The sequence below is a fragment of the Actinomadura soli genome (assembly GCF_005889715.1).
Classification (GTDB): domain Bacteria; phylum Actinomycetota; class Actinomycetes; order Streptosporangiales; family Streptosporangiaceae; genus Spirillospora; species Spirillospora soli.
The window spans coordinates 1-54,843 of sequence record NZ_VCKW01000019.1; the positions used below are offsets into that span (position 1 = coordinate 1).

General features: G+C 71.1%; 56 protein-coding genes. 32 read left to right on the forward strand and 24 right to left on the reverse strand.

The features are described from left to right. The 4 genes from ETD83_RS05660 to ETD83_RS05675 form a co-directional block, all read left to right on the forward strand. A partial coding sequence (locus ETD83_RS05660) for an NAD(P)/FAD-dependent oxidoreductase (RefSeq protein WP_138643981.1) occupies positions 1-1,362 on the forward strand: 1,362 nt, incomplete at its 5' end. Next, positions 1,355-2,647, forward strand: coding sequence for an MFS transporter (locus ETD83_RS05665; RefSeq protein ID WP_138643982.1), 1,293 nt, complete (start codon positions 1,355-1,357; stop codon positions 2,645-2,647). The genes ETD83_RS05660 and ETD83_RS05665, both read left to right, overlap by 8 nt. Before the next feature lie 85 nt (positions 2,648-2,732). After that, positions 2,733-3,086, forward strand: a complete 354-nt coding sequence (locus tag ETD83_RS05670) for an ArsR/SmtB family transcription factor (protein WP_138643983.1) — start codon at positions 2,733-2,735, stop codon at positions 3,084-3,086. Between the two features lie 65 nt (positions 3,087-3,151). Further along, positions 3,152-3,685: a GNAT family N-acetyltransferase gene (locus ETD83_RS05675; RefSeq protein ID WP_230420707.1), complete on the forward strand. Its 534-nt coding sequence runs from the start codon at positions 3,152-3,154 to the stop codon at positions 3,683-3,685. Positions 3,686-3,803: 118 nt separating this feature from the next. On the opposite strand, the gene ETD83_RS05680 is transcribed toward ETD83_RS05675, so the two are convergent. From ETD83_RS05680 to ETD83_RS05725, 10 genes are all read right to left on the reverse strand, one after another. Further along, positions 3,804-4,994, reverse strand: coding sequence for a hypothetical protein (locus ETD83_RS05680; RefSeq protein WP_138643984.1), 1,191 nt, complete (start codon positions 4,992-4,994; stop codon positions 3,804-3,806). Positions 4,995-5,143: 149 nt separating this feature from the next. After that, positions 5,144-6,049, reverse strand: coding sequence for an ABC transporter substrate-binding protein (locus tag ETD83_RS05685; protein WP_138643985.1), 906 nt, complete (start codon positions 6,047-6,049; stop codon positions 5,144-5,146). Further along, a complete protein-coding gene (locus ETD83_RS05690; RefSeq protein ID WP_138643986.1) occupies positions 6,046-7,275 on the reverse strand; it encodes an LLM class flavin-dependent oxidoreductase in 1,230 nt (409 codons plus the stop codon). Before ETD83_RS05690 ends, ETD83_RS05685 begins: the two co-directional genes overlap by 4 nt. Then, positions 7,265-8,239: an LLM class flavin-dependent oxidoreductase gene (locus tag ETD83_RS05695; protein WP_171064036.1), complete on the reverse strand. Its 975-nt coding sequence runs from the start codon at positions 8,237-8,239 to the stop codon at positions 7,265-7,267. The genes ETD83_RS05690 and ETD83_RS05695 overlap by 11 nt, the downstream gene beginning before the upstream one ends. Next, entirely contained in the window at positions 8,236-9,264 is a 1,029-nt protein-coding gene (locus ETD83_RS05700; RefSeq protein ID WP_138643988.1) for an ABC transporter substrate-binding protein, read from the reverse strand. Before ETD83_RS05700 ends, ETD83_RS05695 begins: the two co-directional genes overlap by 4 nt. Beyond that, a complete protein-coding gene (locus ETD83_RS05705; protein WP_138643989.1) occupies positions 9,261-10,067 on the reverse strand; it encodes an ABC transporter ATP-binding protein in 807 nt (268 codons plus the stop codon). The genes ETD83_RS05700 and ETD83_RS05705 overlap by 4 nt, the downstream gene beginning before the upstream one ends. After that, positions 10,064-10,933: an ABC transporter permease gene (locus ETD83_RS05710; RefSeq protein WP_138643990.1), complete on the reverse strand. Its 870-nt coding sequence runs from the start codon at positions 10,931-10,933 to the stop codon at positions 10,064-10,066. Before ETD83_RS05710 ends, ETD83_RS05705 begins: the two co-directional genes overlap by 4 nt. Positions 10,934-10,994: 61 nt before the next feature. Then, positions 10,995-12,044 carry an ABC transporter substrate-binding protein gene (locus tag ETD83_RS05715; RefSeq protein ID WP_138643991.1) on the reverse strand — a complete coding sequence of 350 codons (1,050 nt, stop codon included), beginning with the start codon at positions 12,042-12,044 and terminating at the stop codon, positions 10,995-10,997. Positions 12,045-12,330: 286 nt separating this feature from the next. Beyond that, positions 12,331-12,924 carry an ASCH domain-containing protein gene (locus ETD83_RS05720; protein WP_138643992.1) on the reverse strand — a complete coding sequence of 198 codons (594 nt, stop codon included), beginning with the start codon at positions 12,922-12,924 and terminating at the stop codon, positions 12,331-12,333. Positions 12,925-13,411: 487 nt separating this feature from the next. Continuing rightward, positions 13,412-14,605, reverse strand: a complete 1,194-nt coding sequence (locus ETD83_RS05725) for a cytochrome P450 (protein WP_138643993.1) — start codon at positions 14,603-14,605, stop codon at positions 13,412-13,414. 222 nt (positions 14,606-14,827) lie between these two features. Between ETD83_RS05725 and ETD83_RS42250 the strand changes: the two genes are divergently transcribed. Continuing rightward, positions 14,828-14,971 (forward strand): hypothetical protein, encoded by a 144-nt coding sequence (locus ETD83_RS42250; RefSeq protein ID WP_171064037.1) that lies wholly within the window; start codon positions 14,828-14,830, stop codon positions 14,969-14,971. Positions 14,972-15,151: 180 nt separating this feature from the next. Continuing rightward, complete coding sequence (locus tag ETD83_RS44215; RefSeq protein ID WP_230420708.1) at positions 15,152-15,421, forward strand: hypothetical protein; 270 nt, start codon at positions 15,152-15,154, stop codon at positions 15,419-15,421. Positions 15,422-15,490: 69 nt separating this feature from the next. Here the strand turns inward: ETD83_RS44215 and ETD83_RS42255 are convergent, their stop codons facing one another. Then, complete coding sequence (locus ETD83_RS42255) at positions 15,491-16,429, reverse strand: DUF6879 family protein (protein WP_171064038.1); 939 nt, start codon at positions 16,427-16,429, stop codon at positions 15,491-15,493. Between the two features lie 42 nt (positions 16,430-16,471). After that, a complete protein-coding gene (locus ETD83_RS05740) occupies positions 16,472-17,251 on the reverse strand; it encodes a GNAT family N-acetyltransferase (RefSeq protein ID WP_138643994.1) in 780 nt (259 codons plus the stop codon). 98 nt (positions 17,252-17,349) lie between these two features. On the opposite strand from ETD83_RS05740, the gene ETD83_RS05745 reads away from it, so the two are divergent. From ETD83_RS05745 to ETD83_RS05765, 5 genes are read left to right on the forward strand one after another with little or no spacing between them, the layout of a single operon-like run. Continuing rightward, positions 17,350-18,138, forward strand: coding sequence for an SCO2525 family SAM-dependent methyltransferase (locus ETD83_RS05745; RefSeq protein WP_138643995.1), 789 nt, complete (start codon positions 17,350-17,352; stop codon positions 18,136-18,138). 5 nt (positions 18,139-18,143) lie between these two features. Beyond that, positions 18,144-19,994: an SCO2524 family protein gene (locus ETD83_RS05750; RefSeq protein ID WP_138643996.1), complete on the forward strand. Its 1,851-nt coding sequence runs from the start codon at positions 18,144-18,146 to the stop codon at positions 19,992-19,994. A gap of 1 nt (position 19,995) precedes the next feature. Beyond that, positions 19,996-20,916, forward strand: a complete 921-nt coding sequence (locus ETD83_RS05755; protein WP_138643997.1) for an SCO2523 family variant P-loop protein — start codon at positions 19,996-19,998, stop codon at positions 20,914-20,916. Beyond that, on the forward strand, positions 20,913-21,863 hold the full coding sequence (locus tag ETD83_RS05760) for an SCO2522 family protein (RefSeq protein ID WP_138643998.1): 951 nt from the start codon (positions 20,913-20,915) through the stop codon (positions 21,861-21,863). The genes ETD83_RS05755 and ETD83_RS05760 overlap by 4 nt, the downstream gene beginning before the upstream one ends. Beyond that, the gene (locus tag ETD83_RS05765; protein ID WP_138643999.1) at positions 21,841-22,818 is read left to right on the forward strand and encodes an SCO2521 family protein; all 978 of its coding nucleotides are present in this window, start codon (positions 21,841-21,843) and stop codon (positions 22,816-22,818) included. Before ETD83_RS05760 ends, ETD83_RS05765 begins: the two co-directional genes overlap by 23 nt. Before the next feature lie 49 nt (positions 22,819-22,867). Here ETD83_RS05765 and ETD83_RS05770 read toward each other — a convergent pair whose 3' ends face one another. Further along, complete coding sequence (locus ETD83_RS05770) at positions 22,868-24,058, reverse strand: NAD(P)/FAD-dependent oxidoreductase (protein ID WP_138644000.1); 1,191 nt, start codon at positions 24,056-24,058, stop codon at positions 22,868-22,870. A 986-nt stretch (positions 24,059-25,044) separates the two neighbouring features. Between ETD83_RS05770 and menC the strand changes: the two genes are divergently transcribed. Then, complete coding sequence (menC, locus tag ETD83_RS05775) at positions 25,045-26,157, forward strand: o-succinylbenzoate synthase (protein WP_138644001.1); 1,113 nt, start codon at positions 25,045-25,047, stop codon at positions 26,155-26,157. Between the two features lie 304 nt (positions 26,158-26,461). Here the strand turns inward: menC and ETD83_RS05780 are convergent, their stop codons facing one another. The 3 genes from ETD83_RS05780 to ETD83_RS05790 are packed head-to-tail and all read right to left on the reverse strand — an operon-like array spanning position 26,462 to position 27,926. After that, positions 26,462-26,776 (reverse strand): AMP-binding enzyme, encoded by a 315-nt coding sequence (locus tag ETD83_RS05780; protein ID WP_138644002.1) that lies wholly within the window; start codon positions 26,774-26,776, stop codon positions 26,462-26,464. Continuing rightward, complete coding sequence (locus tag ETD83_RS05785; RefSeq protein WP_138644003.1) at positions 26,773-27,063, reverse strand: VOC family protein; 291 nt, start codon at positions 27,061-27,063, stop codon at positions 26,773-26,775. The genes ETD83_RS05780 and ETD83_RS05785 overlap by 4 nt, the downstream gene beginning before the upstream one ends. 2 nt (positions 27,064-27,065) lie before the next feature. Then, entirely contained in the window at positions 27,066-27,926 is an 861-nt protein-coding gene (locus tag ETD83_RS05790) for an alpha/beta fold hydrolase (RefSeq protein WP_171064039.1), read from the reverse strand. Between the two features lie 617 nt (positions 27,927-28,543). On the opposite strand from ETD83_RS05790, the gene ETD83_RS05795 reads away from it, so the two are divergent. From ETD83_RS05795 to pntB, 3 genes are all read left to right on the forward strand, one after another. Further along, entirely contained in the window at positions 28,544-29,371 is an 828-nt protein-coding gene (locus ETD83_RS05795; RefSeq protein ID WP_138644004.1) for a DUF4394 domain-containing protein, read from the forward strand. Between the two features lie 225 nt (positions 29,372-29,596). Further along, the gene (locus ETD83_RS05800; protein ID WP_138644005.1) at positions 29,597-31,129 is read left to right on the forward strand and encodes a Re/Si-specific NAD(P)(+) transhydrogenase subunit alpha; all 1,533 of its coding nucleotides are present in this window, start codon (positions 29,597-29,599) and stop codon (positions 31,127-31,129) included. 3 nt (positions 31,130-31,132) lie between these two features. Then, the gene (gene pntB, locus ETD83_RS05805; protein WP_138644006.1) at positions 31,133-32,581 is read left to right on the forward strand and encodes a Re/Si-specific NAD(P)(+) transhydrogenase subunit beta; all 1,449 of its coding nucleotides are present in this window, start codon (positions 31,133-31,135) and stop codon (positions 32,579-32,581) included. Between the two features lie 9 nt (positions 32,582-32,590). Here the strand turns inward: pntB and ETD83_RS05810 are convergent, their stop codons facing one another. The 3 genes from ETD83_RS05810 to ETD83_RS05820 all read right to left on the reverse strand — a co-directional run bounded on the left by ETD83_RS05810 (position 32,591) and on the right by ETD83_RS05820 (position 34,032). Then, the gene (locus ETD83_RS05810; RefSeq protein ID WP_171064040.1) at positions 32,591-33,085 is read right to left on the reverse strand and encodes an MBL fold metallo-hydrolase; all 495 of its coding nucleotides are present in this window, start codon (positions 33,083-33,085) and stop codon (positions 32,591-32,593) included. Positions 33,086-33,176: 91 nt separating this feature from the next. Beyond that, positions 33,177-33,356: a hypothetical protein gene (locus ETD83_RS05815; protein ID WP_138644008.1), complete on the reverse strand. Its 180-nt coding sequence runs from the start codon at positions 33,354-33,356 to the stop codon at positions 33,177-33,179. Positions 33,357-33,483: 127 nt separating this feature from the next. Beyond that, positions 33,484-34,032: a dihydrofolate reductase family protein gene (locus ETD83_RS05820; RefSeq protein ID WP_138644009.1), complete on the reverse strand. Its 549-nt coding sequence runs from the start codon at positions 34,030-34,032 to the stop codon at positions 33,484-33,486. A gap of 110 nt (positions 34,033-34,142) precedes the next feature. Here ETD83_RS05820 and ETD83_RS05825 point away from each other — a divergent pair, with 110 nt between their 5' ends. Continuing rightward, on the forward strand, positions 34,143-34,754 hold the full coding sequence (locus tag ETD83_RS05825; protein WP_138644010.1) for a TetR/AcrR family transcriptional regulator: 612 nt from the start codon (positions 34,143-34,145) through the stop codon (positions 34,752-34,754). Between the two features lie 25 nt (positions 34,755-34,779). Here ETD83_RS05825 and ETD83_RS05830 read toward each other — a convergent pair whose 3' ends face one another. Further along, entirely contained in the window at positions 34,780-35,952 is a 1,173-nt protein-coding gene (locus ETD83_RS05830; protein WP_138644011.1) for an acyl-CoA dehydrogenase family protein, read from the reverse strand. Between the two features lie 168 nt (positions 35,953-36,120). Here ETD83_RS05830 and ETD83_RS05835 point away from each other — a divergent pair, with 168 nt between their 5' ends. Together ETD83_RS05835 and ETD83_RS05840 are read left to right on the forward strand one after the other, a co-directional pair. Beyond that, entirely contained in the window at positions 36,121-37,287 is a 1,167-nt protein-coding gene (locus ETD83_RS05835) for a CaiB/BaiF CoA transferase family protein (RefSeq protein ID WP_138644012.1), read from the forward strand. Further along, entirely contained in the window at positions 37,284-37,970 is a 687-nt protein-coding gene (locus tag ETD83_RS05840) for a GntR family transcriptional regulator (RefSeq protein WP_138644013.1), read from the forward strand. Before ETD83_RS05835 ends, ETD83_RS05840 begins: the two co-directional genes overlap by 4 nt. A gap of 3 nt (positions 37,971-37,973) precedes the next feature. Here ETD83_RS05840 and ETD83_RS05845 read toward each other — a convergent pair whose 3' ends face one another. After that, the gene (locus ETD83_RS05845) at positions 37,974-39,164 is read right to left on the reverse strand and encodes a hypothetical protein (RefSeq protein WP_138644014.1); all 1,191 of its coding nucleotides are present in this window, start codon (positions 39,162-39,164) and stop codon (positions 37,974-37,976) included. Between the two features lie 282 nt (positions 39,165-39,446). Between ETD83_RS05845 and ETD83_RS05850 the strand changes: the two genes are divergently transcribed. From ETD83_RS05850 to ETD83_RS05915, 14 genes are all read left to right on the forward strand, one after another. Then, positions 39,447-40,175, forward strand: a complete 729-nt coding sequence (locus tag ETD83_RS05850; protein WP_138644015.1) for an SDR family NAD(P)-dependent oxidoreductase — start codon at positions 39,447-39,449, stop codon at positions 40,173-40,175. A 43-nt stretch (positions 40,176-40,218) separates the two neighbouring features. Next, positions 40,219-40,707 (forward strand): 2,4'-dihydroxyacetophenone dioxygenase family protein, encoded by a 489-nt coding sequence (locus tag ETD83_RS05855; protein ID WP_230420709.1) that lies wholly within the window; start codon positions 40,219-40,221, stop codon positions 40,705-40,707. Between the two features lie 96 nt (positions 40,708-40,803). Next, positions 40,804-41,829 carry a LysR family transcriptional regulator gene (locus ETD83_RS05860; protein WP_138644017.1) on the forward strand — a complete coding sequence of 342 codons (1,026 nt, stop codon included), beginning with the start codon at positions 40,804-40,806 and terminating at the stop codon, positions 41,827-41,829. A gap of 177 nt (positions 41,830-42,006) precedes the next feature. Then, positions 42,007-42,666 carry an RraA family protein gene (locus tag ETD83_RS05865; protein ID WP_138644018.1) on the forward strand — a complete coding sequence of 220 codons (660 nt, stop codon included), beginning with the start codon at positions 42,007-42,009 and terminating at the stop codon, positions 42,664-42,666. A 3-nt stretch (positions 42,667-42,669) separates the two neighbouring features. After that, on the forward strand, positions 42,670-43,638 hold the full coding sequence (locus ETD83_RS05870) for a sugar kinase (protein ID WP_138644019.1): 969 nt from the start codon (positions 42,670-42,672) through the stop codon (positions 43,636-43,638). 3 nt (positions 43,639-43,641) lie between these two features. Continuing rightward, a complete protein-coding gene (locus ETD83_RS05875; protein WP_138644020.1) occupies positions 43,642-44,778 on the forward strand; it encodes an ABC transporter substrate-binding protein in 1,137 nt (378 codons plus the stop codon). After that, entirely contained in the window at positions 44,775-45,611 is an 837-nt protein-coding gene (locus ETD83_RS05880; protein ID WP_230420710.1) for an ABC transporter permease, read from the forward strand. Before ETD83_RS05875 ends, ETD83_RS05880 begins: the two co-directional genes overlap by 4 nt. Beyond that, the gene (locus ETD83_RS05885; protein ID WP_230420711.1) at positions 45,608-46,492 is read left to right on the forward strand and encodes an ABC transporter permease; all 885 of its coding nucleotides are present in this window, start codon (positions 45,608-45,610) and stop codon (positions 46,490-46,492) included. Before ETD83_RS05880 ends, ETD83_RS05885 begins: the two co-directional genes overlap by 4 nt. Further along, positions 46,489-47,316 (forward strand): ABC transporter ATP-binding protein, encoded by an 828-nt coding sequence (locus ETD83_RS05890; protein WP_138644022.1) that lies wholly within the window; start codon positions 46,489-46,491, stop codon positions 47,314-47,316. Before ETD83_RS05885 ends, ETD83_RS05890 begins: the two co-directional genes overlap by 4 nt. Beyond that, the gene (locus ETD83_RS05895) at positions 47,306-47,659 is read left to right on the forward strand and encodes a hypothetical protein (protein WP_138644023.1); all 354 of its coding nucleotides are present in this window, start codon (positions 47,306-47,308) and stop codon (positions 47,657-47,659) included. The genes ETD83_RS05890 and ETD83_RS05895 overlap by 11 nt, the downstream gene beginning before the upstream one ends. A gap of 193 nt (positions 47,660-47,852) precedes the next feature. Continuing rightward, positions 47,853-48,815: a LysR family transcriptional regulator gene (locus tag ETD83_RS05900; RefSeq protein ID WP_138644024.1), complete on the forward strand. Its 963-nt coding sequence runs from the start codon at positions 47,853-47,855 to the stop codon at positions 48,813-48,815. Between the two features lie 220 nt (positions 48,816-49,035). After that, entirely contained in the window at positions 49,036-50,601 is a 1,566-nt protein-coding gene (locus ETD83_RS05905) for an aminotransferase class V-fold PLP-dependent enzyme (protein ID WP_138644025.1), read from the forward strand. An 89-nt stretch (positions 50,602-50,690) separates the two neighbouring features. After that, on the forward strand, positions 50,691-51,173 hold the full coding sequence (locus tag ETD83_RS05910; RefSeq protein WP_138644026.1) for a RidA family protein: 483 nt from the start codon (positions 50,691-50,693) through the stop codon (positions 51,171-51,173). 14 nt (positions 51,174-51,187) lie between these two features. Next, positions 51,188-52,495: an amidohydrolase/deacetylase family metallohydrolase gene (locus tag ETD83_RS05915; protein WP_138644027.1), complete on the forward strand. Its 1,308-nt coding sequence runs from the start codon at positions 51,188-51,190 to the stop codon at positions 52,493-52,495. Between the two features lie 91 nt (positions 52,496-52,586). Here ETD83_RS05915 and ETD83_RS05920 read toward each other — a convergent pair whose 3' ends face one another. Genes ETD83_RS05920 through ETD83_RS05930 form a run of 3 tightly spaced genes read right to left on the reverse strand, consistent with a single transcriptional unit; the run spans position 52,587 to position 54,777 of the window. Further along, positions 52,587-53,738 carry an RNA polymerase sigma factor gene (locus tag ETD83_RS05920; RefSeq protein WP_138644032.1) on the reverse strand — a complete coding sequence of 384 codons (1,152 nt, stop codon included), beginning with the start codon at positions 53,736-53,738 and terminating at the stop codon, positions 52,587-52,589. A gap of 5 nt (positions 53,739-53,743) precedes the next feature. Beyond that, the gene (locus tag ETD83_RS05925; protein WP_138644028.1) at positions 53,744-54,154 is read right to left on the reverse strand and encodes a YciI family protein; all 411 of its coding nucleotides are present in this window, start codon (positions 54,152-54,154) and stop codon (positions 53,744-53,746) included. A 44-nt stretch (positions 54,155-54,198) separates the two neighbouring features. Then, positions 54,199-54,777: a pyridoxamine 5'-phosphate oxidase family protein gene (locus tag ETD83_RS05930; RefSeq protein ID WP_230420712.1), complete on the reverse strand. Its 579-nt coding sequence runs from the start codon at positions 54,775-54,777 to the stop codon at positions 54,199-54,201. Positions 54,778-54,843: the final 66 nt, after the last annotated feature.

The following is a 54,843-nucleotide window of genomic DNA, read 5'->3' on the forward strand; positions in this document are numbered from 1 at the left end:
GAGTGGGGGCATGTCCGGTTGTTCTCGCCATGGCGGTACGACACCGACGCCGCCGCGCGCCGCCTGCTGGAGCCGACCGGCTGGACGCTGCCCGACTCCGACGCGTTGCCGACCGGCGAGGAACTGGTGCGCGACTACCTGGCTCCGCTGGCCGAGGTGCCCGAGCTGGCCGGACGTGTCCGCACCGGTACCCGCGTCGTCGCCGTCACCCGGCAGGGCATGGACGTCACCCGCACCGTCGGACGTGATGAGCAGCCGCTGCTGGTGCGGACGGTCGGCCCCGACGGCGCCGTCACCGATCTGGCCGCCCGCGCGGTCATCGACACGTCCGGGACGTGGGGACACGCCAATCCGCTCGGCCACTCCGGCCTGCCCGCGCCCGGCGAGGACGAGGCCGCCCCCTACCTGACCGGGCCGCTGCCGGACGTCCTCGGCCGCGATCGTGACCGTTTCGCCGGACGTCATACGCTGGTCGTCGGCATGGGTCACTCGGCTGCCAACACGCTGCTCGCCTTGGCCGAACTCGCCAAGGCCGCGCCCGGCACGCGCATCACCTGGGCGGTGCGCGGATCGTCGGTCGCCCGCCTGTACGGTGGCGGCGACGCCGATGGCCTGCCCGCGCGGGGCGCGCTCGGCACCCGCCTGAAGAAGGCCGTGCAGGACGGCGAGATCGAGCTGGTCCGCGGCTTCACCGTCGCCCGCTTCACCGCCAGTTCGTCCGACCAGGCCGTCCGGGTCATCGGTGCCACCCCGGACGGGGAGAGCGTGATCGCGGCCGACACCGTGGTCGCGGCCACCGGGTTCCGGCCCGACCTGGACATGCTGCGCGAGGTCCGGCTCGACCTCGACCCCGCCGTCCAGGCCCCCGCCAAACTCGCCCCGCTGATCGACCCCAACTTCCACTCGTGCGGGACCGTCCCGCCGCATGGCGAACGCGACCTCGCCCACCCCGAGACCGGGTTCTACCTGGCCGGGATGAAGAGCTACGGCCGCGCCCCCACCTTCCTGATGGCCACCGGATACGAGCAGGTCCGCTCCATCGTCGCCGCGCTCGCCGGGGATCGGGAGGCGGCCGACACCGTCCAGCTCGACCTGCCCGAGACCGGCGTCTGCTCCACCAACCTGGTCACCGACGACCAACTGCCCGGCGCCGGCGCGCAAGAGGGCGGATGCGGAACCTCGTGCGCCACCCCGGCAGCCGAGCCCACCGGCCAGGCCGGGACCCAGGCCGCAGGCGGTTCGTGCTGCGGCACAGCGGCGCCCGAGCCGATCAGCATCGGCGTCGGCGCCCCGGCCGGACTGGGCTTCACCACCGGGATCGAGCACGGCCACTCGGGCGAGGCCGAACGCGCCGATGCCTGACGCGGCCGAACCGGCCGCCCAGGGCCGGGCGCCGGCGGCTCCGGCCGCGGGCGCCCGGTCGGCGCGTGTCCAGGCCCGGCGCGCGGTGAACAGCCCGCTGGCCGCGTTGTGCGTCACCGAGATCACCAGCTGGGGCGTGCTGTACTACGCCTTTCCCGTGCTGGCTCCCGCCATCACCCGCGACACCGGCTGGTCGACCGGTGCCATCACCGCCGCGTTCTCCGCCGCGCTGATCGTCGCCGCGCTCGGCGGCATACCGGTGGGCCGCGCCCTGGACCGCCGGGGCCCACGCGCCTTGATGACCGGCGGATCGGTGCTCGCCGCGCTGTCGGTCCTGGGGCTGGCGGCGGCGCCCAATTTCTGGTGGTTCACCGCCTGCTGGCTGGTGGCCGGTGCCGCGATGTCCGCCGTGCTCTACCAGCCGGCGTTCGCCGCGCTCACCCGCTACTACGCGCCCCGGCACGTCACCGCGCTGACGACCCTCACCCTCGCCGCCGGGCTGGCCAGCACCGTTTTCGCGCCGCTCACCGACGCGCTGTCATCCCAGCTGTCGTGGCGCGGCTCCTACCTGGTGCTGGCCGCCGTGCTGGCCGCGGTGACCGTCCCGCTGCACTGGCTGGCCCTACGGCGGCCCTGGCCCTCACCGCATGAAGGTGCGACGCACCGGACCGCGCCCGCCGCGAACCACGTCATGGGACGCGCCGCCGTGTGGGGCACCGTACGCAGCAGGCCGTTCCTCCTGCTCGCCGCGGCGCTGACCCTGTCGGCCTTCACAGGGTTCGCGGTCGTGGTCAACCTCATCGCGCTCCTCACCTCCCGCGGAGCGGACGCCAGCGTCGCGGCCTGGGCGCTCGGGCTCGGCGGCATCGGCCAGGTCACCGGACGCCTGGGCTACCGCGCACTCGCCCGCCGCACCGGCGTCCGCGCCCGCACGGTCTCGATCCTGGCCCTGTCGGCCGTCACCACCGCCGCCCTCGCCGTCATCCCGGGCCCGGTCGGGCTGCTCATCGCCGTGGCGTTCCTGGCCGGGACGACCCGCGGCATCGCCACGCTCCTGCAGCCCACCGCCGTTTCCGACCGCTGGGGCACGGCCGCGTACGGCTCCCTGTCCGGAATCCTGGCCGCCCCGATCACCACCGCCACCGCCATGGCCCCCTTCGCCGGAGCCGCTCTGGCGGCCGTGCTCGGCGGCTACCCGAACATGTTCCTGGCCCTCACCGGAGCCGCCGTCCTGGCCGCCCTCTTCGCCATCGGTACCGCACCGCCCGCCGCAAGAGACAGATGACGAGATCAGGCGAAGACCGCTGACGAACCGTCCCGGCAGAGCCCGGCTTTCCTCCTCGAGTCTCATCGTCTATCGTCGATGAACGATGGATAGGAAGAGGGGGCCGCTGGACCGGCCCACCGCCGCGGAGTACGCCTCCTGGTTCAGGGCGCTGGCCGACCCCACCCGGATCCAGATCGTGTCGCTGCTGGCCCGCCGGGGCCGCCCGATGACCGTGGGCGAGATCGTCGAGCAGGTCAGCGTCGGCCAGTCCACCGTCTCGGCCCATCTGAAGGTGCTGGGCGAGGTGCGGTTCGTCCTCGCCGACCAGCGCGGTACCACTCGCCTCTACCGGATCAACGACGCCTGCGTGGAGTGCTTTCCCACTGCCGCCGATCTGGTCATGGGACGGCCCGCCCCGGCCACGCCCACCACCCGCTCTCCTGGGAGAGCCCTTTGATGTCCGCTTCCGCTCGTCACGCGGCCGCGCTTCACGCGCCCGCCCGTCACGTCTGAGAGAGCGCCATGCCCCTCCCCCAGCAGCACGGCCCCGGTATCGACATCCGCGCCATGACGGCTCAGGACGCCGGCCAGGTCCTGGCGATCTACCAGCACGGCCTGGACACCGGGCACGCCAGTTTCGAGACCACCGCACCCGCCTGGGCCGACTTCGACGCCGCCAAGCTCGACCGGTACCGGTACGTCGCCGCCGATCCCGGCGCGGCCCCCGGCACCGACGTGCTGGGGTGGATCGCCGCCAGCCCGGTCTCCGACCGCTGCTGCTACGCCGGCGTCGTCGAGCACAGCATCTACATCAGCCCGCATGCCCGGGGCCGGGGTGTCGGCGCCAGGCTGCTGGCCGCGTTCATCGCCGCCACCGAGTCCGGCGGCATCTGGACCGTCCAGAGCGGCGTCTTCCCGGAGAACGCTCCCAGCCTTCGGCTGCACGCCAAGGCCGGATTCCGCACCGTCGGCACTCGCCGGCACCTCGGCCGGTTGCACGGCGAGTGGCGCGACGTCGTCCTGCTTGAGCGCCGCAGCCCCACCGTCGGCATGTGAGCCCGCGGCGTCGGCGGGTCTGCGACGCCGCAGCGGCGCCCGCGCGGACGCCGCTGCTGTCGGCCGATGGCGTCGCAACCGGCCGAGCTGCGCTAACCCAGTGAACTAACAGATGTCCCTACGGGATCGGCTCAAGGACGTAGGTTCCCGTTCCGTCCGGCCTGCCGGTGCTGTACTGCCGCATGGTCTCGTTGTCGGTGATCCGCTCCTGGCCGATCATGAATCCGGTCATCTTGTTCTGCAGGCCGACGAGGTTCGAGCCGGGCACGTCCTGGTAGACGTAGAACCGCTGGCCATCGTCGACGGTCCGGCATGCTTCCTCGAAGAACGGGGCGCTCTCCGTGGGCGCGTCCGCGGCCCTCAAGGTCAGGCACTTCTTGCTCTGGCGGGTGAGGAAGACGTGCTCGACCATGCCGTTGGTGGTCGGTCCCTGGCAGACCTGCCATTGCACCCTGGTGGACTTCGCCCAGGCGTGCAGCCGGAACTCGGCGGTGCCGTCGGCGTTCCACCAGAACAGCAGACGATCGGGCGTGGCGATCCGGTAGTAGCCCGCCAAGCAGGTGAAACCCGGCGGCAGTGCCGCGGGCGCCGCAACGCGGCCGGACGGAGCCTTCGCGGCCGGGGCGGGCGTGCGCGGCGCCGCCTGTGCCGGGGCTCCGGTGCAGCCCAGAACCTTCTGGGCCTTGCTCATGATGCTGCCCGCGGGCACCTTGTCCTCGCATCGGACGGCCCCCTCCTCGATCGTGGAGAAGGTCGTGTAGGTGCCTCCCGGACGCTCGGCCCACCGGGTGGCGAACCGGCCGCCGCCCAGGTCGACCCGGCCGCAGTTGAGGCTGCCGTAGACGCCGGTGACCTTGCTCGTCCCCTGGTAGAGGCCGTAGTAGCCGGGCTTGAGGAAGTTCCAGGTGATGGTCTGGGACTGGGCGTTGGTGGTGGCGGTGGACTTTCTCACCGTGCGGTTGACGAACGCCTCGACCTTGAACAGGGCTCCGATGCTGAACCCGCTGCTGATCTGGGTCGTGTTCCCGACCTCGACCGCGATCACGGTCTGGGTGCTCATCGTGACGCTCTGGGTGCCGGTCGAGCCGTCGGTGATGTAGTACCCCTTGAAATGGGTGATGGTGGGATCGGTCACCGCGCTCTTGATGAACGGATGTCTCTTGCCCAGATCGGCGGCCGTACAGGCATCACCCGCCTTGGGATCCTCGGCCGCCGCGGCCGATCTGACGGCCGTGTTCACGGTCACGAACGTCGATCCGGCCACCAGCGGAAGCAGCAGGCCGTGCGCCATCATCTTGATCTTTACCATGGGGTAACTCCCGAGTGCGGGATCAGAGTCAGGAGCAGACTCACACGATTCACCGCACGCGAGGAGACCCACGTTCAGGCCGGATGCGGCCTCACCGGATCGCCCGTGCTTCCCGGCCGGCCGCACCCGGCGGGCTTGCCGGCCGTCCGCTACGCGCGGGTGACCAGATCGGCCAGGTCCGGGAGGACGGCGTCGGCGACGGTGATCTTCCGGTCGAGCAGGCCGTTGGCGTGCAGCAGATCGGCGGCCCGCTGCTGCTCGGCGACGAAGTCGTCGCCGACCGGGAGCAGCCCGAACGGGCGGCCGCGCAGCGCGTGCTCCCACGCGTCGAGGTCGTCGCCATCGTCGGCGGCGAACAGCGCGGCGGCCTCGCGGGGGTTGGCGCGGATCCAGGCGTCCGACTCCTGCAGCGCCGCGACGATGGCCGCGAGGACGTCGCGGTGCCGGACGGCGAAGTCGCGCCGCGTGAACCACAGCGAGCGGTGGCTGAACAGCCCGTCGGTCTCGATCAGCGTCCGCGGTTCCGTCTCGCTCTCCAGCGCGGCGAGCGCGGGGTAGCTGCCCGTCCAGGCGTCGACCTTGCCGTCCAGGAGCAGTTGCGCGCCCTCGGCCCCGGCGTCGACCGGCTCGATGTCGCGCCAGGTCAGCCCGGCCTGGTCGAGCGCGAGCAGCAGGAGCGTGGTCTGCCAGGAGCCGTGGCCGAGGGCGACCCGCTTCCCGGCCAGGTCGGCCGGGGAGTCGATGCCGGAGCCGGGCAGGGCGACCAGCCGCCCGTTGTCCACCCGCGGCCCGGAGATCGCCACGTAGACGATGTCGTGGCCGCGGGCCTGCGCGGTGACCGGCGGCGTGGAGCCGGTGCCGATGAAGTCGTAGCCGCCGTCGAACAGGTGGTCGCCGTGCGCGGACGGCAGGCCCTCCGTGGGCGCGGGACGGGCGCCCGCGGGAAGCGACCGCAGGTCCACCCACTCCACGTCCGGCAGCGACCGCTCCAGGATGCCCCGGTGACGCAGCACCCAGAGCGAGTTGTTGTGGGGGAAGAAGCCGACGCGGGTCATCGGGTGGATCCTTTCGCTTCGAGCGTTCCGGGAGATTCAAGGGCTTCGGGTGATTCGAGCGTTTCGGGAGAGGGGACGGGCGTGTCCGGCGCGGTGTCCGGCCAGCGGCCGCGCAGCAGCGGAAGGACGTTCTCGCCGATGCGGCGCGCCTCCTCCAGGTGCGGCACCCCGGCGAGGATGAAGGCGTCCACGCCGAGCGCGATCAGCTCGTCGAGCCGGGCGGCGACCTGCGCGTAGCTGCCGACCAGCCCGAACGCGGGACCGCCGCGCAGCAGGTGGAACCCGCCCCACACGTTGGGGCTCGCCTCCAGCTCGCGGGGCGTGCGCACCGGCCAGTCGATGAACCGCGAGCTGCGCAGCCACCCGACCGAGTCGCCGGTGGACTCGGGGCCCCGCAGCCGCTCGGGGTCGACGTGCCGCCAGCCACGGCGGATCTCCGCCCACGCCTCGTCCTCGGTCTCGCGGGCCAGCACATCGATGCGCACCGCGAACCTGGGTGACCGGCCGATGGCGGCGCTGTGCTCGCGGACCTGGTCGAACTTGGCGGCCAGCGCGGGGAACGGCTCCAGCCACGACAGGTAGTAGTCGGCGTGCCGCCCGGCGGCCTCGATCGCCGCCCTGGACGAGCCCGAGAAGTAGACCTCCGGGAAGGGCTGCCCGGCGAGGCGCTCGGGGAGCCCCGCACCGTCGACCTGGTAGAAGCGGCCGTGGTGGGTGACCGGGCCTCCGTACCACACGGCCTTGAGGACGTCGAGGAACTCCGAGGTCCGGGCGTACCGGTCGTCGTGGCCGACCTTGTCGCCCCACCACAGCTGGGCGGGGCCGCCGCCGCCGGAGATGATGTTGTAGACGACGCGTCCGCCGGTGGCGCGCTGCAGGCTCGCCGACATCCGCGCCGCCTGCACCGGGTGCAGGAAACCGGGCTGGAAGGCGATCATGAACCGGTAGCCGGTGGTCTCGCGCGCCAGGCTCGCGGCCGCCGCCCAGGGGTCGTCGGTGAAGGGGAACGAGGGCAGCAGCCCGCCGACGAACCCCGACAGCTCGGTGGAGCGCGCGACGTCGGCCATGTGGTCCAGGTGGCTGTACCCGTCCGGACGGCCCTCGCGCAGCCCCGGGGTGATGCTGCCCGGCACGACCGGCGACCAGTCGCCGCGGGTCACCAGGCGGCGGCGCAGCGACGGCTGGTCGCCGTGCGTCCCGATGCGCCAGTAGATGTCAATCGACATGGGCGTGCTCCCGAACGAAGAGGGGCAGCAACTGCTCCCCGAGCCGGTAGATCTCCTCGACGCGCGGCGGCGGCTCCAGGACGAACGTGCTCACGCCCCGGTCGGCATAGCCCCGCAGCTCCGCCGCGACCTGCTCGAACGACCCGGTGAGGGCATGCTCGGGGACGTTCCGGACGGCGTGCGCCTCGGCCTCGTCCTCGCGCGCCGCCACGGAAAGCCGCAGTCCCGAGGCGACGCTCCGGCCGTGCCCGGCGGCGCGTTCGCCGAGGTCGGCGATGAGCGCGTCGAGGTCGTCGGTCACGTCGAAGACGTGGACGTCGGCGTGCTTCGCCGACAGGTCCAGCGCGTCGGCCGAAACGCCGGACAGATGGACGGCCGGGAACCGCCGTCCGGCCAGCGGACCCTGGAAGCCGCCTGCGAGGACCTGGAAGAACCTGCCCTCGTAGGTGTAGTCCTCGTGCTCCCACACGCCCTTGGCGATGCTGAGGAACTCGTCGGCGCGGGCGTACCGGTCGGGGCCCTCCAGGAAATCGCCGTGCGCCCGCGCCGTCGCCGGGGGAAGGTCGACGACCGGCCACCAGCCGAAGCGGTCTTCGGTGAACCGCTGCAGCGACGCCGACAGCTTCGCCGCGTACACCGGGGTCCCGACGCCCGGATGGAAGCCCGCGACGCCGTGGATCCAGCGGTTGTGGCGCAGCAGCCCCGCGACCACCACCAGCGACTCCTCCGCGTCGGGCGCGAAGGGAGCGACGACCCCGTCGAACCCGGTGACCTCGGCGGCGCGTCCCACCTCGCCGATCGTGTCGAAGGGCCCGTACCGGCCCTGGCGGATGTCGGTGACGAACTCCGGCAGCGGCGCCGGGGTCGCGTCCGGCCCGGTCGTCGGCAGCGTGAGCAGGAACCTGAACGGCCTCTTGTGGGGGGACGGCTCCCCGCACCCCCCGAAACGGCCGGGGGGCGTCATGCCGCCGTCCTCGCGGAGACCTGGCGCAGCGGCTCGGGCTCCGCCCATGACACAACGTCCACGTCGGCGGCCAGGAAGCCGTGGAGCAGCAGGAAGTCCTTCTGCTTCACGAGCAGGTCGAGGCGTTCGGGCGAGAGGTCGGGACGCAGCGTGCGGTGGAACCCGTCGCGGTAGGCGGTGCGCACGCCGGACGCGCCCGACCGGGTCTCCCCGGCGAGGATCCGCCGCACGCCGTCCAGGTCGGCGGCGGCCCAGTCGGCCGCGCGCAGCGTGGCGGCGAGGAACGCGGTCACCAGCTCGGGCCGCTCGTCCAGCAGCCGCTCGTGCACGGTGATCGGCCGCGGCGTACCGTTGTTGACGCGGGTCGCCGGGTCGGGATGGGCGTCCAGGTCGACGCCGACGACGAGGCCGAGAGCGGCGGCCTGCTCGGCGGCGCGGGCGCCCTTGACGTAGACGGCGTCGACCTGCCCGCGGGCGAGTTCGTCCAGGCCGGGCCACGCGATGCGGCCGCCGCGCGCGTCCCGTCCCACCGATGGCGACAGGTCGGCGGCGACCTCGACGAACCTGACGTCGTCCAGGCCGAGGCCGCCCTGGGTGAGCGCGCCCTTGATGCCGTGCAGCGCCATCGCGCGCGGGAAGCTCTGCGCCCTGGTCCGGGCCCAGCCGGGCAGCGCCACCCGGGCGCCGCGCAGGTCCTGCGGCCCTTCGATGCCCGAGCCCGGACGGACGAGGACCGACTGCCACTCCTCGATCCACGTCAGCCCGATCAGCCTGGTCGGCGCGCCCTCACTGCGGGCGGCCAGCGCGGGGACGTTGCCGCCCTCGCGGAACAGCCCCGGCAGGTCGTGGTCGAAATGGTGCCGGGCCAGCTCGGATTCCGCGTCCTGCAGGACGCCCACCTCCAGCCCGAACGGCGCGAACGCCTCGGCCAGCCCGCCGAGCCGGTGGGCGAGGCCGCTGGCGGTCGGAACCGGGCAGCGGGTGAACCAGATCTTGTCGACACCACGGTTACGCGGACTGCTCATGCGATCACTCCTCGGTCGGACGTCAGGTCGGCTTGGCCGGACGGCAGGGCTACTCGGTCGGACGGCACGGACGCCTGGCCGGACGGCGGGGCGACGCCCAGGCGGGCCAGCAGCTCACGACGGTGCTCCAGCACCGCCGGGTCGGACGCGGCCGACGACGCGCCGCGGGGACGGGGCAGGTCGATGGCACGGTCCACCACGAAGGCGCCGTCGTCCAGCACCGCGACCCGGTCGGCCAGGCGCACCGCCTCGTCCACGTCGTGGGTGACGAGCACGACCGCGGGACGGTGCCGCGCGCACAGCTCCGCCACCAGATCCTGGGCCTGCAGCCGGGTCAGGGCGTCCAGGGCGGCGAAGGGCTCGTCCAGCAGCAGCACCTGCGGGTCGCGCACCAGGGCGCGGGCCAGCGCCACCCGCTGCGCCTCCCCGCCCGACAGGGTGGCGGGCCAGGCGCGCTCACGTCCGCCCAGACCGACCTCGGCGAGCGCGCGGCCGCCCTTGCCCCGCGTCGAACGCGGCAGCCCGAGCGTGACGTTGGCCAGCACGCGTCTGGCCACCACCAGCCGGGGCTCCTGGTAGACCGTGGTGACGCGCGGCGCGGTCAGCACCGTCCCCGCGTCGGGCCGCTCCAGGCCGGCCAGCAGGCGCAGCAGCGTGGTCTTGCCGGTGCCGCTCGGGCCGAGCAGCGCGAAGAACTCGCCGCGCCTGACCTCCAGGTCGATCCCGTCCAGGACGGTCCTGGCGCCGAACGCCTTGCGCAGCCCCCGCACCCGCACCGCCACCTCGCGCTCGTCGCGGGTCATCGGGCCGTCACCTGCCCGCGCCACGGCGTGGCGAGCCGTTCCAGACCCCGGATCGCCAGGTCGATGAGCAGCCCGAGCAGCGCGTAGATCAGGATGCACAGCACCATGTAGTCGTTGCGGTAGTACTGCTGGGCGAGCGTCACCAGGTAGCCGATGCCCTCGGTCGCGCCGAGCTGCTCGGCGGCGATCAGCCCGGTCAGCGACACCGACAGGCTGATCCGCAGGGCCATCAGCACGCTCGGCAGCGCGGACGGGAGCACCACCGACACCGCCAGCCGCGCCCCGCGAAGCCCGAACCCGCGCGCGGCCTCGACCACCTTGCGGTCGACGCTGCGCACGCCCAGGTAGACGTAGGCGTACATGGGCGCGGACGCGGCCACCGCGATGAGCGCGACCTTGAACGTCTCGCCGACGCCGAACCAGGAGATGAACAGCGGCACCAGCGCCAGGAACGGCACCGCCCGCTTCATCTGCAGGGTCAGGTCGATCAGCTCCTCGCCGAGCGCGGACAGCCCGGCGGCCGCGCCGAGCACCAGCCCCGCACCGCAGCCGACCAGGACGCCGAGGGCCGCGCGCCGCGCCGAGGCGAGCACGTAGTCGGCGAGCTGCCCGGTGGAGGCCAGCTCCCCCAGGGCGGACAGCACGGCGCCCGGTCCGGTCAGGACGTCCGGCGGGATGCGGCCGCTGCCCGCCCCCCACCACCAGGCGACCAGCAGCGCCAGCGGCACCGACACCCGCAGGGCCAGCGAGATCGCCGGACGCCGTCGCCGCTGCCCGATCCACGGCGGCGGGCGCAGCTCATCGACGGGTCCCGCTGCTGGACGCCGCGCCACGGTCCCGGCATCGGACGCGATCTCGGCGGTCATCGGGCCCTGCCCTTCCGCGGCCCGACTCCCTCGGGGCCTGAAGGCCCTCGCTGCGCCACGGTCATTGGGCGGCCCCCAGCTTGAAGAGGACGTCCTCGGGCCGGATCGCCTTCGGCAGCACGCCCTGCTCCTGGAACAGACCGGCGACCGCGGTGACGTGCGCGCCGTCGGCGTCGGTGACGGGACGCGGCACGTTCTGGTAGCGGGCCTTGGCGATCGCGTCGTCCAGCCGTGCACCGGACAGGGCGGTCGGGCCCTTGTCGAGGAACACGTTCTGGAACCTGCGCGGGTCGCGCTTCTCCTGCTCGGTCAGCTCGCGGACCACGTCCAGGAAGACCTGGACGGCGCGCGGGTTCGCCTGGAGCACCTCGGTGCGGGCGGCGAAGATGGTGAGGTCGCGGTCGGGCAGGTCGCGGCCGTGCAGCAGGACCCGCGCACCCTTGGCGACCACCTCGGGATAGGCGTCGACGATCGCCCACCAGGCGTCCACCTTGCCGGTCGCGAACGCCGACGCGCCCTGCGCCGGGTTCAGATGGACGCGCTGGACCTGCGAGGCCGGGATCCCGGCCTGTTTGAGCGCGAGCAGCAGCAGGTACTCACCGCGTCCGGCCTTGTTGACGGCGACGCGCTTGCCGACGAGGTCGCGCACCGTCCTGGCGGGGCTGTCGGCCTTGACGACCAGGCCGTCCTCGTAGGGCGCGGCCTTGTCGGCGACCCGGTCGGCGGCGGCGAAGATGCGCAGGTCGCGACCGTTGGCCAGGTAGCCCACGGCCGGTGAGATCGCACCCTCCAGCACGTTCACCGACCTGGAGCGCACCGCGTCGATCGTCGCCGTGAACGAGGCGTACGAGCCGCCCCACTCCACCCGCGCGCCGACGGCCTTGAGTCGCTTCTCCAAGATCTTCTCGCGCTTGGCGTAGGCGAGCACACCGGCGTTGCCCGGGTCGCTCAGCTTGATCACCGTGCCGCGCCCGGAGCCGCCGCCCCCGGCCGTGGCCGACCCGCCGCAGGCGGCGACCAGGCTCAGCAGCAGGGCGAGGACGGCGCAGACCAGCGGTGTCTGACGGCGCGGGGCTTTCGCTCGGGAGGCGTGCGGAACAGAACTCGACATGGCTGATTTGGCCCTTCACGAACGAGCGAGAAGACCGCCGCCGCGTCCGGACATGGCACGGCGGGGTTCTCGCGAGAGGAGAACTCGAGGGGAGGAGGGAAGAGGGCAGATCGGGATCAGCGACAGAGAGTGCTGTCCAGCCGCATGTGGTCCACCACACGCCGGACGGTCAGTGCGCGCGCCATATTCCTATAATTATGGTAGGAAAAGTATGTGTCAAGCCCATATCGCAGGTCAGGCCGACCGCGGCCCGGGTCGGGTCACCTCGTCGAACGACTCTTCAAGATCATTCGCCCAGGGATCGCAAGTAGGCCATGAGGGCCTTGCCGCGCGGGGAGAGGCGGTAACCGGTCTCCAGGCTTTCGGTGAGGCCGAGGGACTTGAGGCGGCGGACGTCGGCCTTGAAAGGAAGTTTGTCGCGGTCCAGACGTTCGGCGAGATCCTGGGCGCGCAGGCCGGGGTGTTCCTCGATGAGGCGGAGGACCTCGCGGGTCCAGGGGCCGCGGCGGCTGCGGGCGTCGACGGCGTCCAGGGCGGCTTCGAGGTCGGCCAACTCCTGGTCGGTCAGGTCGGCGTTCCCTGCCAGCTCCGATCTGGGGTCGGGGCCGCCGAGATGGAGCATGACGCGGTGGTAGGCGCCCTCCTTGGTGCTCTTGGAGAGGGCGGTGAGCAGCGCCGCGCGGCTCTTGAAGCCCGAACGGAGGGCGTCCTCCTCGGTGATCTCCTCGGGGGTGACGGCCGTGACCGAGTCGATGACGATGATCCCCGCCCAGGTGCGCTGGGTGCTCCCCGCGCGGACCCGGGGCTCGGCCCACACCCGGAACACCCGGTCGATCCGCCCGCCCGCGATCCCCTCAAGGACCTCCTTCCTGAACAGCATCGTTCCCCTCCCGGGTGATACGCCTCTCCATGAAACCGCCGTGCTCGCCATCGACGCGGCGCTCACCATCGTCCAACGCGCAGCTCACCGCCGTCGAACCGCCGCGCGCCCGGCCGGACGGTACCGCCATTCGCCCCGTCCCAACCCTGCCGGCCCCTGCTCCTCGCCGCCGAGCCGGGTGCTCACGGCGTACCAGTCCGACCTGGGCGTCCGAAAGGGCGCGGGTAATGGTGATTCCGTTCAGGCATCCGAGGGCGGATGGATTGGCGGTTTCCGGCGAGCGGTAGCGACCCTGGATTCTTCCAGGGGCGGCAGAACCCTCCGGCATGCCAGCATCATCCCCGATGACCCGGAAAGCCCGTTTAAGCCGCCGACTTCGGCGTGACGGGAATCGCATCAGGGATCAGGAGGGAATGGCACGTGAAAATCATGCGAAAACTCGGCCTGGCCACGGTCGCGGGCACGACGCTGCAGGGGCGCGGCCGACTCACCACGTGACCATGAGCCTGCGCGGGCGGCGCACAAACCTGTTCATGTGCCAGGGCACCTGGTCGGACGGCTGAGCGAGGCGGAGGCCGGGAAGCCGGGTAGCGAGGGTGGCCAGGGCGACCTGGAGTTCCATCCGGGCCAGCGCGGCGCCGACACAGCGGTGCATGCCGTGGCCGAAGGCGATGTGCGGGTTGTCCCGCCGGGTGAGGTCCATGGTCTCGGCGTCGGGGAACGCCCGCGCGTCGCGGTTGGCGGCGGCCAGCTCGATCAGGACCTGGTCGCCCGCATGCAGGCGCACACCGCTCAGCTCGACGTCTTCGAGGACGAAGCGGGTCATCGAGCCCTGGGCGATCAGCGGCACGTACCGCAGCAGTTCCTCGACCGCGGCCGGGACCAGGCCGGGATCGGCGGCGAGCCGCGCGTAGCCGCCGTCGCGCAGCAGCAGGAAGACGAAGTTGGGGATCTGCGAGGCGGTCGTCTCGTGGCCGGCGGCGAGCAGGGCGCGCAGCAGGTTGTTGACCTCGTCCTCGGTGAGGCCGTCCCCCTCGATCCGCTCCCGCACCAGCGCGCCGATCAGGTCGTCGGTGGGGTGGCGCACGCGATGCGCCGCCAGGGCGCCGAGGTAGGCGTTCATCTCGCCGATGCTGGCCTGGACCTCCTCGATCGTCAGCTCGGTGCTGAGCAGCGCGTCGGTCCAGGCGGTGAAGCGGGGCCGGTCCGCGGCGGGGACGCCGAGCAGGTCGCAGATGACCTCGACCGGCAGCGCGAGCCCGAACACGTCCACCAGGTCGGCCGGGGGACCGTCCTGGACCATGGCGTCCAGGAGGCGGTCAGCGATCTTCTGGGTGCCGGGCCGCAGGTCCTCGACCCGGCGCGGGGTGAAGGTCCGGAAGATGAACCGGCGCAGCCGGGTGTGCTCGGGCGGGTCGGTGGTGAGCAGGGTGCGGCTGGCCGGGTCCACCGGCGTCATCCCGGCGACCTGGTCGGCCGGGATACCGGCCCGCTCGCAGTCGCGGCCGAAGACGGGGCTGCTCAGGACGTGGCGCGCGTCCTCGTAGGAGGTGACCAGCCAGGCGGGCGCCCCGTAGTCGAGTTGGACACGGACGGGGCCCGCCCGGCGCGCCTCGCTCAGCAGCGGGGACGGGCGCAGGGCGTGGTCGGTCGGAAACGGGAAGGCTTTGGGCTCCTGCATCGTGACTCCGCGGGGGGACGGTCGAAGAAAAGGATCAGACCTGGAACGATCCTGCCCTGTTTCCATTGCCCAGAATTGCCGCTCCCCAAGGTGACCGGCATGTCAGGCTCACGTAACGCAAGAAGCAGTCGGCACTGACCGCGCCGAGCCCATCGCTCGCTTATATTCGAGGCGTTTATCGAATGTGGTCGACCGAATTAAGGCGACGATATAGATCGTCTTTTGCTGCGGCTGGAGATGCGCGACGGTCGTGCGTCACTCTTCGGCCATCACGCACCGGCCGCTGCACCACAAGCCGGGCGGGTCAAAATCGATGGACAGCTTCCGTCCGTCCGCGGCATCGTGGCCGACCGTGACGAGCAGTGAGCTGTGGCCCCGTGAGACCGCCGACCGCTATGACGCCGAGGAGAGCGAGATGTCCTCGGCCGCTGTGCTCGGACCGGCTCTCGCCTTCCTCGCCGAACTCGCCGGAGACGGCCGGGCGCTGGAATTCGCCATCGGAACCGGGCGGGTGGGCGTCCGTTCCTGCCACCAGGGCAGGTCGCGGTGCCGTTCGACGTCTCCGAGCGGCATCTCGGTTTCGACACCTTCGACCTGGTCGAGCAGGTGCTCGTCTCGCACCACCTCACCAGCGACGGCGAGGACGGCCGCTACCGCCGCGACAGCTCCCGGCACCGGTACGCGTGGCCGGCGGAGCTCGACCTGATGGCGCGGATCGCGGGGCTTGAGCTGGAACGGCGCGTCGCGGACTGGGACGGGGCACCGTTCACCCAGGACTCCGCCAAGTACGTCTCCGTCTGGCGCAAGCCGGCCTGAGGCAGCCCCTCCCCGGTGCAGACGCGGGGCAAGGGCGCGGCGGCGCAGGGTTTCAGCCGCGGGGCCCGGTCAGGGCTCTACTCGGCCCGGGGCGCTGCTCTCGGCGAGTTGCCAGAGGTGTTCGAAGCGCTCCTTGCACGCGCGGGTGTAGTCGGTCCGGGTCCGGAGGCGGGTCATGAAGAAGCCGAGCTGGCGGTTCGAGGCCGGGACGACTTCGTAGGCGACCTCTTCGTCGAAGAGGATGAAATCGGTCTGGCTGTCGAGGATGGAGGGGATCTGGTCGTAGCGGAGCACCCTGACCTCGATCCCCGCGCCGCGCTGCTCCTGGGTGATGGACCGGAAGTCCTCGTCGTTGACGTCCGGGTCGGCCTCCATGATGAACAGGCGGCGGATGGTCACTCCCCGGCCCTTGGCGTCGACCTGGGCCTTGAGGTAGCGCCGGCCGTGCTCGCTGGTCCAGAAGCCCCCGCTGAAGTTCTCCCCCTTGCCGTCGACCGTGGTGGTGCTGGTCGCGTCGAGGGTCTTCATGGTGGCGTGGGTCAGCTGAAGGATCCAGTTGTGGTCCTCACCGTCGCAGGTCACCTCGCCCTCGCCCCGGCTGAGCCGGTCGATCAGGTCGGTGTCGCCCTTCACCACGATCTCGGTGAACCGCCTGATCAGCGGCGGGCAGTCCTGGCCGAAGTTCACCACGGCCTCGCGGAAGCGGGTGAAGGCCTCGCGGTCCAGGGCCGAGTCGCCCAGTGCCTGCTGCCACTTGGAGGACTCGATGGCCAGATCGGTGGCGCGCATCCACCGTTCGATCCCCTCGACCCGGCCATCGAAGTCGATCAGCAGCTGCACCAGCATGATCACGCTGCCGATCAGCACCGACAGGGTGAGCGACTGGGCGATGGACTGGTCGGCGACGTAGTTGGTGATGATGAAGGCGAAGGCCCCGGCGGCCGCGGCGGCGGCGATCTTCCTGAGCACGGCGCCGGCGGTGATGGACGGTGAGGGCTCTCTCGTCACGCTCAACAACCTCCAAAGCTGAAGTCCGCGCGGCCTCCCTGATCACTTCTGCTGGACGACGTAGCTGGCCTTGTCGTGAAACCCGAGGACCGCTCCACCGTCCGCGACGAGCCGGCCGAGGGTGTCCCGGACCGCGCCGCGCCAGCGGGCGGCCAGGTCGGAGCCGGCCGCCCGGATTCCCTCGATGTCCGGGGGCACTTCGAGCAGGACGGTCTCGGAGTCCGTCACGCGGATCTCCGGCCCCCCGTCCGGCCGGACGACGAGCAGCCGCTGCGCATCGGCCGGAACCTTGATCGGCATTGGACGGCCGCGTACGACCGCCTCCCTCACGTCGGGCTCCGTGATGTGCCAGACGACCCTGATCCGGTCGGACCTGTCCTGCCCGTTGATGGCGTCGGGCATCTGGCCGTAGTGGTTCTCGAGGTACGCCTCGGCGCGCGCGCCGAGCTTCGCGAGGTTGAAGTGCGCGTTGCGGCGTACGAGGGGGTCGAAGGTCCAGATGATCCGCTCGATCCCGTGGTCCATCGCCCAGCGCCGCTGGTGCAGCTTGAGTTCCAGACCGGCGTGCGGCTGGACCGCGCCGGTCACATACGACAGGAGCGCCCGGCTGTGCGGCGGCCCGAAGTGACCGACCGACGCGCCGACCAGCGCACCTTGGAGAAACGCTCCGGCGACGTAGTTCCCCTCATACGCGTAGCCGCGCATGATCTCCCGCAAGATCGAGAGTGCTCCGTCCTCGAACCCCCAGATCTGGTCGAACAACTCGCAGGCCGCGGCCAGCTCATCGAGCTCCCGTAGTTCCCGGATTACAAAAGCGGACATGCCCACCTGCCTGGGGTCGGTGCACTCTTGATCCAAGATGCGCGATCACGTATACATTTCTACAATGATTGCGGGACGTTTCGGGAGGACTATTGCCCATGCACCGCGAGACTGATCTTGGCCAGGAACGGTCAGCGAATTCGAGTTTCAACCGAGAGGTTTCCTGGAACCAGATGGACCTGCCGACGTACTGGCAGTCCAACTACCAGGATCCGCACGGGGACGACCTGAGCTTCGTCGCAATGATCGGTGCCTTCATGGTCGATCATCTTCAGGGCAGAACCGACCTCGAAGGCGTCGATGTCGGCACCGGAGCCAATCTCTATCCCGCCTTCTCCATGCTCCCCTTTTGCTCCACCCTGACACTGATCGACTTGTCTCCCTCCAGTATCAACTGGCTCACGCGCGAGCTCGAGGGCCCGCTGGCGGCCTGGACTCCCTTCTGGGACGAGTTCGCCAAGATCCCCGCGTACGCGGCCGCCGGCCCGCTGGACGAGGCCGTCAGGGCCCGCACCCGGATCGAGATCAAGCAGGCGTCGGTCTTCGACCTGCCCGCCGAGCAGTGGGACGTCGGCACGATGTTCTTCGTCGCCGAATCCATATCCGGGGACAGGGAGGAGTTCCGGACGGCACTCGCGAGGTTCGCCAGCGCACTGCGGCCGGGCGCTCCGTTCGCCGTCGGGTTCATGGAGAACTCCGAAGGCTGGCGGGTCGGCGATCAAGACTTTCCGGCCGTGGCGGTATCGATCGAGGACGTCGTCGCGTCCATGCCTTTTTGCACACAACTGCACCATGTGAAACGGCTGAGCGCGGAGGAAGAGCCGATCCGTTCGGGGTATACTGGAATGATCTTGGCTTGCGGTATCAAAAGATCAACTGAAAGCTGAGCACGATGAGGATTCAGCCACGCGAAGAACTCCTCAACCTCTGGCGCTCCATCATGAAAGTCTCGCTCGATGGAGACAAGTGGCAATGGGGCGGCCGATACGAACGCAATTCGATCAGTGATGCCGAGCAGCTCCTGTGCATCATCTACCCGGCGACCGTTCTTCCCTACTTCCGCATCGACCAGCCCGACGACACCGCCGACGACATCCTTGAGGTGCTCCGGCCGCTCGGCGACGAGCTGGACATCCCCCAGCGGCTGGTCGAGCTGCTCATCGAGCACATCGAGTACTACACCGAGGACGACGGCCCGTCCTTCACCGGAGGCAGCTACTTCAAGAGCGCCAAGGACGGCACCGAACCCACCCCGCAGCAGATGCAGGTCGACGTCGTCGACTCGTTCTCGATGGCGGTCTCGCTCATGCTGAGCACGCTGTCGCTCGTCCGCGGCTTCAGCAGCACGGTCATGAGCCCCGAGGCCGAAGCCCGCGTGCGCCACCTCGAGCGGATCGCGAACGTCCGGCTGACCGCCGCGATGGTGGGCCTGCTGCGCAGCTTCGTCATCAACGTCTTCACGCCCGACTCCAGAGAAGGCCTGGCCCTGCTCGGCACGGTGAACCGGTCCAACCGCTCGACCCGCCAGGTCGCCGAGGAGCTGCGCTCGTCGCTGCAGGAGATCCGGGCCTCCCTCGGGGAAGTGACCTTCGGGTTCCGCCAGCAGCGCGCCGCCGAACTGATCGAGAACCGCAACCGGCTGTTCGAGATCGGCTGGACGTGGGGCATCGCCCAGGACGCCCCGGACGTGGAGGGCGTCCCCTCGGTGACGAACCAGCGCCGCGGCATCGCGGAGAGCGCGCCCTTCCTCTACTTCACGGTGAACGCCCTTGACGGCATCACCGACCTGTTCTCCGGACGCACGACCGTCCTCGGCCTCCTCAACGACGAGCAGCAACGCCTCGCCGGCGCGCTCAAGCTGCGGTGGGAGCTCACCCAGCGGTACTGGGGCACGATCGCGACCTTCGGCGACGCCCGCCGGCGGCCCCTGGAAGACCTGCCCTGGCGCACCACCGACGACCGGGAGTCCGACCACTTCAGTCTGCTGATCATTTCCCTGGTGCTGCAGGACCAGGAGGTCCGCGGCACCACGAGCACCATGGAACGCCCGCGGCTGGCCGACATCCTCATGAAGCTGGGCGAGCGCGGCCGCGTGACCAGCCGGGCCACCCGGGACGACGCCGCCGTCCGCTACCACACGCCGGGGACGGAGATCCAGCTCGTCGGCAGCGGCCGCGACGGGCCCGATCTGTTCTGGCGGCTCAACGACTTCTCACCGCTGCTGCTCAAGAACGTCCTGCGGCTGGCCAGGCTGACGAGGGACGCCGACCTGCGGGAAGACCTCATCCAGACCGCGGACGAGATCTGGGTGCACATCTTCCAGCGCCGGATCGAGCACTCGGTCAACGCGGGCCTCTGGGACGACGCGGCCAACGTCTTCGAGGGCCTCAAGAAGCACAACGACCGCCCGTCCTGGTACTACACCGAACGGATCGTCGAGTGCATCGTCATGGCGATCGGCCTCATCCAGGACCCGCTCCCCCGCAGCGCCAACATCCACGCGGTGGCCCGCGCCATCCTCAGTGAGACCGACAACCTCTTCGACCTGGAGCTTCTCGAGGCCAATGTGGTCGACCGGGGAGCGCTGCGCGTCCAGTTGGAGGAGGCACGGCTCAACCTCAACCATGCTCATGAGATCGCGTCGTTGCGACCCGCCACCGCCATCGCGACCGTGATGGACATCCTGCGCACCCTGGAGAAGGTCAGGGTGGCCCGGCAGAACGCCGCGGAAGGGGCCGGTTGACGTGCTCGTCATAGCCACCTCCGACAAAGGCGGCACCGGACGCTCGGTCACCACATGCAACGTCGCCTACCGGCGCGCGATCCAGGGCGATGACGTCTGCTACCTCGACTTCGACTTCGGCTCGCCGACCGCGGGAGCGATCTTCGGCGTCGAGCGGATGACCCACGGGACCCAGGCCGAGGACGGGCTCCACCGGTATCTGCAGGGCAAGACGGTGACGCCGGGCTATGTCGACATCTGGTCGGAGAGCCGCCGGCCGCCGGGCACCGGTCCCCGGCCGACGGGCGCCGGGAACCTCGTCCTGTACCCCGGCGACCTGGGCGGCGGCGAGTTCACCGCCAAGCCCGAGGTCATCGAGCGCTGCGCCGAACTGCTGCTGCTGTTGCAGAGCCAGTTCTCGGTGATCTTCATCGACCTGAGCGCCGGGCGCTCTCACGCGGCGGAGATGATCCTCACCGTCACCGCGCGGGAGAAGCGGATCTCCGACACCCGCTGGCTGGTCTTCCACCGCTGGACCAGACAGCACATCTCGGCCGCGGCCGACCTGGTGTTCGAGGAGCGCGGGCTGCTGGAGTTCGGCCACCTGTTCGGCCACGACCGCGACGAGCTGCGCCGCCGCATCCGCTTCGTCCGGACGGCGGTGATCGACCCGAAGATCGACCAGGGCCTGCTGGGGCTGCGTCCCGAGCAGGAGGCGTGGCTGCGCCAGGTCGACAAGGGCCTCAACGAACAGGCCAACATCGCGGGTCTGGGCCGCACCTCCGTGATCGCGACGGTGCCCGTCGACCCGGTGCTCCAGTGGCGCGAACAGCTCATCACCGACGAGGACGTCTACGCCGAGATCGCCAACGAGACCACCGTCGACGCGTTCGCCACGCTCGCCGCGAATCTGGACGAGCCGGCGGCCTGGAGCCGGTTATGACCGAACCCGAGCTGGAGGTCGATGTCCTCACCAGCCAGCCCCGCGTGGAGCGGGTGCCGCGCTCGCACCTGTCGCTCGAGCTCGGCCACCTGTACATGGAAGACCTGCTCGACGGCCCGCAGGCCCTGCGCCGCCACTTCGCGCAGATCAGCCCCTGGGCGGGCTTCGTCCGCGCTCGCCATCCCGCGCCCCTGAGGGTCAGTACCTGCTTCCTGGTCGACGACTACTTCAGCCAGGTCGCCTCGCCCAAGAAGCTCGTGCCCGAACTGCTCGAAGCGGCCCACGACGCGGGGCTCGGCATCGACTATCTGGTGAGGGAGTCCGCGTGCGCCTGCGCCGGCGACGTGTCTCCGGCGGAGCTCGTCCTCGGGCGTATCGTCTCCGACCCCCCGCGGGGCAGCAACGGCCTCCGCCCCCCGGTCCACATGACCGGCTGGGTCTCCAACAGCAGGGACAGGCTCAGGCCCGACGGGTTGGACGAGGCGCTCGCCACCCGGCCCTGGCGCCCTCCCGAGCAGAACGGCGCCCGGAGCCACTCCATCTGCATGGAGGTCCAGCTCTGGGACGAACCCGACGGCCGGCGGCGGTGGTCCTGCGCGCTGCTCTCGGCCGTCTGGCAGCTGCTCCGGCTGGGGCTTCTCCGCCATCAGGGCAAGCCCGTGATCTCGCCCGAGCGGTGGACGGGCGAGTACCCCGACCGCTGGGAGGATCTTCCGCCGCTGGTCCAGCTCGCCGACGGCGCGCAGCCGTTCGCCGCGTTCCAGACGGTGTCGTTGCTCGAGACCCGGTTCGCCGACGTGGAGGCCGCCGTGCGGACCATCCTCGACCAGGTCTCCATCGACCCGGCCGTCACCGAGCAGACCGCCGCCCAGGCCACGGCCCAGAAGGTCGATCTATCCGATGACGTCGTCGGCAGGATCTCCCATGTCTTCAGCGACGGCCTCTGAGGGCACCCTCTCCATCGGGGAGATCCGGACGGGCCTCCTCGGGCACTCCTCGCAGCTGTCCATGGCGGAGACGGTGAGGCTGCTCGACCTGGTGCCCGGCGAGCAGGTGCGGCACGCCGCGTATCCGCGCGCTTACGCGGTCTCGCCCCAGCGGCTGGCCGGCATCGACTGCTTCATGCCTTCACGCTCAGGACGTCACGTCCGGGGCGTCGGCACGTTCGCGACACGGGCCACCCTGACAGGCGGCCTGATCGTGCAGACCTGCTCGCACACCACGCTCGTGCCGTCGTCCCGGCAGTACCGGCGGGAATGGTCGCACTACCTGGCCACCCCCGGCGTGGTCGAGTACCTGGGCCGGCTGCGCCTGGACGACGCGGCCGAGGGATTCGCCCAGGCCGAGAACGGCCACCTGAACATCGAGATGGGGCGTACCGCCGAGTCCACGGTCTTCAACCTCCAGCGGTCGAGGCTGCTCGACGGCAAGCAGCCGCTGCACGCCCCGCTGGGACGGTGGCGGTGGGCGCTGCAGCCCGTCCGGGACAACGGCGACCCGGGCCTCTACCGCTTCACCGTCCTGCCCGAGGGCACCCGCCTGATCCGCCTCGCGGTCGTCTGGCCGGACGTGTCCGACCTCCTCGACCTCGTCGAGGACCTGGCGTTGCACGACTGGCTGCTCGACTTCGTCAGCCGCCAGATCGAGCGGGCGCGGCCCGGCTCCGGTGACCTGGACCGGACGCTCCAGCACATCGGACCCGTCATCGACCACCTGCTGCACCACTGGATGCCCAAGGCTCGAGTCCAGCCCGGCCTGTACGGGCTCTGGGACGCCTTCGACCGCTTCCAGGGCCTGACCCGGCAGTGGGACCTGACCATCAACCGGATCCGCGACCACGTGGCGCTCAACAGCCTGCGCCTGGTGCTGCGAACGGAGAGCGAATGGTCAGGGCTGGGCTGAGCCGGCGCGAGCGGAAGCTGACGCGAGCGCGGGCCGGCGCGGGCGGGGGCTAGCGCGGGCGGCTCGCAGCGAGGCGTTCCGGCCTGCTCACATGCAGGTCGGCGCGGTCCTCCTCGGTCAGCGGCGTGTCGAGCAGCAGCTTGACGGCCAGCTGCGCCGTGCGCGGCGCCAGCGTGATGCCGAGGCCGCTGTGCCCGGTGGCCGCCAGCACGCGGCGGTAGGGATCGACATAGCCGAGGATCGGCAGCCCGTCCGACGTTCCCGGCCGGACCCCGGCGCGGGCGCCGATGACCTTCCACTCGGCGACGGCCGGCAGGATCCGCTTCAGGTTCCGCAGGATGGACTCATTGGCCTGCGGCGACGTCCCCGGCGAGGCGTCGCCCCGGTCATGGGTCACGCCCACGGCCACCCGGCCCTCGGCGTAGGGCGTCGCGCGGACGATGTGCGTCTTCTTGTCGCCGGACACCAGCGCGTCGCACTGCGTGCCCAGCCCGCCGCGTGCGGGAGCCGCGACCTCGAGAATCTGCCCCTTGACGGGGCTGAAGTCGCCGTCCCGCCAGTCGATGAACTCCTTGACCAGCTCATGGCTCAGGTGCCCCGCCGCGACGACCACCTGATCGGACCGCAGGACGCGTCCGGAGCTCAGTACGACCTGGACACCGTCGGCGTCCGCGCGGATGTCTTCGGCACGTTCCGGCATGCAGGTTAAGCCGCTGTCGGCCTTCAGGATGGCCTCAAGCGCGGCCATCACGCGCATGGGCTCGATCGAGAGGTCGTCCGGCAGCCACAGCCCTCCCATGACGGCGGGCCCGAGCAGCGGCTCGTGCCTGCGCGCCTCGTCGGCGCCGAGTTCCCTGGCGGTCACGCCGCGCTCGTGGAGGAGGGGAAGCACATCGTTGATCAGCCGGTTGTGCTCCTTCTCCTCGACCGCGACGCACAGGAGGCCGGAAGGGCGGAGTTCGAGCGACTGCCCCCAGGCGGTGGACAGCCGCTCGATCCATCCCGGGTAAAGGTCTCGGCTGCGTTGGGCCATCGGGCCCAGTGCGCCGTGTCCTTCGTCGTAGAGATGCGGATTGATCCCACCTGCCGCCGCCTGCGAGGCGCTGGTCTTGACGCGGGCGCCGAGCTCCTGCTCGACTATGCTCACTCGCAGGCGTGAGCCGCATCGCAACTGTTCGGCGATCCCACCTCCGATGATGCCTCCGCCGACGATGATCACATCGTGGTGGGTGGGGATCATCACAACTCCTTCGACACCGAGGTCTTCTTAGGACGGCGGGTACCTCGGCGCGGTGCCCATCGTCGATGCTGATTCCGGAGCGCCGCCCACCTGGCTTCGTTCACGGCGGAGAGAGCGGCGCCGAGCGCGAAACAGCCAAAGCGGGCATCGCTAGATGGATGCATCCCGAAAGGAAGTTATATCACCGGCCGCTCCCCTGGGCGAAGTGCCGGGTTTCGCCAGGGATACGTCGGCATACTGCAGCTAAATTGCCGGTCTAAGTTCGTCCACGGTTTTTGCGCCGAGGGCATGAGTTGTGCGTCGGCGGGCGCCACCGGAGCGATCGAGCGGTCTTGCCCCAGAGTAGAGGGCGGCCGAGTGCCCAAGATGGCGGTATGTCGCATATGTCACCTTCTGGCGCTCCCGCGGAGATTAGCGACGCGGACGGCATCGCATTGGACGCCAAGTGAAGGCATGAATGCGAAGTGCCACATCGAGGCGCCCGGAGACGATCTCCTTGACAGCGGTCGGTAATCAAGCGAATTCAACGGCGCCGCGGCAGCGGGACGTCCAACCGCACTTTTCGGAAATAAGAATGGGCGATGAGTCGGCGGAATTCCTAAATGTGAGATGTGAACCAGAACATGCGCCGGATCCGGCCGGTGGCCGATCCCGGACGCGGCTCGCCGTCGTCCGCCCGCCTCCGGCCGCACCAGCGCGGGCATCGGTCACCCGCTACGCTCACCGTCCGCCAGCAGGGCGAATCGCCGCGCGGCGAACCGGGCCCCCGGCCATTTACCTGCCTCATCGCCGCCAGCCCAACTCGGCCGAGCGCGTTCCCCTCCCGAGAAAGCGATCTCTACAGCCCTTGGTCAGGCTGACCCATCGGGATAAGTTACTAACACATATCCGCCATTTCAGGTGGTGCGGGACACACGAGACGGATCGCCCCGCCCGGCCTGCGCACCGGAGAAGGCGCCGATGGACAGCCCGGCGATGGCCCGCCGATGAGGATCGAGTACGTCGACCTGATCGAGGTCGCGCTGCCGCTCGTGAGCCCCTTCCGAATCTCCACCGGGACCATGACGGCCAGGGAGACGTTCCTGCTCCACGTCGTCACCGACACCGCCGAGGGCTGGGGCGAATTCGCAGGAGACCCTGAACCGGGCTACTACTCCGAGTTCGCGGGCTCCGCCGAGATCATCGTCCGCGACTTCCTGTTGCCCGGCGTCCTCGCGCTGCCCGAGCCGCGGGTCGCCGCGCTCGGCCCTGTCTTCGCGGCGGTCAAGGGAAACCGGCTGGCCAAGGCGGTGCTTGAGACGGCGCTGCTGGACGCCGAACTGCGCGCCTATGGAATGTCGTTCGGCACCTTTCTGGGCGCGGCGCGGGAGGCCGTTCCCGTCGGCGTGTCCGTCGGCATCCAGGACTCGGCCGGCGAGCTGCTCGACATGGTGGAGCGGTATCTCGCCGACGGGTACGCCCGGATCAAGCTGAAGATCGCGCCTGGCTGGGACCTGGAGCCCGTGCGCGCGGTCCGGGAACGATTCGGCGACGACCTCCCGCTACAGGTGGACGCCAACACCGCCTACACCCTCGGCGACGCCGGGCACCTGCGCCGTCTGGACGAGTACGGCCTGCTGCTGATCGAGGAACCGCTCCAGGAAGACGACCTGCAGGCCCACGCGCAACTGCAGCAGCGCTTGACCACCCCGATATGCCTGGACGAGTCCATCCACACCGCGCGCGACGCCGCCGCCGCCATCGCGCTCGACGCCTGCCGGGTCATCAACGTCAAGCCCGCCCGGGTCGGCGGCTACCTGGAGGCCCGGCGGATCCACGACCTCGCCGCCGCGCACGGCGTCCCCGTCTGGTGCGGCGGCAACCTCGAGACCGGCATCGGCCGGTCCGCCAACCTGGCGCTGGCGGCACTGCCCGGCTTCACCCTCCCCGGCGACCTGTCGGCCTCGAACCGCTACTTCGCCGAGGACATCACCGAGCCGTTCGTCCTGCACAACGGCCTCCTGCGGGTTCCCGCCGGGCCGGGCATCGGCATCGGCCCCCGGCCGGACGCCCTGGCCCGGCACACCACCGCCGTCCGGCGGCTCCACCCGCGAGAGTGACCGGCACCGCCCGATCGCGACGGTGATGGCAGGCGGCTAGGGCCAGGCCCCAGACCAGCCAGAGCACGGGCGGGATCCAGGCGCCCCCAGTTGATCGCGGCGGCGACACAGCCCACCGCCGGTTACGGCGGCGGGCTGTGGATCTGTGGTCGTGTCATGAGCGGGGTGGCGCGTGCGCCTGGGAGCCCGCGGCGTTGAGCACCTGCTGGTGGGCCCTCCCTCAAACCGGGAGCATGCCCGCACCCACGTGCCGCTGGTTCATGCCGGGCATCCAGCCGTGGTGGTCACGGCCGGGGTCGAGCAGTCACCGGTGTGGGGCTGCCAGAGCGGCGCGGAGGGCCTTTTTGTCGATCTTGCCTACCTTGGTGGTGGGGAGTTCGTCGACGACGATGAGGCGTTCGGGGAGTTTGAAGCGGGAGACCCCGGCCTCGTCCATGCTGGCGCGGATGCCGTCCAGGGTCACCGCGGCGTCCGGCTGGGGGACGACGTAGACGCACAGGCGCTCGCCCGGTTCGGGGTCGGGCATGGCCACGGCGGCGACCTGGCTGACCTGCGGGAGCCGGTAGACGAGGTTCTCCACCTCCTCGGCGGAGATCTTCTCGCCACCGCGGTTGATCATGTCCTTGTCCCGGCCCTCGACGATGAGGTCGCCGCCGGGGGTGAGCCGGCAGATGTCGCCGCGGCGCGCAGCTCGTCGCCCGACCCCAGCTGCCAGCCGTAGTAGGCGCCGCCGTCGACGTCGGACGGCTCGATGATGATCCGCTGCTCGAAGGAGTCCATCCGGAAGCCGGTCCTGCCGGTGTCCGAGCGCACCTCCGCCAGGCCCAGGACGTCGGTCGCGTACGAGCGGAAGGCCGCGGGGCCGGTCGAGTTGAGGCCGGTGTAGCCCAGTTGCTGGATGTCCACGGTCAGTCCTCCCCGTCCGCGACGAAGTCGAGTACCTCGCGGGCGAAGATCTCCGGGTATTCGATCATCGCCCAGTGCCGGCAGTTCGGGATCAGGTAGCCGGTGGAGTTCTCCAGCAGCGGCAGGAACCGGAACGCCTGCTCGATCGGCACGACGAGATCCTGCTTCCCGTTCACCACCAGCGTCCGCGTCCGGACCTTCGCGATCTCCTCCGGCGGATACTGCAGGCCGTTCTTCGCGACCCATCCCATGGTGGCCTTGTACGCCGCCTTGACATCCGGCTTGATCGAAAGCTCGTACCGGTAGCGCACCTGCTCCTCGGACGGGACGAACGCGGGGTTGGCGAGCACGTCGATGATCGCCCTCATCCCGTCGACGGTGAAGTCGTAGTGCACCATCGGGCCGAGTTCCGGGGAGATATGGGTGGTGAGGCCGCCGCTCCCCATCAGCACCAGCCCGGCCACGAGGTCGGGCCGCAGCATGGCGGCTCCGAGCGAGGTGGCGCCGCCCATCGAGTTGCCCACGAGGACGCAGGGACCCAGCCCGAGACCCTCGATGAACGCGATGAGCTGCCGGTTCCTCGCGTCCTGCGTGTAGTCGAAGCCTTCCGGGGCGGGGGCCTCGGAGAGCCCGAAGCCGACCATGTCCATCGCGTAGGTCTCGGCCGCCGCCGTGAACAGCTCGAAACAGCCGTACCAGTTCGACCGGCTGTCGGCGCCCGCTCCGCCACCGTGCACCAGGACGATGGGGCGCCCGCTCCCCTGCCCGCCCCGGTAATAGGCGGTGCGGAAGGAACCCGTCTGGATATACCTGACCTCGCCCAGGGACGAGGCCGGGGCGGTCGAAAGACTCTCCGCCGTCATGGCCACCTCTTCACGTAGCACTCGAAGACAATTCCGAGAAACGCATGGTGGGCCCGCGAATAAAGCGGCACCGTGCACTCTCAGTCGTCACGCTACATACGGGAATGCGATGTGACTTCGGTCGCCACGTAGGAATGCCCCCGACGGTTTTCCGCCACTGTGTCGGACAGCACACCCCGCGGCGACCGCCGGGGGCAGATCATCGATCAACGACGGACCGTCACCCGGCTGTGGTGCCGGGGGCGCCCGGGCCCCTGCCGGTGTCGCGCGAGCGCCCGAAACCCGGAGGGCGGTGTCCTGGTGCGGCCGTGCGGCGGTACCGGCAGGTCATCCCTGGAGTGACCATCTGCGGACAGACGCCGGCGATGACCTTGCCCGGCACCTGGTGCACGATGAGCGTGCGGAGGACTGAAAGCGACCCTCCGCACGCTCCCCACACAGTCGCGCTTTTCTCTTGAGATCGGCACCAAGAATCGTTCGGGCCGATTCCGCCTGCGCAGAACCCGCGGGCGGTCTCGATCACCGACGGGGTTTGCCGGCACTTTTCGCGAAGCCCGTCGCTCCTGCAGACATTGCCGCCGGAACGTCCGGCGTGCCCTATGAAAGGAGAAGGGTTGATGAAGGCACGAATCAGGTTGGGGATGACCGCATTGGCGGCCGCGGCGGCGTTGGTCGCCGTGGTCCCGGGCAGCGGGTCGGCCGGCGCCGTCAAGCTGAAGGCGTACGGGATCTCCAGCGACGGGACGCTGATGGCCGCGTTCAAGACCGATACCCCGGAGGTGCTCGACTGGGTGCGGAACCCGGTCGGGCTGGTCACCGACACCTCGCTGATCGGGATCGACTTCCGGGTGCAGGACGGCAAGCTGTACGCCGTCGGCGACTACGGCGGCATCTACACGGTGTCGCTCGACGCGGGCTCCGAATGCACCCTCACGAAGGTCTCCCAGCTCACCGTGGGGCTGAAGGGCACGTATTTCGGGGTCGACTTCAATCCGGCGGCCGACCGGCTGCGCGTGATCAGTGACACCGGCCAGAACCTCCGGCACGACCTCAGCGCCAACACCACGGCCATTGACAGCCCCCTGTCCGCCACGAACGTCACCGCCGCCGCCTACACCAACAACGACCTCAATTCCGGCACCGCGACCACATTGTTCGACATCGGCACCGACGGCGACCAGGTCGTCATCCAGTCCCCGCCCAACAACGGCACCCTGGTCGCGACCGGCTCCCTCGGCGTGAACGCCGGGCCCAACGCCGGCCTCGACATCTACAGCGACCTCGGCAACGGCAAGACGATCTCGAACACGGCCTTCGGGACCTTCGTCCCGCCCGGCGGCGGCGCCACCTTCTACACCGTCGAACCGCTCACCGGCACGGCCGCCCCGGTGGGCAAGTTCCCGCTCCCCATCACCGACGTCGCCATCGCACTCGACACGAACTGACGCCCGCCTCGTGAGCCCGGCCCGGTCAACGGGCCGGGCTCACCACCCGGCCCTCGCTCCGGCCTCGGGTCTGAACGCATCTCCGTCGTCACCGTCCGCAGCGGCACTATTCCATGTGCCCAAACTTTCATGGCGAAGACTGGCACACAGCGCAAAGCGGAAACCGCCGTGCGCGCGGCATAATTAACTTGATGTCGAGATACCAGACACCGTGAGGTGGTTGTCATGATCGTTGGGGTTCTCAAGGAGGAACCGCCCGGCGAACGGCGGGTGGCGGTGACACCGGACACCGTCACCCAGCTGCAGAAGCTCGGGTACGAGGTGGTCGTCGAGCCCGGCGCCGGAGCCGGGTCCGGCTTCCCCGACGACCGGTACGAGGCCGCGGGCGCCGCCATCGGCGCCGCCGAGGCCGCGGACGTGGTGCTGGGCATCGGCCCGCCCTCGCCCGAGCGGCTGGACGCGCTGCGACCGGGCGCCACGCTGATCGGCCTGCTGAGCCCGCGGCTCAGGCCGGACCTGGTGGAGGACCTCGCCGGCCGTCCCCTCACCGCGCTGTCCCTGGACGCGGTGCCGCGCATCTCCCGGGCGCAGTCGTTCGACGTGCTCTCCTCGATGGCCAACATCGCCGGGTACCGGGCGGTGATCGAGGCCGCGCACGAGTTCGGGCGGTTCTTCACCGGCCAGGTGACCGCGGCGGGGAAGGTGCCGCCGGCGAAGGTGCTGGTCGCGGGGGCCGGCGTCGCCGGGCTCGCGGCGATCGGCGCGGCCAGCAGCCTGGGCGCGATCGTCCGGGCCACCGACCCCCGGCCGGAGGTCGCCGACCAGGTGCGCTCGCTCGGCGGCGACTACCTCGCCGTGGCCGAGCCGGAGCCGGACGACGATCCGGGCACCGGTTACGCCAAGGAGATGTCGGACGACTACAACGTCCGCGCCGCCGCGCTCTATGCCGAGCAGTGCCGCGACGTCGACATCGTCGTCACCACCGCGCTCATCCCCGGCAGGCCCGCGCCGAAGCTGATCACCGCCGAGATGGTGGCGACGATGCGGCCGGGCTCGGTGATCGTCGACATGGCCGCGGCCAACGGCGGCAACGTCGAGGGCACGGTCCCCGGCGAGCGGGTGGTCACCGCGAACGGCGTGATCATCCTCGGCTACACCGACCTGGCCGGACGGCTGCCCGCGCAGGCGTCCCAGCTGTACGGCACCAACCTGGTCAACCTGATCCAGCTGATGACCCCGCAACGGGACGGCGAGCTCGTCCTGGACTTCGACGACGTCGTCCAGCGCTCGATGACCGTCGTCCGCGAGGGCGAGCTCACCTGGCCGCCGCCCCCGGTGCCGGTGTCGGCGGCACCGGCCGCCGCGCAGCCGGTACAGCGGGACGCCGAGGCGGACGTCCCGTCCCGCAAGGCGGACCCGGCGCTGCGCCGGCTCGGCGCCGCCGTCGCGGCCGCCGCGACGTTCGGACTGATCGCGGTCTCACCGGCGGCGCTGCAGGTGCACCTGACCGTGTTCGCGCTGGCCATCGTGATCGGCTACTACGTCATCGGGAACGTGCACCACGCGCTGCACACCCCGCTGATGTCGGTGACCAACGCGATCTCCGGGATCATCGTGGTCGGGGCGCTGCTGCAGATCGGCACCGGCAGCGCGGCGATCACCGTGCTCTCGCTCGCGGCGATCCTGCTCGCGAGCATCAACGTCTTCGGCGGATTCGCGGTCACCCGCCGCATGCTCGCCATGTTCGTCAGGAGCTAGGCGATGACGATCGCAACCGCGGCGACCGCGGCGTACATCGTCGCGGCACTGTTCTTCATCCGCGCGCTGGCCGGTCTCTCCCGGCACGAATCCGCCCGCCTGGGCAACACCTACGGCATGCTCGGCATGGCCGTGGCGCTCGTCGCCACCGTCGCCCTCACCGTCGACGACGACATCGGCCTGCCCGCGTTCGCGCTCCTCGTGGCCGCGGTCGCGGTCGGCGCGCTGATCGGCCTGAACCGGGCCAGGGCGGTGGAGATGACCGCGATGCCCGAGCTCATCGCGCTGCTGCACAGCTTCGTCGGGCTGGCCGCCGTCCTGGTCGGCTGGAGCGGCTACCTGCACGTCGAGCACCACCCCGAGGGGGCGGAGGCGACCGGGCTCGCCCGCGAGGACATGCTCGGCATCCACAGCGCCGAGGTCTTCATCGGCGTCTTCATCGGCGCCGTCACCCTCACCGGCTCGATCGTCGCCTTCGGCAAGCTGTCGGGACGGTTGAAGTCCGCGCCGCTGATGCTGCCGGGCAAGAACCTGCTCAACGTCGGGGCGCTCATCGCCTTCGCCGGGCTCACCGCCGCCTTCGTCGCCCAGCCCGGGCTGTGGTCGCTCATCGCGGTCACCGCGGTGGCGCTGCTGCTCGGCTGGCACCTGGTCGCCTCCATCGGCGGCGGCGACATGCCGGTGGTGGTCTCCATGCTGAACAGCTACTCCGGCTGGGCGGCCGCCGCGTCCGGGTTCCTGCTCGGCAACGACCTCCTGATCATCGTCGGCGCGCTGGTGGGCTCCTCGGGCGCCTACCTGTCGGCCATCATGTGCAAGGCGATGAACCGCTCGTTCCTCTCCGTCATCGCGGGCGGCTTCGGCCTCGAGGCGCCCGCCGCGTCCGGCGGCGACCACGGCCGGCACCGGGAGATCACCCCTGAGGGGACCGCCGAGGCGCTCGCCGCGGCCTCCTCGGTGATCATCACTCCCGGCTACGGCATGGCGGTCGCGCAGGCGCAGGCCCCGGTCGCCGCGCTGACCGCGCGGCTGCGCGACCGGGGCGTCCAGGTCAGGTTCGGCATCCACCCGGTCGCCGGCCGCCTCCCCGGCCACATGAACGTGCTGCTCGCCGAGGCCAAGGTGCCCTACGACCTGGTGCTGGAGATGGACGAGATCAACGACGACTTCGGCGCCGCCGACGTGGTCCTGGTGATCGGCGCCAACGACATCGTCAACCCCGCCGCCGAAGAGGATCCCGCGAGCCCCATCGCGGGCATGCCCGTCCTGGAGGTCTGGAACGCGCAGCAGGTCGTCGTGTTCAAGCGCTCCATGGCCACCGGGTACGCCGGCGTCCAGAACCCGCTCTTCTTCCGCGACAACACCCACATGCTCTTCGGCGACGCCAAGGAAAGGGTCAACGACATCCTCCAGGCCCTCGACCACCTCACACCCGTGGGCGCCCGGCGGTGATCCGGTCGCCTATCGTCCTGGGCGGGTGCCTACTCCGAGCTGCATGAGGTCCTGCCCGACGATGAGCTTGCCCGAGTAGTCGGCGGCGAACGCCTGCCGGAGGTAGCCCGTCATGGCCGAGATCCCGGAGATCGGGCCGCCGGGGTTCACCGGCCCCGGGGCGGGACGGTCGGGCGGGAACGTCCGGGGCGGAACCGGCCGGTCACCCGGACCGAAGACACGGAACGGCTCGCCGCTGCGCGCCCGCAGCAGGTTGATCTGGGCGGTGGTGTACAACGCCGGCCATTCGACCGTGTGGTCGGAGTGCATGTGCGTGAAGAAGATCCCGCGCACGTTGGCGGGCGCCGACGGGTCGCCGAGCAGGCCCGAGCGGAGGAGCTGCACCGCCGCTCCATGACCGAGGTCGACGACGTAGACGTTGTTCCCGTAGACGACGGCGGTGGAGATGCCCATCCGGTCGCCGCTGAGCACGATCGGCCCGCCGCCCGTACCGAGAAGCACCACCCGCGTCCGATGCCGCGCCCCGGGACGTGGCGCCGCCTCCGCGCCGGGCAGCCCGGCCCCGGCGCTGTGAGCCTGTGAACGGCGAGGGCGGTTACGGGCTGCCGCCCCGCCGGCTGATCAGCTCGTCCTTGGTCAAGCCGTGCTGGCCGAGAAAGCCCTCCGCCTCGTCGTACTCGACCGGATCGGGCAGCACCTCCTCGGCCTCGGCGGCCGCGGTCGGCAGTCCCGCGTCCCGGAGCAGTTGAACTACGTGTTCCCTCGGGACTCTCATCGCCCTCACCGGCCCTTCCGCCTTACCCAGACCAGGAACCTCATGGCCACCTTGGGTTTCCCCACTCACCACGACTGAATCCTCAGCACACCGGGCCTCATCACGCTCTTGGGCGAGCGTGCGTCGCTCAGAGGTCGTAGGTGGTGAGCAGGGCGCCCGAGGCGAACCTCCGGGTGCCGATGAGGCGGAGGTCCCTCTTCGGGTACGTGCCGTTGAACAGCGGGGTCCCACCGCCGAGGAGGACGGGGTTGACGACGAGCCGCAGCTCGTCCAGGACGCCGAGGCCGATGGCGGCCGTGGCGGCGCGGCCGCCGGCGAACAGGGCGAGGTCGCGCCCGTCCCGCGCCTTGAGGTCGTTGAGGGCGGCCGCCGGGTCGTCTCCGAGCAGGTGGGAGTTGTGCCACCCGGTGTGGTGAAGGGTGCGCGACATGACGTACTTCGGCAGCTCGTTCATCCGGCGCCGCTGGGTGGCGGAGACCTCGTCGCCGGCGGACGGCCAGTATCCGGCGAGCTGCTCGAAGGCGGTCCGGCCGAACACCATGCCGTCGATCGACTCCAGCAGGGTGTCGATGTGGTCCTGGAACTCCTGGTCGGCGAATCGCCAGTCGATGTCGCCCGCCTGATCGGCGATGTAACCGTCGGCCGACACGTTGACGTGCAGGAAAAGGCGTCTCACGGGATCTCCTCAGCGGTGCCGGGGTTCTTCTTGAACGGCCGATCAAGAAGTTGGTGGCGAATACCGTCGCACTTCTTGAACGAGCTGTCAAGAAGTCGTAGGATCCGGCCATGCCACGCACCGGACGACCGCGCTCCTTCGACGACGGCCGGGTCGTCGCGGAGGCCCTGGAACTCTTCTGGCGCCGCGGCTACGCGGCCACCTCGCTGCGGGACCTCAAGGACGGGCTCGGCGTCCTCCCGGGCAGCCTTTACGCCGCCTACGGCGACAAACACGGGCTCTTCCTGCGCGCACTGGAGCGCTACGTGGACGCGGCCCGGGAGCAGGCGGCCGAGCTCACCGGCGACGGCGCCGTCCTGCCCCGTGTCCGGGCCCTTCTCCTGAGCGTTCTCGAAGCCGCGCGGGAAACTCCCGGACGCGGCTGCATGCTCGGCAACACCGCCGCCGAGCTGCTCCCCGCGGACGAGACCGCTGGTCGGCTCGTCCATGACGGATTCGGCACTCTGGAGACCGGATTGGCGCAGGCACTCCAGGCCGCGCAGCGATCAGGCGAGGTCCGTCCGGACGTCGACTGCGGGGCCCAGGCGCGCCTCCTCCTCGCCCTCATGCAGGGGCTCCACGTCCTCGCCCGCGCCGAGGCCGACCCCCGCCGCCTCACCGACGCCATCGACACCGCGCTCGCCCCGCTGGCCACCGGCCAGGCCGGGCACGGCGCGGCTTGAACCGGCCACCGGTGGGCGGCGAGGGTCAGGAGAACGCGGCGACGCCGGTGAGCGCCTTTCCGATGACCAGGCTGTGCACCTCGCTGGTGCCTTCGTAGGTGAGCACCGATTCCAGGTTGTTGGCGTGCCTGAGCACCGGGTATTCGAGGGTGATGCCGTTGGCGCCGAGGATCGTCCGGCATTCGCGGGCTATGGCCAGGGCCTCGCGGACGTTGTTGAGCTTGCCGACGCTGACCTGCTCCGAGGTGATCGCGCCGGTCTCCTTGAGCCGTCCGAGCCGGATCGCCAGGAGCATCCCCTTGCCCAGTTCGAGGGCCATGTCCGCGAGCTTCTGCTGGGTGAGCTGGAAGCCCGCCACCGGGCGGTCGAACACGACACGCTCCCGCGCGTAGGCGATCGTGGTCTCCAGGCAGTCGAGGGCCGCGCCGAGCGCGCCGAAGACGATCCCGAACCGCGCCTCGTTGAGGCAGCCCAGCGGTCCGGACAGGCCGCGGGCGGCGGGGAGCATCGCGCCGGCGGGCAGGCGCACCTCCTCCAGGACGAGTTCGCTCGTCACGCTGGCGCGCAGGGACAGCTTCTCCGCGACGTCGCGGGCGCTGAACCCGGGCGTCCCGGCCGGGACGAGGAAGCCGCGGACGCCGTCGTCCGTGCGGGCCCACACGACGGCGATATCGGCGACCGCGCCGTTCGTGATCCACATCTTGGTGCCGTTCAGCACCCAGTCGCCGCCGTCGCGCCGGGCCGTGGTGCGCATCCCCGCCGGGTTGGAGCCGAAGTCGGGCTCGGTGAGCCCGAAGCAGCCGATCCGCTCGCCCGCCGCCATCGCGGGCAGCCATTCGTCCTTCTGCTCGTCCGAGCCGTAGGCCCAGATCGCGTACATGGCCAGCGAGCCCTGCACCGACACCAGGCTGCGGAGCCCCGAGTCCACCGCCTCCAGCTCGAAGCAGGCCAGGCCGTACGCGACGGCGCCCGCCCCGGCGCAGCCATGGCCCTTCAGGTGCATGCCGAGCAAGCCGAGGCCGCCCAGCTTCCCGGCCAGCTCGGACGCGGGCAGCTCGCCCGACCGGTACCACTCCGCGATGTGCGGCCGCAGTTCCTTGGCGCCGAACGCGCGGACCGTGTCGCGGATCGCCCGCTCCTCCTCGGTCAGCAAATCGTCGACGCCGAACAACTCCAGGGGACGAACCGCTTCGGTCATCGCAGGACCCTCCTCAACCGCCCGGGGCTCTAGATCAGCACATATCCTATTTTGGATCCAGTATTGATTCTCCAATCGGCCGGGGTTAGATTCCCGGCGGTACGTCCAGGCGCGGAGAGTGAGGAGGGCCCACCGGATGCGGACCCGCGACCCGCGAGGCGGGCGGGCATGACCGAAGCCCTGCGCGACCTGGTCATCGTCGACTTCAGCCGCATCCTCGCCGGGCCGTACGCGACGATGCTGCTCGCCGACTTCGGCGCCGAGGTGATCAAGATCGAGCGGCCGGGCGGCGGCGATGACACCCGGTCCTGGGGACCCCCGTTCGCGGACGGCGAGAGCACCTACTACCTCGCGGTCAACCGCAACAAGCGCTCCATCGCCCTCGACCTGTCCGACCCCGCCGACGCCGCCACGGCCCGCGCGCTGGCCGCCCGCGCCGACGCCGTGGTGGAGAACTTCCGCCCCGGGACGATGGAGCGGTACGGCCTCGGCTACGAGGAGCTGCGCACGGCCGACCCCGGGCTCGTCTACTGCTCCATCACCGGGTTCGGCACGGACGGCGGCGCCGACCTGCCCGGTTACGACCTGATCGTGCAGGCGGTCGGCGGGCTGATGAGCGTCACCGGGGACCCGGGCGGCGCCGGGATGAAGGCGGGCGTCGCGCTCGTCGACGTGATCACCGGCCTGCACGCGGCGCTCGGCGTCCTGACCGCGCTGCGGCACCGCGACGCCACCGGCGAGGGCCAGCGGGTGGAGGTCTCGCTGCTGTCGTCGCTGCTGTCCGGGCTGGTCAACCACGCCTCCGCGTACGTCGCGGCCGGGGTGGTGCCGGCCGCGATGGGCAACGAGCACCCCAGCGTCGCGCCATACGAGCTGTTCCCGACCGCGGACCGGCCGCTCGTCATCGCGGCCGGCAACGACCGGCAGTTCCGCTCGCTCTGCGGCGCGCTCGGCCGTCCGGACCTCGCCGCCGACGCGCGGTTCGCCACCAACACCGCCCGCGTCGCCCACCGGGAACCCCTGAGAAGCGAGCTCACCGCCGCGCTCGCCGGACGCACGGCGGACGACTGGTTCGCCGCCCTCACCGCGGCGGACGTCCCGTGCGGACCGATCAACGACCTCGCCGGCGCCTTCGGCCTCGCCACCCGCCTCGGCCTCGCCCCCCGCGTCGACCTGCGGGACCCGCGCCGTCCGCGCCCGGTGGGGCAGGTCGCCAACCCGATCCGGCTGAGCGCAACGCCGGCCCGGTACCGCACCGCGCCGCCGCGCCTGGACGAGGACGCCGGTGCCGTCCGCGAACGGATCGCCGATCCGGAGCGGGGTGGTCCCGGATGACCGCGGGCGACCGGCCCCGTCGGCCGCCGACGGCGCAGCAGTTCGTCCTCGAAGAGATCAGGCGGGCCATCACCAGCGGCGAGCTCCGGCCGGGCGACCCCATCCGGCAGGACGCGCTGGCCGCTGAACTCGGCGTCAGCCGCGTCCCGCTGCGCGAGGCGCTCAAGATCCTTGAGGGCGAGGGGCTGGTCGCCTACCGGGTGCACCGCGGCTACGGCGTCGTCTCGCTGTCCATGGACGACCTGCGCGAGGTCTACCGGATCAGGGAGCTCCTGGAGGCCGAGGCCGTCCGCCGCGCGATCGGTGAGCTCACCGCCGCCGACCTGGACCGGCTCGAAGAGATCCAGCGCGGCGTGGAACGCGCCGGCGAGGCCGGCGACGTCGCCGGGATGGCCGCCGCGAACCGGCGGTTCCATTTCACGCTGTTCGAGTGTTCGGGAATGCCGCGGCTCGTCCGGCACATCCGCCTGCTGTGGGAGGCGACCGACGCCTACCGCTCGCTCTACTACAGCGACGGCGAGAACCGTCAGCGGGTGAACCGCGAGCACCGCGCCACGCTCGCGGCACTGCACGACCGCGACGCCGAAAAGGCGATCGCATCCCTCGACGAGCATCGCGCTCACGCGGTGGCGGCTCTGGAACTCGCCTTCAGCGAGGAAACGGCCGCCAAACCCGGGCAGTAATCCTCAGGGATTGAGGAAGCCGCCGAGGGCGGAAAGAATGGTGTCCTTGGTGCCGGGAGCCGACAGCGCCGCCTGTGACGCTGAGGGACGCTTGGCGAAATCCGAGGCCGCCAAAGTATCGGGCAGCCCCGCCCATCCGGGAAGAGAGGCCAGGTCAGCGGCGAGTCGTTCGAGACGTCCGGGGGCCGCTCCCCGATCGCGCATCCACTGGAAGTTGATCGACAGCGTCGACTTGTCGGTTCCCGTGTAAATGCTCCACACGGCGGCCTCATCGTTGCCCATGTGGAACCACGCCGTAACCGAGGGAAGAGCGGCCTCGCCGAAATAGTAGCCCTGGAATGTCGGATGGGTTTCGGCATGCCGGTAAACGGCCAGGAGAGTGGCGGCGACAGGGGGCGTGCAGTACTTCTTGATGCTTTCGATGAGGCTGTTCTCGTCCCAGTCGCTGCGCCCGCGGACCAGTACCGCACGTGTGGGGACGGCGGGAGCCTTGCCAAGAGCGTCGGCGCCTTCAGGGGGCCGGTCATAGTCCGGCGCCGCCATGACCGGGCCCAGCGCCTGGACGATCGCGCCTGCGATCCTTTCCAGCCAGCCGATGGTCTCGACGGCGTTGTCCGCCGTTATCGCGGCGCGGCCGCCGCTGCTCTGCGGATCGCGGTCCGCGGTATGGGCGATGGCGTTGCGGCGCTGTGCGATCTCCCGCAGCTTCGTCCGTACGACGTCCGCGGTGATGTCCGCATCGCCGTCGGTTTCCGCGTTCAGGAGCGCGGCCACCCGTGGCCAGAGATTCACCGTACTGATGTACGCCAGACCTTCCTTGATCTTGTCGGGGTTCTGGAAGGTCATGAACCCGAAGGTCTGCTCCAGGTGGGCGCGGAATACGGCGTCGAGCGGCTGGTGCTGATGGTGGATCCGCTCGAACAGGTCGATGCTGATCGGCAGCCTGCCGAACTTCGGCGGCCGGGCCGCGGCCGGCTGCCGGGCGAGAGCGACGGCGCGGTCGACGATCTCCACCGTCACCCAATGGTCGAGCGCCGCGACCGCCTGCACCCATGCGGCCCTGTACAGGTCGTCGATGTCGAACGCGCCGACCTGCAGTTGTTCGAGCCGGCGTCCGCCATCGACGAGCTGCCGGGCATAACCGAGGTTTTGCTGGAACTCCTGGAACGCTTCAGTGGGTTGCTCGATCAGCACGTCATTCCTCGGCTTGATGGTGTGCGAAGTGCGGCGAACCTACCGGGCCATCGCTTGCGTGACAGAATAGAGGAGCCGGTCCGACCGGGTGGATACAGGCGAGTTCCGGCCACGCGTGCGAACGGAACGCGTCCCGCGGGCGCGCGGCGGGGCGCGGGCGGATGCGGGCGGCGGGGCATCCGAATGACCCTCATTCCCCTCTCGTATGAGGACTGACGGGCGTTCCCCGGCTGTGTTCAATCGGGTCCATCGCATTGGAACCGAACATCGGAGGAGACGGCCGTGCACGATGACCGCGTTGCGGGGCCCGGGGGACGGACCGTGGTGGTGATCGGCGGGACCAGCGGGATCGGCGCCGCGATCGCCGGGCGGTTCGCCGCCGACGGGGACCGCGTCGTCGCCGCCGGGCTCGACGCCGGGAGCGCCGCGGGCGAACTGCCCGGGACGGTGCGGAGCGTGGAGCTCGACGTCCGGCGGGAGGACGAGCTGCGCGCGTTCCTGGGCACGTTCGGGGAGCTGCACGTCCTCATCAACGCGGTCGGCATCGTCGCGCGCGGCAGGGAGTTCGAGTCCGAGGTGTTCGCCGACGTCGTCGGGGTCAACCTCACCGGCACCATGCGGAGCTGCCTGGCCGCCCGCGAGGCGCTGGCCGGTTCGCGGGGCTGCATCGTCAACATCGCGTCCATGCTGAGCTTCTTCGGCGGCGCCCGGGTCCCGGCGTACAGCGCCAGCAAGGGCGGCGTGCTGCAGCTGACCAAGTCCCTCGCCGTGGCCTGGGCGGACGAGGGCATCCGGGTGAACGCCGTCGCCCCGGGCTGGATCCGCACCGGGCTGACCCGCGAGCTGCACGAGAGCGCCGAGACCAGCCGCCGCATCATCGACCGCACGCCGATGCGGCGCTGGGGAACCCCCGCGGACATCGCCGGGGCCGTGGCGTTCCTCGCCGGTCCCGACGCCGCGTTCATCACCGGCGCCGTGCTCGCGGTCGACGGCGGATACCTGGCCGCCTGAACCGAATCCCCGAATCCCCGAATCCCGGAAAGGACCGATGTCCATGGCCGTCATTCCCGTGTCCGGCGCCGTACCGCCGGAGATCGCCGTCGCCGCCGTGCCGGACGACGACCGGGTGTGGGTGCCGCAGGCGCCGAACGTGTGGTTCCGCCCGCTGATGTTCAACACGGTGACCGGGCAATGGTGCAACCTGCTCAAGGTGACCGCCGCCGGAATCGTCTCCCGGCACCGGCATCCCGGGGTCGTCTTCGGCTACGTGCTCAAGGGGAAATGGCACTACCACGAGCACGACTGGGTCGCCGAGACCGGCCATTTCGTCTATGAGCCGCCCGGCGAGATCCACACGCTGGAGGTCCCTCCGGACTGCGCCGAGATGATCACGTTCTTCAACATCACCGGGGCCATGGCCTACGTCGACGAGAACGGCGAGCAGATCGGCTACGAGGACACCTTCACCAAGATCGACATGTGCCGGGCGCACTACGCGAAGAACGGCCTCGGCGCCGGCTACGCCGACCAATTCGTCCGCTGATGACACCTCTAGAGCCCTGACAACCATCTGCACCATTTAACTATCGGTGCGCCGCGGGTAACGTTCTCGACGATCTCGGCTTGTGGGAGGACGGCCATGGACCTCAGCAGCGCGCATCACTACCGAATCGACTGGATCGCGAGCTTCGTGGCGGTGGCCCGCCACGGCAGCTTCTCCGCCGCCGCCCGGACCCTCTACCGCTCCCAGCCACGCGTCAGCAGCCACGTCGCGGCGCTGGAACGGCTCGTCGGCCGGCGGCTTGTGGACCGTTCCGTTCAGCCGGCCATCCTCACCCCGGAGGGCCGCGGGCTGCTGCCGCACGCCGAGGAGATCATCCGGAGGCTCGACCTGCTCGCCGAGACGGCGGCGGGGACCGTGTGCGGGACGGTGCGGCTGGGCTGCTACCCGAGCGTCGCGGCGTACCTGTACCCGCGGGCGGTGCGGGCGCTGCGGGACACCCATCCGCAGGTGCGTCTGGTGCTGCACGAGGGCCCCAGCCTGGAGATCGGGGACCAGCTCGCGGACGGCGGCGTCGACCTCGCCGTGCGCCCGCTGCACCCGCTCGTCAACTCCGACCAGGTGACCAGCGAGGTGCTGTGGCGCGAGCCGCTCGTCGCCGTGTTCCGGGCCGACCACCCGCTGGCCCGCGAGCCGGAGGTGACGCTGGCGCAGGCCGCCAGGCTGCCGGTGATCAGCATCGGGGAGAGCGACGACGGGCACGGCCGGCAGTACGAGACCAACCTCGCGTTCGCCAACCACGGCCTGCACCCGGTGATCAGCGAGCGCACCAACCAGCCGCAGACGCTGATCTCCCTCGTCCGCCACGGCCTGGGCGTCGGCATCACGAACGCGCTCGCCATGACCACGGCCAACACCGACGGTGTCTGCCTGGTCCCGGTCGCCGGCGCGGGTTTCGAGCGCGTCGTCGCCGCCTGGTGGCGGCTGGGCGAGGGCGTGTCGCCCGCCGTCGAGGCGGTGCGGGACTGCCTGCGCCGGCTCGCCCCGCCCGCGTGGCCCTGGCCCGCCACCACCACGGCCCGGCCGGACGCCGCCACAGACCGGCCCGACGCCGCTACGGACCGGCCGGACGCCGCGCCGCCCTCGCTGCCGGCGGCCGTTTAGCCGCCGGCATCCAATTGTCGAATAACCGCATTCGAGCTCCACCCTTATCCGCTCCGATAATCCGCTTCTACGGTTTCTGTAGCCGCGCCACCGAGCCGGTCGCGCCGTGCCGGGAATTCGTCTCCGGAATGTTGCGCCTCGCAGGGAACGCTTTGCAGAGAACGGAGCCCAGACGACATGACCACGACGCTTTCCGCCGATATCATCACCGCGTTCCGGTCGATCTCCACCGCCTCGGTGGCCGACGCGGTGGAGCTCGGCGGCCGACGCGGCTACCTGTCCGGCAGCGTCCGGCAGATGCTCCCCGGCGCGGGACGGCTCGTCGGCCCGGCGGCGACGGTGCTGGAGGTGCCCTCGCCCGACCCGGCCCCGCCGGCGCACGCGTTGCGGGCCATCGACGAGTCGGAGCCGGGCAGCGTCGTCTGCATCGCCGCCGGTGGGGCGGACGTCGCGCTGTGGGGCGGCCTGATGTCGGCCGGGGCCGTGGCCAACCGGGTAGCGGGCGCGGTGCTCGACGGCGGCGTCCGCGACGTCGAGGAGATCCGCCGCGACTACCCGGACTTCCCCATCTACGCCCGCGGGAGCGTGCCCGCGACGACGGTCGGCCGCTACCGCACGGTGTCCCTCAACGAGCCGGTGGAGCTGGGCGGCGTGGCGGTGCGCCCCGGCGACCTGATCGTCGCCGACGCCGACGGGGTGGTGTGCGTCCCGTCGGAGAGCGTCGCCGCGGTGCTGGAGGCGGCGCTGGAGATCGAGCGGCGCGAGCGGGAGCAGACCGCGCTGATCCTCGAGTCGGGGTCGCTGCGCGGCGGCATCGAGAAGCACGGCCGGATCTGAGCCGTGGACATCCTCGCGGTTGGCGAACCCCTGCTGGAGTTCAACGCCCGCGTCGACGGCGCCCGGCCGGTCGAGGGCGATGACGCCTTCACCGTCGGCTACGGCGGCGACACCTCCAACTTCGCCGTCGCCGCGGCCCGGTCCGGCGCCCGCACCGGCTACGTCACCCGGATCGGCGACGACGACTTCGGCGCGGCGTTCCTGCGGCTGTGGGAGCGGGAGGGCGTCGGCACCGACCACGTCGTGCTCGAGGCGGGCGGGCGGACCGGCGTCTACTTCGTCCACCGGACGGAGTCGGAGAGCAGCTTCGTCTACTACCGCGCGCACTCCCCCGCCAGCCGGCTCGCCCCGGGGGACATCCCGGCGGACGCCATCGCCCGGGCCCGGCTCCTCCACGTCAGCGGCATCACGCAGGCGATCAGCACGTCGGCCTGCGACGCGGGCTTCCACGCCATGGAGCTGGCGCGCCGGGCAGGCACGCTGGTCAGCTACGACCCGAACCTGCGTCCCGCGCTCTGGCCCGCGGAGCGCGCCCGCGCCGTGATCATGCGGGGCGTCGAGCTGTGCGACATCGCGCTGCCGAACCTCACCGAGGGCCGCGCCCTCACCGGGGCGCACGAGCCCCGGGACGTGCTGGACGCCTTCGTCCGCCGGGGCCCGTCCACCGTGGTGCTGAAGATGGGCGCCGAGGGAGCACTGGTGGCCCACGACGGGACGGTCACCCGCGTCGACCCGCACCCCGTGCGGCAGGTCGACCCCACCGGGGCGGGCGACACCTTCGACGGCGCGTTCGCGGCCCGGCTGCTGGACGGCGCGCCGGTGCCCGAGGCCGCCCGCTACGCGGCGGTGGCGGCGGCGCTCACCACGACCGGCCCCGGCGCGGTCACCCCCATCCCCCACCGCGGCACGGTCGACGCCGTGCTCGCCGGGGGCCATCGACCCGTCCGACCGTCCAGACCGATCAGGAGATGACTCATGTTGCGCGCGAAACGCACTCTCGCGGCGGTGGCCTGCTCTGGCATCGTGACGATGCTCGCGGGGTGTTCCGGCGGATCGACCGTCGACGACGAGGTCGCAGGCGATGGTGCGAAGGCTCCGACCAAGGTCTCCGCGGGATACGTCTCGGCCATCGACCAGCTCGGCCTGCCCGCCGGGGTCGAGGCCGGCCACTTCGACGACCAGAACCTCAACGTGAAGCTCGCCGACCCGTTCCCCACCGGCGTGGACGCGCTCAACGCGCTCCAGGCGGGCCAGGTGGACTTCGTCCAGGTCGGGACGCCGGCCATCGCCGCCTCCCAGAAGGGCCTCGACCTGGTCCTGGTGGGCAACTACACCGGCTCGGCCAGCCGGCGCAGCATCGACGACACGATGGCCGTGGTGGCGAAGGGCGACTCCGGGATCGACGGCAAGAACCTCACGACGCTGCGGGGCAGGCGGATCGGCGTCTCCGAGGGCTCCATCAACCATCTGTACCTGCTCGGGCTGCTGAAGAAGGCCGGGCTGAAGGCGTCCGACGTCAAGATCGTGAACACCGAGCCGCCGGACATGGCGGTGGCGCTCAAGTCCGGCGGCATCGACGCCGCCATCGTCTGGGACCCGTTCTCGATCACCATCACGCAGCAGGTGGCCGGGGCGAAGGAGGTGCTGCGCGGCGGCGAGTTCATCCCGTTCGTCGGCTACATCGTCACCACGCCCAAGTACGCCGAGGAGAACCCTGACGTCGTCCACCGGTTCCTCACCGCGCGGGCGACCGCCGACCAGTGGATGCGCCAGAACCCGGCCAAGGCCGCCGACGCCGCGACCCGGTGGCTGCCCGGCATCAAGAAGTCCGTGGCGACCGAGGCGATGACGCACAACGTCAAGCAGCTCGACCCGCGCTTCTCCGCCTGCAACTACCTCGCGCTCGACACCGTCGCGCAGCTGCTGGCCGCGCAGGGGAAGGTCAAGGCCGGGTTCGACGTCAACAAGCTCTTCCGTCCCGGACCGATCCTCAAGGTGATGGCCGCCGACCCGAAGCTCTTCCAGGACCTGCCGGAGATGCCGTCGTCCGCGAAGATCCAGGACGGCTACACCTTCGACCGCGCGGCGGCCGAGAAGGCGTGCCCGTCGTGACGGCGCCGACCGCGAGGCGGCCCGCCGTGCGGCGGCCTCCGCGGCGGCGCGGCGTCCGCTCCACCGCCGCGGGCGCGCTGTGGTTCTTCGGGCCGCTCGCCGCGCTCGTGGCGGCGTGGGCCGTCGCGGTGTCGGCATCGGGGGCGCCGCTGCGGGTCTTCCCGCAGGTCACCGACGTGCTCGCGGCGCTGGGCGAGCTGTGGACGAGCGGGGACCTGTGGCGCCACCTCGGCGCCAGCCTGCGGCGGACGGGCATCGGGATGGCGCTGGCGCTGGTCACCGCGCTGCCGTTCGGCATCGCGCTCGGCGCCAGCCGCGTGCTGTCCGCGTTCTTCCTGCCGCTGCTGCGGTTCTCGGTGGCGCTCGCCGGCATCGCGTGGATCCCGATCGCGACGCTGTGGTTCGGCTACGGCGACCGGGCCGTGATCTTCATCGTGTGGAACGCGATGTTCTTCGCGCTGACCTACAACGCGATGCTCGGCGTCCGGCAGATCCCCACGGAGCTGCTGCGGGCCGCGCGCAGCCTGGGGACGGGCCGGCTGCGGATGTTCTGGGAGATCCTGCTCCCGGGCGCGCTGCCGAGCATCGTCACCGGCCTGCGGGTCGGGCTCGGCTACGGCTGGCGCGGCCTGGTGGCGGCCGAGATCATCGCGAGCAACGCGGGCCTCGGCTACGCCCTGTTCCAGGCGCAGAAGTACTTCCAGACCGACGTGATCATCGCGTCGATGATGATCATCGGCGTGCTGTGGCTGCTGATGGACCGGCTCCTGCTGGCGCCGCTGGAGCGGCGCACGGTCGAGCGCTGGGGAATGACGGGAGCGCAGGGCACATGACTTCGACCGCCTCCCCGACGAGGGAGAAGCGCACAGGGCGCGGGCCCGGCCGGCACGGGCGGGGCGCCCGTCGGGGCCTGGCATGGCGGATGTGGCGCCGGTGCCTGCGCAGCGGAACGTTCCGCACGCTCGGGCCCTTCGTGCCGGTCGTCGCGCTGTGGTGGCTGCTGGACGCGCTGGAGGTGTTCCCCGAGTCCTTCTTCGTCGGCCCGCCCACCGTGGTGGACAAGCTCGGCGAGCTGCTGGAGAAGGGCATCCTGCCCGGCTACCTCTCGGACTCGCTCACCCGGCTGGGCTACGGCGTCGGCTTCGGCCTGCTCATCGGGCTCCCGCTGGGCTTCGCGGTGGCGATGAGCCGGATGGTGCGCCGCGCGTTCTGGCCGATCCTGCTGTTCTTCCAGGCCGTCGCGGACATCGCGTGGCTGCCGATCGTCATCGTCTGGTTCGGCTTCAGCCTCACGACGGTGACGTTCGTCCTCGTCTACACGATCGTCTTCCCGCTGATGCTCAGCGTCGTCGCGGGGGTCGAGCAGGTGCCGCGCGAGCTCGTCCGCGCGGCGCGCAGCCTCGGCGCCGGCCGCCTGCGGGTGTTCCTTGAGGTGATCGTGCCCGGGGCGCTGCCGTCGGTGGCCGGGGGCATCAGGACCGGGCTCGGCTACGGCTGGCGGGCGCTGGTGGCCGCCGAGATCATCGTCGGGACGAGCGGCATCGGCTTCATGATGTTCGACGCCCGCCGGGTCGGCGACGTCAGCCAGGTGTTCCTGGGCATGGCGGTGCTCGGCGCGCTCTGGTACGCGCTCGACGCCCTGATTCTGGCCCCGTTCGAGCGGGCGACCGTCGAACGCTGGGGGATGGTTCGCGCGATGGAGGCGGATGGATGACCGCGCTGAAGATCGACCGGTTGAACAAGGTCTACACCGACACCTACAGCGGTGAGGAGGTCACGGCCATCGCCGACGTCTCCTTCACGGTGAGGGAGGGCGAGTTCGTCTCCGTGCTGGGCCCGAGCGGCTGCGGCAAGACGACCGTGCTGAACATCGTCGCCGGGTTCGTGCGGCAGTCCGGCGGGACGGTCGTCGTCGACGGCCGTCCCGTCGACGGGCCGGGGCCGGACCGCGGGGTGGTGTTCCAGAGCCACGCGCTGTTCCCGTGGAAGACGGTGCTGGGCAACGTGGTCTTCGGGCTGCGCATGCGCGGGGTCCCGCGGGCTGAGCGCAACGCCACGGCGGAGGAGTTCCTGAAGCTCGTCGGCCTCGACGGTTTCGCGCACCGGTACCCGCACGAGCTGTCCGGCGGCATGCAGCAGCGGCTCGGCGTGGCCCGGGTGCTGGCCAACGAACCGGCCGTGATGCTCATGGACGAGCCGTTCGCGAGCATCGACGCGCAGACGCGCCGCAAGCTCCAGGAGGACCTGACGGGCATCTTCGAGTCCCGCCGCCCGACGGTCTTCTTCGTCACCCACGACGTCGACGAGGCCGTGTTCCTCTCCGACCGGATCGTGGTGCTGTCCCGGCGGCCCAGCCGGGTGCGCGAGATCGTGGACGTGACGCTGCCGAGGCCGCGCCGCTGGCAAGAGACGGCGGAGCTGCCGGAGTTCCGCCGCATCGCGAACCAGGTCAACGACCTGCTGGCCGGGGACGAGAACGAAGCGGCGGACGGCGGCGCCCGCGCCGGGGACGCGGGAGGTGAGCCGGGTGCCGCCTAGAACGTCGCTGCCGCGCCGGGCCGCGAAGAGCCCGACGCTCCGCAAGCTATCCGTCGTGATCGCGATCGTGCTCGCCTACCAGATCTGGCTGAGCGTCCAGGCCGGGGGCAAGGTCGGCCCCGGCGTCGGCGCGGACCGCGACGAACGCGGCCGCTTCCCGGTGGACGTCGAGCTCGGCTTCGCGCCGGAGCGCTACCACATCCTGCGCCTGCAGAAGCACGGCCGCATCGCGGGCACCGACGGCCAGGTCGTGCACCTGCGGGGCGTGGCGCCGGCCGGGGTGGACGCGCTGGCCCGCGAGTACTGGATCAAGCACATCGAGGCGCCGGAGCGGGGGTCCTGACCGTCCTCCGGCCCCCACCGCCATCCAACGGACGAGCTCCGCTCGACGGCCCCGGATACGCGGCCAGGTCCCGGGACCAAGAGGAGCACGCCGGCGGCCCGGGACCGCACGGCTATTCGGAATGCGGATCGGCCCCCCTCCGAAACCAGGGCCGGGATTGTCCGCCGCCGGGCCCGGCGGTAGAGGAAAAGGCATGCTCCGTACCGATCTGCGCCTCGAATGGCTTGTCTCGTTCCTCGCCGTCGTCGACACCGGAACCTTCAGCGCCGCGGCGGAGGTCATCCACCGCTCCCAGCCCCGGGTGAGCATGCACGTGGCCGCCCTGGAACGGGAGGCGGGCGTCCCGCTGTTCGACCGGGACCACCGGCCCGTGTCGCTCACCGAGGCGGGCGTGGTGCTCGCCGAGCACGCCCGGACGATCCTGCGGCAGCTCGCCGGCGCGGAGGCCGCCATGGCCGGGTACCGCGGCGCGGCCCGCGGGGTGGTGACGCTCGGCAGCTACCCGAGCGCCAGCGTGGCGTTCGTGTCGCAGCTGCTGGAGCGGATGGCGCGGACCCGTCCCGCGATCAAGGTGATCCTGGTGGAGCGCTCCACGCTGGAGCTGGACGCGGCGCTGGCGGCGGGCGAGGTGGACATCTGCCTGCGGCCCATGTCGCCGCCGCCGGGGCCGTCGGTGGAGTGCCGGCCGCTGTGGCGGGAGGGGCTGATCGTCGTGCACCGCCCGGACCATCCGCTCGCCGGGCTGCCCGAGCCGCTGCCTCCGGCCGAGGTCGCCAAGTACCCGGTCATCACGATCGGGCGGCTCGGCTCGTCCAAGAGCATGGGCTTCGAGACCTACCGCGCCTTCCACGAGCGCGGCCTCGAACCGAACGCCGTCCAGGCCACGAACCAGCCGCAGACCCTCATCTCCCTGGTCCGCAGCGGCCTCGGCATCGGCGTCATCAACTTCCTGGCGGTCGCCACCGCCGACACCGACGGGGTGGTGGCCCGCCGCCTCGACGTCCCCTGCGGCCGCCGCGTCGCGGTGCACTGGAGCACGACCAGCCCGCTGACGCCGCCGGCCCGCACGCTCCTCCGCGAGATCGAGGTGTCGGACATTCCGGTGGGGACCACACGGCTGAGCGCGGCGGAGAAACAGCCGCTGCCCGCCGGCTGACGGCCGCACCGGCACCCGCACGGCGCATTGTCCAAGGAGGAATTCATGTGCCATTACGACGATCGAGGGACGCACTTCTTCCAGCATCCGGGTTGCGAATACCGGCATACGATTCGCGACCTTAACGCCCGCCCCCGCCCCCTTTACCGTGTGACGCACCACGAACCACGAGTCGCCTTGGATGGACCGGATGAGAACTGAAGGAATATCACGGCGGGCAATGCTCGGGCGCGGCGCGGCCGTCGGCGGCGCGCTGACCCTGGGGCCGCTTCTGGGCGGCGAGGCGGTGGCGGCGCCGAACGGCGGCACGCCCGCCCGCGCCGCCGGGAAGGGGCCTAAGGGGGGCTACGAAGCGATCGGCGTGCGCCCGCTGATCAACGGGCGCGGCACGTTCACCGTCCTCAGCGGCTCGCTGATGCTGCCCGAGGTGCGCGAGGCGATCGACCGGGCGGCGCGGCAGTACGTGCAGCTGGACGAGCTCGCGGACGCCATCGGCAAGCGGCTCGCGCAGCTCACCAAGGCCGGGTTCGGGATGGTCAGCTCCGGCGCCTCCGCGGCGCTCGGGCACGCGAGCGCCGCGTGCGTGGCGGGCGGCAACCCCGACCTCCACGTCCAGCTCCCGGACCTCACCGGCTTCCAGAAGACCGAAGCGATCATCCCGAAGCACTCCCGGAACGTCTACGAGGCGGCCATCAGCGCCACCGGGCTCAAGATCGTCGAGGTGGAGACCCGCGCGCAGCTCAAGGCGGCCCTCAGACCGCAGACCGCGCTCGTCTACATCTTCGCCATGCCCCGCGTCGACGAGAGCGAGCTCGACACGAGGACCATCGCGCAGATCGCGCACGCCGCGGGCGTCCCGGTGCTGGTCGACGCCGCCGCGGAGATCCTCACCATCCCGAACGTCCACCTGCAGCGCGGCGCCGACCTCGTCGCCTACAGCGGCGGCAAGTGCCTGCGCGGGCCGCAGTCGGCCGGGATCCTGCTCGGCCGCGAGGACCTGGTCCGGGCCGCCTGGGTGCACAGCGCGCCGCACCACGGCTGGGCCCGCGGGTTCAAGGTGGGCAAGGAGGAGGCGATGGGGATGCTCGCCGCCGTGGAGATGTGGGTGCAGCGCGACCACAAGGCCGAGTACGCGACGTGGACCTCGTGGCTGAAGGACATCGCCCGCCGGGTGTCGGTGGTCCGCGGTGTGACCACGAAGATCGTCCAGCCGGAGGGGCTCTCCAACCGGACCCCGACGCTGACCGTCCTGTGGAACGCCCAGAACCTCGGCGTCACGGGCCAGACCATCGTGGACACCCTGTGGGACGGCGAGCCGCGCATCGCCATCAACGCCGCGCGCAGCAGCGACCCGGCGCAGTCCGGGGTGTCCATCACCCCGTACATGCTGGAGCCCGGGAACGCCAAGACCATCGCCGTCGAGCTGGTCAAGCTGCTCAGGGACCCGCCGCCGGCGCCCGAGCCGCCGAAGCCGCCCACCGTCGACGCGAGCGGCACCTGGGCGCTGGAGATCAAGTACACGGCCGGCACGTCCACCGCGCACGAGCTGAAGCTGAGCCAGGACGGCGCGAAGATCACCGGCACGCACAAGGGCGAGTTCGTCAGCCGTCCGGCGACCGGGAGCGTCAGCGGCTCCGAGGTGACCGTGCGCAGCTACTACGGCGAGGAGCACGGCGACGCGCTCAGCTTCACCTTCACCGGCACGCTCAAGGGCAACCGCATCAGCGGCGATCTCAACATGGGCGAGTACCTGGGCGCGTCCTGGACGGCCACCCGCAAGTCCTGACGGCGGCTCCCGTTCCTTATCGCACGTCCATTCCTTCGCACGTCCTGCACTGAACCCTGTCTCACCCCTGCACCAGCTCTGGAGGAACCGTGTCCTCGAACCGACGGGACTTCATCCGCAAGGCCCCGGCCGTGGCCGCCGTCGCCGCCGTACCGGTCGTGGCGGGCGCCGAGCCCGCGGCGGCCGACGCCGGACGCGGCCGCAAGCCGCGCAAGGAGGTCCACTACCCGGGCGGCGGGCAGCCGCCGGCGAACCCGCTGTTCAGCCCGATCGTCACCTACGGGGACATGGTCTACATCTCCGGCATCGGAGCGCACTTCGCGGGCGACATCCGCGCCCACACCGACCACGTCCTCAACGAGGTCGAGCGCTACCTGGAGTCCGTCGGCTCCTCCATGGAGAAGGTGCTGAAGGTCAACGTCTACCTGAACTCCCTGGACGACTACGACGGCATGAACGAGGTCTTCCGCGGCCGCTGGGGCCGCGAGCCCGGGGTGCGCACGACCATCGCCGCCGCCGGGGGCATCCCCGGCGACTCGCTCGTCGAGATCGACTGCATCGCCGTCCGCTGAGAACTGGAGTCCGGATGCACGCGAGAGACCGATTCCGCCGGCGGATCGTCCCGGCCGCCCTGACCCTGACCCTGGGCGCCGCCCTCGGCGCCCTCGTGCCGGGCGGCGCGCCGTCCGCCGCCGAAGCCTACGACCTGGTCATCCAGCGCGGCCATGTCGTCGACCCGAAGAACCGCCTCGACGCCGTCCGCGACGTCGCCGTGCAGGACCGGAAGATCGCCAAGGTCGCGCGGCGGATCGACGCCACGGCCGCGAAGAAGACCGTCGACGCGTCCGGGAAGTACGTCACCCCGGGCCTCATCGACCTGCACGCCCACCTGTTCCCCGGCCCGGAGGACGCCTACCGGAACGGCTGGGCCGGCGTTGCGCCCGACGGCTTCACCTTCCGCGCCGGCGTCACCACCGCGGTGGACGCCGGCTCGTCGGGCGCGACCAGCTTCGAGCTGTTCAAGAAGAACGTCATCGACCGCTCGCAGACCCGCGTGCTCGCCTTCCTCAACGTCGTCGGCGAGGGCATGGCGGGCGGGAAGTACGAGCAGAACGTCAAGGACATGGACCCGGGACCGGCCGCGGCGAAGGCCAGGCAGCACCCCGGCACGATCATCGGCATCAAGACGGCGCACTTCGAGGGCCCGGAGTGGACGGCCGTCGAGAACTCCGTCAAGGCGGGCGAGGCGGCGGGCGTCCCGGTGATGGTCGACTTCGGCGCCAACCGTCCGGAGCGCCCGCTGGAGACGCTGCTCACCGAGAAGCTCCGTCCCGGCGACATCTACTCGCACGCCTACTCCGGGCTGCGCGGTGAGCTGGGCCCGGACGGCAGGCTCAACCCGGGCATGAAGAAGGGCCGCGACCGCGGCGTGCTGTTCGACGTGGGCCACGGCGGCGGCAGCTTCGCCTACGACGTGGCCGTCCCGGCGATGAAGGAGGGCTTCACCCCCGACGTCATCTCCACCGACCTGCACATCACCAGCATGAACGCCGGGATGAAGGACCAGTCCAACATCATGTCGAAGTTCATGGCGCTGGGCATGCCGCTGAAGGACGTCGTCAACGCCTCGACCTGGGTGCCCGCGAAGGCGATCCAGCGGCCCGACCTGGGCAACCTCTCGGTGGGCGCGCCCGCCGACGTCGCGGTGTTCACGCTGGACAAGGGCACGTTCGGGTTCGTGGACAGCTTCGGCTACCGCATCGACGGCAAGCGGAAGCTGTCCACCGAGCTGACGGTCCGCGCCGGGAAGGTCGTGTGGGACCTGAACGGCAAGGCCGCCCAGAAATGGACACCGGACCCGAGCCGGCTGACCGGAGGAGCGCACGCGCACTGACCGGTGCGGACGAGGGGCGGGATGCCGGGGCGCAGCCTCGCCACCCCGCCCCTCACGCATGCGCGCCCGCGACGCCTCGGGCGGGCCGTGATCACGCTGGGCCGCGCAGCCGCGCGTTGAGGCGCGCGGCCTGGCGGGTGAGGTGGGCGCGTTCGGGGAGGTTGGACGCCGCTTGGGCGGCGTCGGCGTAGAGCCGCGCCGCGGTGGCGAGGTCGCCGTCCCGCTCGTGGAGGTAGGCCGCGGCGGCGGTGTGGCGGGGCAGGGCGGGGTCGAGCTCCGCCAGCGCGGCCAGCCCGGCCCGCGGGCCGTCGGCCTCGCCGACCGCGACGGCCCGGTTGAGGCGGGCGACCGGGTTGCCGGTGAGGCGCACCAGCTCGTCGTACCACTCGACGATCTGCACCCAGTCGGTCTCCTCGGCCGCCGGGGCGTCGGCGTGGAGCGCGGCGATGGCGGCCTGGGCCTGGAACTCGCCCAGGCGGTCGCGGGCGAGGGCCGCCTGGAGGATGGCGACGCCCTCGGTGATCAGGCGGGTGTCCCACAGGGCGCGGTCCTGCTCGGCGAGCGGCACGAGCCGGCCGCCGGGGCCGGTGCGGGCCGGGCGCCGCGCGTGGTGGAGCAGCATGAGCGCGAGCAGCCCCGCGGCCTCCTCGTGGCCGGTCATGCCCGCCACCTGGCGGGCGAGCCGGATCGCCTCGGCGGCGAGGTCGACGTCGCCGGAGTAGCCCTCGTTGAAGATCAGGTAGAGCACGCGCAGCACGGTGGCGACGTCGCCGGGCCGGTTGAGCCGGACGCCCGACACGGTCCGCTTGGCCCTGCTGATGCGCTGGGCCATGGTCGCCTCTGGGACGAGATATGCCTGCGCGATCTGGCGCGTGGTCAGGCCGCCGACTGCGCGCAGCGTGAGCGCGACGGCCGAGGCCGGTGTCAGGGACGGGTGCGCGCACAGGAAGTACAGCTGGAGCGTGTCGTCCACCGCGTCGCCCGGGACGGGCACCGGCTCGGCCTCGACACGCTCCTCGCGGTTCCGCCGGGCCGTATCGGCGCGGGACGCGTCGAGGAACTTGCGCCAGGCGACGGTGACCAGCCAGCCCTTGGGGTCCTGCGGCGGATCCCGCGGCCACACGCGCACGGCCTCGACCAGGGCGTCCTGGACGGCGTCCTCGGCCGCCGCGAAGTCGGCTCCGCGGCGGCCGAGGACGGCGATCACGGTGGGCGTGAGGGCCCGCAACCGCGCTTCGTCCACGTGCGTCACTCCGTGATGGTCGGGGGCTCGGTCAGGAACGGGCGCACCTCGAGCCACTCGTGGATCGGCTTCCCGCCCGCGCCCGGGGCCGCGGACAGCTCGGCGGCCAGTTCGAGGGCCCGCTCCCGGCTCTCGACGTCGATCACCGTCCAGCCGGCGATCAGGTCCTTGGTCTCCGCGAACGGCCCGTCGGTGACCGGCGGCCGCCCCTCGCCGTCGTAGCGGACGAACATGCCGTCCGGGGAGAGCGCCTGGTGGCCGACGACCAGCTCGCCGGTGGCCTCGAGCCGGGCGGTGAAGTCCTCCATGTACTGGACGTGGGCCGAGATCTCCTCCGGCGTCCACTGTTCCATCGGCACGTCGTTGACCGCCTCCGGAGCGCCCCGGTAGTGCTTGAGCAGCAGGTACTTGGCCATCAGATCCTCCTTGGTGCGGTAGGGCAGGGGTCGGCGGGCGGCGCTCAGGCGCGCTCGCGCTCGTCCCGCTGCCGGATCAGTTCCTCGACCGCGCTCGGCAGCGTGGTCTCGAAGTCGATCAGTTTCGCCCACGTCGGGGTCACGACGATCCGGACCATGCGGTCGTAGAGCGAACGCACCCCGGCCTCCCACTCGACCCTCTGCTCGGGCGTCATCTCGTAGGTGCCGCTCGCCTGGAGGTACTCCTCCGGGATGCCGTCGACGACGTCGAGCTCGGCGCGGCCGCGGACGAGCAGGATCTTGGGCGGGTGGACCTCGGTGTCGATCGTCAGGGCGACCGCCGGGTTCGCGCGCAGGGCGGGCAGCTTCGGGGCGTTCGTCGCGGTGCACATGACGATCTCCGAGCCGTTCCAGGTGAACCCGATCGGCACGGCGCGGGGCGTGCCGTCCTTGGCGACGTAGGCCAGGCGGGTGATGTCCCGGGCCAGGAGGTCCTGGCTGATCGGCCGGTTCAGGACCTCGGTGATCTCGTTCGGCTCCATGGTCGTCCCTACCGTTGTCGTCTCCGGCCCGTCGTGGCCGCTGATGTCCCTGGGACGGAGCCGGTACCAAGTTCTCGACATCCGGAGCGCCCTGACTTTCCGGAGTCCGCGCCCGGTTGATCATGACGCTGCCGGAGCCTACACATC

What these genes read in the sequence shown, in the direction of transcription:
- ETD83_RS05665 (WP_138643982.1), top strand. Translation starts at nt 1,355, where the DNA reads ATGCCTGACGCGGCCGAACCGGCCGCCCAGGGCCGGGCGCCGGCGGCT.
- ETD83_RS05670 (WP_138643983.1), top strand. Translation starts at nt 2,733, where the DNA reads ATGGATAGGAAGAGGGGGCCGCTGGACCGGCCCACCGCCGCGGAGTAC.
- ETD83_RS05675 (WP_230420707.1), top strand. Translation starts at nt 3,152, where the DNA reads ATGCCCCTCCCCCAGCAGCACGGCCCCGGTATCGACATCCGCGCCATG.
- ETD83_RS05680 (WP_138643984.1), bottom strand. Translation starts at nt 4,994, where the DNA reads ATGGTAAAGATCAAGATGATGGCGCACGGCCTGCTGCTTCCGCTGGTG.
- ETD83_RS05685 (WP_138643985.1), bottom strand. Translation starts at nt 6,049, where the DNA reads ATGACCCGCGTCGGCTTCTTCCCCCACAACAACTCGCTCTGGGTGCTG.
- ETD83_RS05690 (WP_138643986.1), bottom strand. Translation starts at nt 7,275, where the DNA reads ATGTCGATTGACATCTACTGGCGCATCGGGACGCACGGCGACCAGCCG.
- ETD83_RS05695 (WP_171064036.1), bottom strand. Translation starts at nt 8,239, where the DNA reads ATGACGCCCCCCGGCCGTTTCGGGGGGTGCGGGGAGCCGTCCCCCCAC.
- ETD83_RS05700 (WP_138643988.1), bottom strand. Translation starts at nt 9,264, where the DNA reads ATGAGCAGTCCGCGTAACCGTGGTGTCGACAAGATCTGGTTCACCCGC.
- ETD83_RS05705 (WP_138643989.1), bottom strand. Translation starts at nt 10,067, where the DNA reads ATGACCCGCGACGAGCGCGAGGTGGCGGTGCGGGTGCGGGGGCTGCGC.
- ETD83_RS05710 (WP_138643990.1), bottom strand. Translation starts at nt 10,933, where the DNA reads ATGACCGCCGAGATCGCGTCCGATGCCGGGACCGTGGCGCGGCGTCCA.
- ETD83_RS05715 (WP_138643991.1), bottom strand. Translation starts at nt 12,044, where the DNA reads ATGTCGAGTTCTGTTCCGCACGCCTCCCGAGCGAAAGCCCCGCGCCGT.
- ETD83_RS05720 (WP_138643992.1), bottom strand. Translation starts at nt 12,924, where the DNA reads ATGCTGTTCAGGAAGGAGGTCCTTGAGGGGATCGCGGGCGGGCGGATC.
- ETD83_RS05725 (WP_138643993.1), bottom strand. Translation starts at nt 14,605, where the DNA reads ATGCAGGAGCCCAAAGCCTTCCCGTTTCCGACCGACCACGCCCTGCGC.
- ETD83_RS05740 (WP_138643994.1), bottom strand. Translation starts at nt 17,251, where the DNA reads ATGTCCGCTTTTGTAATCCGGGAACTACGGGAGCTCGATGAGCTGGCC.
- ETD83_RS05745 (WP_138643995.1), top strand. Translation starts at nt 17,350, where the DNA reads ATGCACCGCGAGACTGATCTTGGCCAGGAACGGTCAGCGAATTCGAGT.
- ETD83_RS05750 (WP_138643996.1), top strand. Translation starts at nt 18,144, where the DNA reads ATGAGGATTCAGCCACGCGAAGAACTCCTCAACCTCTGGCGCTCCATC.
- ETD83_RS05760 (WP_138643998.1), top strand. Translation starts at nt 20,913, where the DNA reads ATGACCGAACCCGAGCTGGAGGTCGATGTCCTCACCAGCCAGCCCCGC.
- ETD83_RS05765 (WP_138643999.1), top strand. Translation starts at nt 21,841, where the DNA reads ATGTCTTCAGCGACGGCCTCTGAGGGCACCCTCTCCATCGGGGAGATC.
- ETD83_RS05770 (WP_138644000.1), bottom strand. Translation starts at nt 24,058, where the DNA reads ATGATCCCCACCCACCACGATGTGATCATCGTCGGCGGAGGCATCATC.
- menC (WP_138644001.1), top strand. Translation starts at nt 25,045, where the DNA reads ATGAGGATCGAGTACGTCGACCTGATCGAGGTCGCGCTGCCGCTCGTG.
- ETD83_RS05780 (WP_138644002.1), bottom strand. Translation starts at nt 26,776, where the DNA reads ATGATCAACCGCGGTGGCGAGAAGATCTCCGCCGAGGAGGTGGAGAAC.
- ETD83_RS05790 (WP_171064039.1), bottom strand. Translation starts at nt 27,926, where the DNA reads ATGACGGCGGAGAGTCTTTCGACCGCCCCGGCCTCGTCCCTGGGCGAG.
- ETD83_RS05795 (WP_138644004.1), top strand. Translation starts at nt 28,544, where the DNA reads ATGAAGGCACGAATCAGGTTGGGGATGACCGCATTGGCGGCCGCGGCG.
- ETD83_RS05800 (WP_138644005.1), top strand. Translation starts at nt 29,597, where the DNA reads ATGATCGTTGGGGTTCTCAAGGAGGAACCGCCCGGCGAACGGCGGGTG.
- pntB (WP_138644006.1), top strand. Translation starts at nt 31,133, where the DNA reads ATGACGATCGCAACCGCGGCGACCGCGGCGTACATCGTCGCGGCACTG.
- ETD83_RS05815 (WP_138644008.1), bottom strand. Translation starts at nt 33,356, where the DNA reads ATGAGAGTCCCGAGGGAACACGTAGTTCAACTGCTCCGGGACGCGGGA.
- ETD83_RS05825 (WP_138644010.1), top strand. Translation starts at nt 34,143, where the DNA reads ATGCCACGCACCGGACGACCGCGCTCCTTCGACGACGGCCGGGTCGTC.
- ETD83_RS05830 (WP_138644011.1), bottom strand. Translation starts at nt 35,952, where the DNA reads ATGACCGAAGCGGTTCGTCCCCTGGAGTTGTTCGGCGTCGACGATTTG.
- ETD83_RS05835 (WP_138644012.1), top strand. Translation starts at nt 36,121, where the DNA reads ATGACCGAAGCCCTGCGCGACCTGGTCATCGTCGACTTCAGCCGCATC.
- ETD83_RS05840 (WP_138644013.1), top strand. Translation starts at nt 37,284, where the DNA reads ATGACCGCGGGCGACCGGCCCCGTCGGCCGCCGACGGCGCAGCAGTTC.
- ETD83_RS05855 (WP_230420709.1), top strand. Translation starts at nt 40,219, where the DNA reads ATGGCCGTCATTCCCGTGTCCGGCGCCGTACCGCCGGAGATCGCCGTC.
- ETD83_RS05860 (WP_138644017.1), top strand. Translation starts at nt 40,804, where the DNA reads ATGGACCTCAGCAGCGCGCATCACTACCGAATCGACTGGATCGCGAGC.
- ETD83_RS05865 (WP_138644018.1), top strand. Translation starts at nt 42,007, where the DNA reads ATGACCACGACGCTTTCCGCCGATATCATCACCGCGTTCCGGTCGATC.
- ETD83_RS05875 (WP_138644020.1), top strand. Translation starts at nt 43,642, where the DNA reads ATGTTGCGCGCGAAACGCACTCTCGCGGCGGTGGCCTGCTCTGGCATC.
- ETD83_RS05885 (WP_230420711.1), top strand. Translation starts at nt 45,608, where the DNA reads ATGACTTCGACCGCCTCCCCGACGAGGGAGAAGCGCACAGGGCGCGGG.
- ETD83_RS05890 (WP_138644022.1), top strand. Translation starts at nt 46,489, where the DNA reads ATGACCGCGCTGAAGATCGACCGGTTGAACAAGGTCTACACCGACACC.
- ETD83_RS05900 (WP_138644024.1), top strand. Translation starts at nt 47,853, where the DNA reads ATGCTCCGTACCGATCTGCGCCTCGAATGGCTTGTCTCGTTCCTCGCC.
- ETD83_RS05905 (WP_138644025.1), top strand. Translation starts at nt 49,036, where the DNA reads ATGCTCGGGCGCGGCGCGGCCGTCGGCGGCGCGCTGACCCTGGGGCCG.
- ETD83_RS05915 (WP_138644027.1), top strand. Translation starts at nt 51,188, where the DNA reads ATGCACGCGAGAGACCGATTCCGCCGGCGGATCGTCCCGGCCGCCCTG.
- ETD83_RS05925 (WP_138644028.1), bottom strand. Translation starts at nt 54,154, where the DNA reads ATGGCCAAGTACCTGCTGCTCAAGCACTACCGGGGCGCTCCGGAGGCG.
- ETD83_RS05930 (WP_230420712.1), bottom strand. Translation starts at nt 54,777, where the DNA reads ATGTCGAGAACTTGGTACCGGCTCCGTCCCAGGGACATCAGCGGCCAC.